The organism is Dictyoglomus sp. (genome assembly GCA_025060475.1).
Taxonomy (GTDB): domain Bacteria; phylum Dictyoglomota; class Dictyoglomia; order Dictyoglomales; family Dictyoglomaceae; genus NZ13-RE01.
This window is the reverse complement of record JANXBZ010000001.1, coordinates 115,343-173,013: the sequence shown is the minus strand read 5'-3', so window position 1 is coordinate 173,013 and position 57,671 is coordinate 115,343. Positions and strand designations below refer to the sequence as shown.

The 57,671-nt window shown below is 31.0% G+C and carries 56 protein-coding genes (2 of these 56 running past the window's edge); 37 read left to right on the top strand and 19 right to left on the bottom strand.

Features of this window, described 5'->3' with window-relative positions:
• Positions 1–316 carry the 3' portion of a DUF58 domain-containing protein gene (locus NZ841_00890; protein MCS7201323.1) on the top strand. The gene continues 779 nt to the left of window position 1, outside the view, so only the last 316 of its 1,095 coding nucleotides appear in the window; its start codon lies off the left edge, out of view; its stop codon occupies positions 314–316.
• Positions 309–2,372 carry a transglutaminaseTgpA domain-containing protein gene (locus NZ841_00885; protein ID MCS7201322.1) on the top strand — a complete coding sequence of 688 codons (2,064 nt, stop codon included), beginning with the start codon at positions 309–311 and terminating at the stop codon, positions 2,370–2,372. The genes NZ841_00890 and NZ841_00885 overlap by 8 nt, the downstream gene beginning before the upstream one ends.
• Here NZ841_00885 and NZ841_00880 read toward each other — a convergent pair.
• From NZ841_00880 to NZ841_00870, 3 genes are read right to left on the bottom strand one after another with little or no spacing between them, the layout of a single operon-like run.
• Positions 2,320–2,757, bottom strand: coding sequence for a hypothetical protein (locus NZ841_00880; protein MCS7201321.1), 438 nt, complete (start codon positions 2,755–2,757; stop codon positions 2,320–2,322). The genes NZ841_00885 and NZ841_00880 overlap by 53 nt on opposite strands.
• Positions 2,747–3,352: a DUF6062 family protein gene (locus NZ841_00875; GenBank protein ID MCS7201320.1), complete on the bottom strand. Its 606-nt coding sequence runs from the start codon at positions 3,350–3,352 to the stop codon at positions 2,747–2,749. Before NZ841_00875 ends, NZ841_00880 begins: the two co-directional genes overlap by 11 nt.
• A complete protein-coding gene (locus NZ841_00870; protein ID MCS7201319.1) occupies positions 3,345–4,370 on the bottom strand; it encodes an aminotransferase class I/II-fold pyridoxal phosphate-dependent enzyme in 1,026 nt (341 codons plus the stop codon). The genes NZ841_00875 and NZ841_00870 overlap by 8 nt, the downstream gene beginning before the upstream one ends.
• 91 nt (positions 4,371–4,461) lie before the next feature.
• Here NZ841_00870 and NZ841_00865 point away from each other — a divergent pair, with 91 nt between their 5' ends.
• Positions 4,462–5,358 carry an ARMT1-like domain-containing protein gene (locus NZ841_00865; GenBank protein MCS7201318.1) on the top strand — a complete coding sequence of 299 codons (897 nt, stop codon included), beginning with the start codon at positions 4,462–4,464 and terminating at the stop codon, positions 5,356–5,358.
• Here the strand turns inward: NZ841_00865 and NZ841_00860 are convergent.
• Positions 5,328–6,092 (bottom strand): lysophospholipase, encoded by a 765-nt coding sequence (locus NZ841_00860; protein ID MCS7201317.1) that lies wholly within the window; start codon positions 6,090–6,092, stop codon positions 5,328–5,330. The two genes, NZ841_00865 and NZ841_00860, sit on opposite strands and share 31 nt — an antisense overlap.
• 71 nt (positions 6,093–6,163) lie before the next feature.
• Between NZ841_00860 and NZ841_00855 the strand changes: the two genes are divergently transcribed.
• From NZ841_00855 to NZ841_00770, 18 genes are all read left to right on the top strand, one after another.
• Positions 6,164–7,291 carry a glycoside hydrolase family 18 protein gene (locus NZ841_00855; GenBank protein ID MCS7201316.1) on the top strand — a complete coding sequence of 376 codons (1,128 nt, stop codon included), beginning with the start codon at positions 6,164–6,166 and terminating at the stop codon, positions 7,289–7,291.
• Positions 7,291–8,448, top strand: a complete 1,158-nt coding sequence (locus NZ841_00850) for a GNAT family N-acetyltransferase (protein ID MCS7201315.1) — start codon at positions 7,291–7,293, stop codon at positions 8,446–8,448. Before NZ841_00855 ends, NZ841_00850 begins: the two co-directional genes overlap by 1 nt.
• A 101-nt stretch (positions 8,449–8,549) precedes the next feature.
• Positions 8,550–10,427 carry a DUF4914 family protein gene (locus tag NZ841_00845; protein ID MCS7201314.1) on the top strand — a complete coding sequence of 626 codons (1,878 nt, stop codon included), beginning with the start codon at positions 8,550–8,552 and terminating at the stop codon, positions 10,425–10,427.
• 79 nt (positions 10,428–10,506) lie between these two features.
• Positions 10,507–10,869 (top strand): DRTGG domain-containing protein, encoded by a 363-nt coding sequence (locus NZ841_00840; GenBank protein MCS7201313.1) that lies wholly within the window; start codon positions 10,507–10,509, stop codon positions 10,867–10,869.
• Positions 10,866–11,732: a CBS domain-containing protein gene (locus NZ841_00835; GenBank protein MCS7201312.1), complete on the top strand. Its 867-nt coding sequence runs from the start codon at positions 10,866–10,868 to the stop codon at positions 11,730–11,732. The genes NZ841_00840 and NZ841_00835 overlap by 4 nt, the downstream gene beginning before the upstream one ends.
• Positions 11,729–13,057, top strand: a complete 1,329-nt coding sequence (locus NZ841_00830; GenBank protein ID MCS7201311.1) for a 4Fe-4S dicluster domain-containing protein — start codon at positions 11,729–11,731, stop codon at positions 13,055–13,057. The genes NZ841_00835 and NZ841_00830 overlap by 4 nt, the downstream gene beginning before the upstream one ends.
• Positions 13,047–13,397, top strand: a complete 351-nt coding sequence (locus NZ841_00825) for a serine kinase (GenBank protein MCS7201310.1) — start codon at positions 13,047–13,049, stop codon at positions 13,395–13,397. Before NZ841_00830 ends, NZ841_00825 begins: the two co-directional genes overlap by 11 nt.
• Before the next feature lie 2 nt (positions 13,398–13,399).
• Positions 13,400–13,789: a hypothetical protein gene (locus NZ841_00820; protein ID MCS7201309.1), complete on the top strand. Its 390-nt coding sequence runs from the start codon at positions 13,400–13,402 to the stop codon at positions 13,787–13,789.
• A complete protein-coding gene (locus tag NZ841_00815; GenBank protein ID MCS7201308.1) occupies positions 13,783–14,526 on the top strand; it encodes a PHP domain-containing protein in 744 nt (247 codons plus the stop codon). Before NZ841_00820 ends, NZ841_00815 begins: the two co-directional genes overlap by 7 nt.
• A 3-nt stretch (positions 14,527–14,529) precedes the next feature.
• Complete coding sequence (gene nuoE, locus NZ841_00810) at positions 14,530–15,018, top strand: NADH-quinone oxidoreductase subunit NuoE (protein ID MCS7201307.1); 489 nt, start codon at positions 14,530–14,532, stop codon at positions 15,016–15,018.
• On the top strand, positions 15,015–15,551 hold the full coding sequence (locus tag NZ841_00805; protein ID MCS7201306.1) for an ATP-binding protein: 537 nt from the start codon (positions 15,015–15,017) through the stop codon (positions 15,549–15,551). The genes nuoE and NZ841_00805 overlap by 4 nt, the downstream gene beginning before the upstream one ends.
• A complete protein-coding gene (locus tag NZ841_00800) occupies positions 15,548–15,916 on the top strand; it encodes a (2Fe-2S) ferredoxin domain-containing protein (GenBank protein MCS7201305.1) in 369 nt (122 codons plus the stop codon). Before NZ841_00805 ends, NZ841_00800 begins: the two co-directional genes overlap by 4 nt.
• Positions 15,917–15,948: 32 nt before the next feature.
• Positions 15,949–17,739 carry an NADH-quinone oxidoreductase subunit NuoF gene (gene nuoF, locus NZ841_00795; GenBank protein MCS7201304.1) on the top strand — a complete coding sequence of 597 codons (1,791 nt, stop codon included), beginning with the start codon at positions 15,949–15,951 and terminating at the stop codon, positions 17,737–17,739.
• Positions 17,740–17,745: 6 nt separating this feature from the next.
• On the top strand, positions 17,746–18,936 hold the full coding sequence (locus NZ841_00790; GenBank protein ID MCS7201303.1) for an OFA family MFS transporter: 1,191 nt from the start codon (positions 17,746–17,748) through the stop codon (positions 18,934–18,936).
• Positions 18,937–19,023: 87 nt separating this feature from the next.
• Positions 19,024–20,580: a xylulokinase gene (gene xylB, locus NZ841_00785; protein ID MCS7201302.1), complete on the top strand. Its 1,557-nt coding sequence runs from the start codon at positions 19,024–19,026 to the stop codon at positions 20,578–20,580.
• A gap of 292 nt (positions 20,581–20,872) precedes the next feature.
• Positions 20,873–21,148, top strand: a complete 276-nt coding sequence (locus tag NZ841_00780; protein MCS7201301.1) for a hypothetical protein — start codon at positions 20,873–20,875, stop codon at positions 21,146–21,148.
• Positions 21,149–21,374: 226 nt separating this feature from the next.
• Positions 21,375–22,067 (top strand): ABC transporter permease, encoded by a 693-nt coding sequence (locus tag NZ841_00775; protein MCS7201300.1) that lies wholly within the window; start codon positions 21,375–21,377, stop codon positions 22,065–22,067.
• A 24-nt stretch (positions 22,068–22,091) separates the two neighbouring features.
• Entirely contained in the window at positions 22,092–23,510 is a 1,419-nt protein-coding gene (locus NZ841_00770; protein ID MCS7201299.1) for a DUF4388 domain-containing protein, read from the top strand.
• Here NZ841_00770 and NZ841_00765 read toward each other — a convergent pair.
• The 3 genes from NZ841_00765 to NZ841_00755 are packed head-to-tail and all read right to left on the bottom strand — an operon-like array spanning position 23,507 to position 27,081.
• Complete coding sequence (locus NZ841_00765; protein ID MCS7201298.1) at positions 23,507–24,994, bottom strand: sugar ABC transporter ATP-binding protein; 1,488 nt, start codon at positions 24,992–24,994, stop codon at positions 23,507–23,509. The two genes, NZ841_00770 and NZ841_00765, sit on opposite strands and share 4 nt — an antisense overlap.
• Positions 24,995–25,042: 48 nt before the next feature.
• The gene (locus NZ841_00760) at positions 25,043–26,059 is read right to left on the bottom strand and encodes a sugar-binding protein (protein ID MCS7201297.1); all 1,017 of its coding nucleotides are present in this window, start codon (positions 26,057–26,059) and stop codon (positions 25,043–25,045) included.
• Positions 26,060–26,118: 59 nt separating this feature from the next.
• Positions 26,119–27,081, bottom strand: a complete 963-nt coding sequence (locus tag NZ841_00755; protein ID MCS7201296.1) for an ABC transporter permease — start codon at positions 27,079–27,081, stop codon at positions 26,119–26,121.
• A 207-nt stretch (positions 27,082–27,288) separates the two neighbouring features.
• Here NZ841_00755 and pheA point away from each other — a divergent pair, with 207 nt between their 5' ends.
• From pheA to NZ841_00725, 6 genes are all read left to right on the top strand, one after another.
• The gene (pheA, locus tag NZ841_00750) at positions 27,289–28,368 is read left to right on the top strand and encodes a prephenate dehydratase (protein MCS7201295.1); all 1,080 of its coding nucleotides are present in this window, start codon (positions 27,289–27,291) and stop codon (positions 28,366–28,368) included.
• A 49-nt stretch (positions 28,369–28,417) separates the two neighbouring features.
• The gene (locus NZ841_00745; protein MCS7201294.1) at positions 28,418–29,611 is read left to right on the top strand and encodes an argininosuccinate synthase; all 1,194 of its coding nucleotides are present in this window, start codon (positions 28,418–28,420) and stop codon (positions 29,609–29,611) included.
• Positions 29,612–29,680: 69 nt separating this feature from the next.
• Positions 29,681–30,757 (top strand): glutamine-hydrolyzing carbamoyl-phosphate synthase small subunit, encoded by a 1,077-nt coding sequence (gene carA, locus NZ841_00740; GenBank protein ID MCS7201293.1) that lies wholly within the window; start codon positions 29,681–29,683, stop codon positions 30,755–30,757.
• 20 nt (positions 30,758–30,777) lie between these two features.
• On the top strand, positions 30,778–33,966 hold the full coding sequence (gene carB, locus NZ841_00735) for a carbamoyl-phosphate synthase (glutamine-hydrolyzing) large subunit (protein MCS7201292.1): 3,189 nt from the start codon (positions 30,778–30,780) through the stop codon (positions 33,964–33,966).
• The gene (gene argH, locus NZ841_00730; GenBank protein ID MCS7201291.1) at positions 33,917–35,350 is read left to right on the top strand and encodes an argininosuccinate lyase; all 1,434 of its coding nucleotides are present in this window, start codon (positions 33,917–33,919) and stop codon (positions 35,348–35,350) included. The genes carB and argH overlap by 50 nt, the downstream gene beginning before the upstream one ends.
• Positions 35,351–35,375: 25 nt before the next feature.
• Positions 35,376–35,900 carry a biotin transporter BioY gene (locus NZ841_00725; GenBank protein MCS7201290.1) on the top strand — a complete coding sequence of 175 codons (525 nt, stop codon included), beginning with the start codon at positions 35,376–35,378 and terminating at the stop codon, positions 35,898–35,900.
• Here the strand turns inward: NZ841_00725 and NZ841_00720 are convergent.
• Genes NZ841_00720 through NZ841_00710 form a run of 3 tightly spaced genes read right to left on the bottom strand, consistent with a single transcriptional unit; the run spans position 35,878 to position 37,357 of the window.
• The gene (locus NZ841_00720; protein MCS7201289.1) at positions 35,878–36,873 is read right to left on the bottom strand and encodes an NrpR regulatory domain-containing protein; all 996 of its coding nucleotides are present in this window, start codon (positions 36,871–36,873) and stop codon (positions 35,878–35,880) included. The two genes, NZ841_00725 and NZ841_00720, sit on opposite strands and share 23 nt — an antisense overlap.
• 23 nt (positions 36,874–36,896) lie before the next feature.
• On the bottom strand, positions 36,897–37,160 hold the full coding sequence (locus tag NZ841_00715; protein MCS7201288.1) for a hypothetical protein: 264 nt from the start codon (positions 37,158–37,160) through the stop codon (positions 36,897–36,899).
• Positions 37,161–37,171: 11 nt separating this feature from the next.
• Positions 37,172–37,357, bottom strand: a complete 186-nt coding sequence (locus tag NZ841_00710) for a hypothetical protein (GenBank protein MCS7201287.1) — start codon at positions 37,355–37,357, stop codon at positions 37,172–37,174.
• A 126-nt stretch (positions 37,358–37,483) separates the two neighbouring features.
• On the opposite strand from NZ841_00710, the gene NZ841_00705 reads away from it, so the two are divergent.
• From NZ841_00705 to NZ841_00695, 3 genes are read left to right on the top strand one after another with little or no spacing between them, the layout of a single operon-like run.
• The gene (locus tag NZ841_00705; GenBank protein ID MCS7201286.1) at positions 37,484–38,275 is read left to right on the top strand and encodes a sugar phosphate isomerase/epimerase; all 792 of its coding nucleotides are present in this window, start codon (positions 37,484–37,486) and stop codon (positions 38,273–38,275) included.
• A gap of 21 nt (positions 38,276–38,296) precedes the next feature.
• Positions 38,297–39,652 carry an MFS transporter gene (locus tag NZ841_00700; protein ID MCS7201285.1) on the top strand — a complete coding sequence of 452 codons (1,356 nt, stop codon included), beginning with the start codon at positions 38,297–38,299 and terminating at the stop codon, positions 39,650–39,652.
• A gap of 3 nt (positions 39,653–39,655) precedes the next feature.
• Positions 39,656–40,426, top strand: a complete 771-nt coding sequence (locus NZ841_00695; GenBank protein ID MCS7201284.1) for a S4 domain-containing protein — start codon at positions 39,656–39,658, stop codon at positions 40,424–40,426.
• Here the strand turns inward: NZ841_00695 and NZ841_00690 are convergent.
• The 5 genes from NZ841_00690 to NZ841_00670 all read right to left on the bottom strand — a co-directional run bounded on the left by NZ841_00690 (position 40,423) and on the right by NZ841_00670 (position 45,323).
• On the bottom strand, positions 40,423–41,613 hold the full coding sequence (locus NZ841_00690; protein ID MCS7201283.1) for an acetylornithine transaminase: 1,191 nt from the start codon (positions 41,611–41,613) through the stop codon (positions 40,423–40,425). The genes NZ841_00695 and NZ841_00690 overlap by 4 nt on opposite strands.
• Positions 41,614–41,626: 13 nt before the next feature.
• The gene (gene argB, locus NZ841_00685) at positions 41,627–42,520 is read right to left on the bottom strand and encodes an acetylglutamate kinase (protein ID MCS7201282.1); all 894 of its coding nucleotides are present in this window, start codon (positions 42,518–42,520) and stop codon (positions 41,627–41,629) included.
• Between the two features lie 11 nt (positions 42,521–42,531).
• A complete protein-coding gene (gene argJ / locus NZ841_00680) occupies positions 42,532–43,725 on the bottom strand; it encodes a bifunctional glutamate N-acetyltransferase/amino-acid acetyltransferase ArgJ (protein ID MCS7201281.1) in 1,194 nt (397 codons plus the stop codon).
• A 15-nt stretch (positions 43,726–43,740) separates the two neighbouring features.
• Positions 43,741–44,784: an N-acetyl-gamma-glutamyl-phosphate reductase gene (argC, locus tag NZ841_00675; protein MCS7201280.1), complete on the bottom strand. Its 1,044-nt coding sequence runs from the start codon at positions 44,782–44,784 to the stop codon at positions 43,741–43,743.
• A gap of 71 nt (positions 44,785–44,855) precedes the next feature.
• A complete protein-coding gene (locus tag NZ841_00670; protein ID MCS7201279.1) occupies positions 44,856–45,323 on the bottom strand; it encodes a DUF192 domain-containing protein in 468 nt (155 codons plus the stop codon).
• A 48-nt stretch (positions 45,324–45,371) separates the two neighbouring features.
• Here NZ841_00670 and NZ841_00665 point away from each other — a divergent pair, with 48 nt between their 5' ends.
• Positions 45,372–46,445 (top strand): DUF763 domain-containing protein, encoded by a 1,074-nt coding sequence (locus NZ841_00665; protein ID MCS7201278.1) that lies wholly within the window; start codon positions 45,372–45,374, stop codon positions 46,443–46,445.
• Here the strand turns inward: NZ841_00665 and nfi are convergent.
• Together nfi and NZ841_00655 are read right to left on the bottom strand one after the other, a co-directional pair.
• Positions 46,422–47,144, bottom strand: coding sequence for a deoxyribonuclease V (gene nfi, locus NZ841_00660; GenBank protein MCS7201277.1), 723 nt, complete (start codon positions 47,142–47,144; stop codon positions 46,422–46,424). The genes NZ841_00665 and nfi overlap by 24 nt on opposite strands.
• Entirely contained in the window at positions 47,095–49,722 is a 2,628-nt protein-coding gene (locus NZ841_00655) for a glycoside hydrolase family 57 protein (GenBank protein MCS7201276.1), read from the bottom strand. Before NZ841_00655 ends, nfi begins: the two co-directional genes overlap by 50 nt.
• A gap of 294 nt (positions 49,723–50,016) precedes the next feature.
• Here NZ841_00655 and NZ841_00650 point away from each other — a divergent pair, with 294 nt between their 5' ends.
• From NZ841_00650 to NZ841_00625, 6 genes are read left to right on the top strand one after another with little or no spacing between them, the layout of a single operon-like run.
• A complete protein-coding gene (locus NZ841_00650; GenBank protein MCS7201275.1) occupies positions 50,017–51,738 on the top strand; it encodes an ABC transporter permease subunit in 1,722 nt (573 codons plus the stop codon).
• A 1-nt stretch (position 51,739) separates the two neighbouring features.
• Positions 51,740–53,023 carry a nitrate/sulfonate/bicarbonate ABC transporter ATP-binding protein gene (locus NZ841_00645; protein ID MCS7201274.1) on the top strand — a complete coding sequence of 428 codons (1,284 nt, stop codon included), beginning with the start codon at positions 51,740–51,742 and terminating at the stop codon, positions 53,021–53,023.
• Positions 53,020–53,484: a hypothetical protein gene (locus tag NZ841_00640; GenBank protein MCS7201273.1), complete on the top strand. Its 465-nt coding sequence runs from the start codon at positions 53,020–53,022 to the stop codon at positions 53,482–53,484. Before NZ841_00645 ends, NZ841_00640 begins: the two co-directional genes overlap by 4 nt.
• A 6-nt stretch (positions 53,485–53,490) precedes the next feature.
• The gene (locus tag NZ841_00635) at positions 53,491–54,747 is read left to right on the top strand and encodes a hypothetical protein (GenBank protein MCS7201272.1); all 1,257 of its coding nucleotides are present in this window, start codon (positions 53,491–53,493) and stop codon (positions 54,745–54,747) included.
• A gap of 1 nt (position 54,748) precedes the next feature.
• Positions 54,749–55,732 carry a flotillin-like protein FloA gene (gene floA / locus NZ841_00630; GenBank protein ID MCS7201271.1) on the top strand — a complete coding sequence of 328 codons (984 nt, stop codon included), beginning with the start codon at positions 54,749–54,751 and terminating at the stop codon, positions 55,730–55,732.
• The gene (locus tag NZ841_00625; protein MCS7201270.1) at positions 55,729–56,100 is read left to right on the top strand and encodes a hypothetical protein; all 372 of its coding nucleotides are present in this window, start codon (positions 55,729–55,731) and stop codon (positions 56,098–56,100) included. The genes floA and NZ841_00625 overlap by 4 nt, the downstream gene beginning before the upstream one ends.
• Here NZ841_00625 and lipB read toward each other — a convergent pair.
• Complete coding sequence (gene lipB / locus NZ841_00620) at positions 56,030–56,731, bottom strand: lipoyl(octanoyl) transferase LipB (GenBank protein ID MCS7201269.1); 702 nt, start codon at positions 56,729–56,731, stop codon at positions 56,030–56,032. The genes NZ841_00625 and lipB overlap by 71 nt on opposite strands.
• 14 nt (positions 56,732–56,745) lie before the next feature.
• A protein-coding gene (locus tag NZ841_00615) for an MATE family efflux transporter (GenBank protein MCS7201268.1) crosses the window boundary here: on the bottom strand, positions 56,746–57,671 show its 3' portion. It continues 448 nt past the right edge of the window; the window shows 926 of its 1,374 coding nt (coding positions 449–1,374); the start codon falls outside the window, past its right edge — the gene reads right to left on this strand; the stop codon is at positions 56,746–56,748.

Genomic DNA, 57,671 nt, shown 5'->3' with positions numbered 1-57,671 from the left:
AAAACAAGGATTAAGAGTGAAAATAAAAACTTTTTCTTCATGGAATTTATTTGTTCCCCAAAGTTGGGATGCCCTGAAAATTTTTTTAGCAGAGTTAGAGATTAAAAGAGTGAATAATAAAGAAATTAATTTAAATGAAAATTTTGATTTAATATTTTCTTTAGATTACAAATTTTGGGAAAATAAACATTGTTCACAGAAAAAGTTTCTTGGGGTAGAATTTCATAATAGAAAGATCGAAAGTTCTTTATATATATTTAAAAAAGAAGATAATCCTTATGATTTTTTAAATCTATGGAGCTTAAATTATGAGTAGGATGAAAAAAATAAATATAGAAATCGAGAATTCAAAGATTTTAAGAGGGAGCATCTTCTATCTTAATTTAATAGCAATTTTTTCTGTTTGGTATTTCCTAAATCTCTCTATTGATTATATTTTAGGAGTGATCTTTATTACTTTTGTTGGCTATATTTATAGTTACAAAAATAGATATAATACAAGTATTATTCTAAAAATAATTATGACTTTATTTATGTTATATCTCCTCAGAGATTTTTTTAAAAATCTTCTGTCTCAACCTTACGACCCAAGAATTCCTTTAGCTACTTTTTTAATAAACTTAAATGCTCTTCATAGTTTTGATCTTCCCACAAAATTAGATCTTAGTTTTTCTTTTTTCATATCTTTGATTCTTGTGGTAATCTCGGGAGTTTTTGCAAGAGAATCTATATTTTTATTTTTCTTACTTTTTTATATGATAGGATTAATAATTTCTTTATCTCTTTTGAATAATTACAGACCGTCCTCTAAATACCTCTCAGGTACTATACTTTCTATAGCTTTTATAGGATTTCTATTATTCCCTATTATTCCTCGTTCCCTTCCCTTTACTTTTAGACAGGATATTATGTCTCAAGTCATTCAAAGAATTACTGCTTTAAGAGGAGAAATAAGAACTCCCAATGTTCAAGTAACTAATTATTATTTATATCGACTTCCTGAAGGAAGAAGATTTGAACCTCTTCCTTATGATCCAGAAAATTATTTTGGTTTTGCCCCTTTTGTTGATTTGAGGCAAAGGGGAGTTCCTTCTTCTTCCTTGGTTTTTCGAGTTCTTACATCTTTTCCTACGTATCATCGAGGATTAGCTTTTGATACTTATAATGGTTTTGGTTGGTATCAAAGTTTAGAAGAAGAAGTGGATACTATAACTACAGATTTTCAGCCTTTTCAAATAACGGAAAATCCATTACCTGAAGAAAGACTGTTTAGATCGACTTATTTTATAGAAAAGGATACAGGAAATATAATATTTATCCCTCAAGGAACTCAAAGATTATATTTTCCTGCGCCTTTTATCTATAAAGATGCTGAGGGTGGGGTAAGAAGTCCCTTTGAGATACCAAAAAATTTGATATATACTTCTTTCTATTCTGATACTTCTATAAGATCTGCAAAAATATTATTAAAGGCAAAAATTCCTGATAAGACTAAGTTTAATAGATATCTTCAACTTCCTAATATTTCCCCAAAGATTAAAACATTAGTTCTTGATATTACAAAAAATTATAAAACTCCTTGGGAAAAAATTTTAGCTATTGAGAAGTTCTTAGAGGAGAATTATCCTTATTCTTTAGATATACCCCCATTAAAAGATAATGTAGATGCAGTGGAGGATTTCTTATTTATCACTAAAAAAGGATATTGTGAACAATTTGCAACAGCTTTTGCTATTATGTCAAGAATTATTGGAATACCTTCAAGATTTATAACAGGATTTTCTCCTGGAGAATTAAATCCATGGACTGGTATGTATGAGGTAAGAATGAAAAATGCTCATGCTTGGGTTGAAATTTATTTAGAACCTATTGGATGGATTCCTATAGATCCAACTCCATTCGGAACTATTATTGAAGAAGTAAGAGTAAAGGAAAATTATAATATTTTGGGGCTGATTTTCAATTCTCTTGCTCAACTTCTTAATAATTTATTTTACTTTTTATATAATTTATCCACTTTTTATCTTTTCGTTATTTTTATTTTTCTATTAGCTTTATTAATATATATTCTTGTAAGAATAATTAGGAGATATCAGCTGACAAAAGAAGATAGAATCTTTTTAAATGTTATGAATATGTTAAAGAGAAAAAATTTGTTGGATTCTGGAAATTCTCCCTATGAAATGGTAAGAAAATTAGGAGACGAGATAAAAGAGTTTGTAAGCGTATATTATGCTCTTAAATTTGCTCCTTTAAAAGAAGAGGAAAGAAAGAGATATAGAGAAAAACTCATTAAAAAGGGAAAGGAAATATTAAAAGCTAAATCCTTCGACCTATTCCTAGCAGATGGTCAAGGATTAAATAAAGATTAGATGATTTTATATTTTTCTTTTTATAATCATAGCTCTCTATTATTTCTTTGAGATAAAGGTGATAATTTTTCCATTTTTCAATTAATTTTTCCCAGTCCTCTTTATTTAATTTGTTTTGTACCTGTTTTAGATGATAGATACAAAGTCTATAATAGTCCTTAAATTCCTTTAAAAACTCTTTTTCAATTTTTTCTTCTAAAGAGCATATATAACACTTTTCAATCTTATACTTACTCCAATCTATAAAAGATAAATCTTTTGTTCTAAGTAGTTCGTAAAAATGTTCTTTACAGAGAGAAGGTAAAAAATTTTTCGAGATAGAATTGTATATAACTAGTTTTTCTTCTTTTATTTTTTCACATAATGGGCATTTTTCAAAACTCATTCTTTTCTCTCATTCTAATTTTTTTCAAAAATAGCATTGAATAATCTCTGTCCCATAAAGGGCTTCCATATAGATATTCAGGATATTTTTTCTTTTTATCTTGGGATTCTATAATCTTGACTATATTATCTGGTAGTTTTTTTCTAATAATTTCTAAATGAGGAAGACAAAAGCTATATGCAAATTCCTTCCATAGGTTGAAACTTTTTTCGTTTGTTAGAAGTTCTGGTAATACTGATAGATAAATATTTAATATCTCTTCTTCTTTCTCACAAATAAAACAATTTAACTTTTCAGGTAAAGTTTTTTTGGAAAGGGAGGGAATAATTACATTTCTAATAAGATCGTCTAAAATTATAGATATACCAAGACTATCTTTAAAATTTAATAATTGAACAGTATGTTCTGTACAGAAGCCATTTCCTTTTCTAATTTTTTCTCTGATCTGAGGATCATTAACTAATTCGTATAAAAAATTATCTTCTATCTTCCAAAGGCTTTTATTAATAAGAAAACATAAGGGACAACCCTCCCAAAGGAAAGCTTCCTCCCAAGCAATGTGAGTAAAATTTTTCCCTTGTCTTTTATTATTCATTTGTGATTTTTGCTATAATTTCACAAGCCTTATCTATATCTTCAAAAGATACGTCTTTATGAGTTACAAATCTTAAGGTTTTTTCATCAAAACTTGTTGCAAGAAGACCATATTTCCTAAATTTTTCAAGAAGATCAAAGGATTTGTAATTTTCTTTTATTCTTACTTTTAGAATATTTGTTTCAGGCTCTTTCAAATCAAAGATAGGAATTTCCTTTATAAAACTATATAGTTTTTTAGCCTTAATATGATCTTCTTCAAGTCTATCAATCATCTTTTCTAAGGCAATAAGTCCGCAAATTGCTACTACTCCAGCTTGTCTTAATCCACCACCTAATCTCTGTCTATTTTTTCTTGCTTTCTCAATGAAATCCTTTGGACCTACAAGAACTGAACCCATAGGACATGAAAGTCCCTTAGATAAGCAAAACATTACAGAATCTGCATATCTTGCTATTTCTTTTGCAGGAGTTTTTAAATAAATAGCAGCATTAAATATCCTTGCTCCATCAAGATGAATAGGAATTCCATACTTTCTACTTAGATTATAAACTTCCTTCATATAATCTAAAGGAAGGACTTTTCCTCCTGCTCTATTATGTGTGTTTTCTAAAATAATCAATGATGTTTTAGGAAAAACTCTTCCTTTAGGTCTAATTGCTCTTTCAATTTTATCTATATCCATTATTCCCTCTTCCCCATAAATAATATGAGGTTGAACACCACTGTTTGCAGAAATTCCTCCTACCTCATAATAGAATATATGAGATTCTGCCTCTAAAATTACTTCTTCTCCTGGAGATGTCCAGGAAAGAAGGGCAGTTTGGTTTCCCATAGTACCAGAAACCAAAAAAAGTCCTGCCTCTTTCCCTAAAATTTCCGCTGATTTTTGTTCCAAAAGATTTACAGTAGGATCCTCACCATAACCATCATCTCCAACTTCTGCTTCATACATAGCCTTTCTCATTTCCTCAGTGGGTTTTGTAACTGTGTCACTTCTTAGATCAATATACTTCATAGTACATCTTAACCTCACTTTTTAGTTAATTATAGACTAAAATCTCAACTATTGACATACCTAGAAAGATTTTGTTATAAAATTTAGCAATATGAAAACGAGAGTAGAGTGTTTTCCCTGTTTTTTGAATCAGGTGATATCAGCAGCAAAGAGAATCTTGGATGATGAAGAGAAGAAGATTTTTGTTGTAAAAGAATCTTCGAAAATCTTACCTGAATTATCTTATGAAAATAGTCCTGCATATAACACCTATCTTGTTTTGAAAAGAGCATATGAAATCTTAGGAAATCCTGATCCTTATTATGAAGAAAAAAGAAAATATAATAAAATAGCTTTAAATTTATATCCAGTATTAAAGGAAATCGTAAAAAATTCTAAGGATCCATTATATACTGCTATCAAGATTGCAATTTCAGGAAACATTATTGATCTTGGAATATTAGATATATCAAAATTAAATTTAAAAGATTATATTAAAGAGGTTTTAGATATTCCCTTAGCACTGGATCATTTTGAACATTTTAAAGAAGAAATAAAAAGAGCAGAAAATATAGTATATCTCCTGGACAACGCAGGCGAGATTGTATTTGATAAAATATTTATCGAAGAATTAAAAGATAAGAAAATTTTTGGAGTTGTAAATACTTATCCCATAATTAATGATGCTTTAATGGAAGATGCTTTAGAAGTAAAACTAAATGAAGTTTGTAAAGTTATAGAATCAGGGACTCAAATCGTTGGTAAAATTCCTGAATTGGGATCTTCCGAGTTCAAAGAAATTTTTAATAATGCAGATCTTATTATTGCAAAGGGACAAGGGAATTATGAGAATTTAAATGATAGAGACTTAAATATATTTTTTCTTTTGAAAGCAAAATGCGAAATTATTGCAAAGAGTTTTGGGGTTAAATATGGAGATTTAATTTTAGCTTATGGTCCTGCTCTCAAGAAAAAAAACTATATTGATCTTGAAATTAAAAAGTTATAAATTTCTTCGTAAAATTTCTTAGAATGCTCCTCATCTTCAAATAATTCGTGGTATCCACCCGGAAATTCTATATAATATTTGTCTGATATTTTTATATTGTTAAAAAGTTCTTTCGAGCCTATAGGAGGTACAATTTTATCTTCTGATGGAATAAGAAAAAGAATAGGAACAGAAATTAACTCTGCTTTTTTTTGAGCTATGTCTATATTTTTAATCATGCTAATTCCCAATCTCAAAGAAATCTTCCTATGTACTAAGGGGTCATTTCTATATTTTTCTATAGCTATTTTGTTTTTTGAAAGGTAATTTAAATTTAATCTATTATCTATAGTTAACGAAGGAAAAATTTTAACAAAAATATGAGCAAAAACTTTTGTTATATAATCTGTTTTTAAATATAAAGCTGGAGCGGAGACAATAATAGCTTTAATTTTTTCAGGATATTCTTGAGCATATCTGATAGCTATAAGTCCTCCAAGACTATGTCCAAAAATAATAAAATTTTCTATGTTTTCTGTTAAATTATTAATAATTTCTATTACTTCCTCAATAGATGTGTCTCCTCTTTTTCCGCCACTTTTTCCATGACCAGGTAAGTCAAAACCTATAACTCCGAAATTCTTATTTAAAAGTGTATTGATAAATTCTTCATATCTTCCAATATGTTCTCCTAAGCCATGGACTAAGAGAATCCATCCTCTTTCAGGTTTTCCTTTTTTAAAAGAGTATATCATAAATTTTAATTCTCCTTTTTTAATAGATATAGATTATACTATAATAATTTTATAATTTTAAGGAGGCTAAAATGAAGAACAAGAGAATCGTTGGATATTATCCTGAGTGGGCTGTAAAAAATAAATATCTAAGTTATCTTATAGAAGATATTCCGTGGCATTTAATAACTCACTTAAATTATGCCTTTGCAAAAGTTGAAAATGGAGAAATATCAGTAGTAGATAAGGAAATATTTTGGGAAAATATAAAGAGCTTGAAAATTTATAAAGAGAAGTTCTCCGTAAAAGTATTAATATCTGTAGGAGGATGGACTCTATCAGGAGAATTTTCAGATGTTGCTTTTTCATCGGAAAATAGAGAAATTTTTGCAAAGAGTTGTATTGATTTTATTCGAGAATATAATTTTGATGGGATTGACATAGATTGGGAATTTCCAGTAGAAGGAGGACTTCCAACTAACAAATATCGTCCAGAAGACAAGGAAAATTTTACACTGTTGTTAAAAACCCTAAGATTGTATCTTAATAAGGCAGGAATAGAAGATAATAGAGATTACATCTTAAGTATTGCTGCTCCTGCAGGTTTTCGAGAGATTGAAAATACTGAACCTAATAAATATCACTTTTACTTAGACTATATAAACTTGATGACCTATGATTTTCATGGCTCATGGGATAAAATTACAAATCATCTTGCTCCTCTTTATGGAAATCCTATGGATCCTGATCCTGTAAGTAGAGAAAAATTAAATTGTGATTATGCAGTAAATAAATATTTAGAATTAGGAGTCCCAAAAGAAAAGATTAATTTAGGAATACCTTTTTATGGAAGAGGATGGATTACGGAAGATGAGGGGATAAACGGTTTGTTCGCTAAGGTTTCTGGCCTTCCTTGTGGGATTTTTGATGATGAGGATAAACCTTCTGGAGGAAATCCTTTCTTTTTCATAAAGGGAGTATTAGAGAATGATAAAGGATTCATTAAATTTAGAGATGAGTATTCAAAAGTTCCTTGGATATGGAATCCTGAAAAGAAAATAATGTACAGCTATGATGATGAAGAATCTATAAAGGAAAAATGTGATTATGTAATCAGGAAAGGACTGGGAGGAATAATGTTCTGGGAATTTACAGGAGACTACCCTCTAAAGGGGTATACCTTGACTTCAATTATATTTGAAAAGATGAGAGGTGGATAATGGAAATTAGAAAATTGTCCTCTGAGGATATAGATGAACTTTCTGAACTTTGGAGTCAAGCTTTTGTTTTACCTATAAATCAGGTAAGTTCTTGGATAGATGAAAAAAGTATTCAAAATTGTATAGGTTTATTTGAGAAAAATAAATTAGTTTCTGCTTTAAGTATTATTCCCTTTGATTTTTACATTAGAGGAAATGTACTTCCTCTTTCAGGGATTGGAGGTGTGGCTACTTTCCCAGAATATAGAGGGAAAAAATATATTCATCATCTCTTATCCGAGGCCTTAAGAATATCAAAGGAAAAGGGATTAATCTTTTCTATGTTATATCCTTTCTCTTTTGAATTTTATAGAACTTTTGGATGGGAATTAGGAGGGTTTCAGAAGAAGTATATTAGAAGAACTTCTACTTTTCCTAAATTTGATGAAATAGAAAAGGTAAGAAGAATTCCATTAGAAGATTGGAAAATAATAAGAAGAATTTATGAGAGATTTGCTATAAATTTCACAGGCCCTTTAAAAAGGACTGAAGAAAGATGGGGAAATCTAATTTTCAGAGGAAGGGATCTCACTTATCTTTATATATGGGAAGATGGTGAACCCCAAGGATACCTTTTATATAATATTGAAACAGTTCCAATAAGAAGAATAGTAGTTAAAGAAATGATATGCTTGAATATTTCTGCTTATAAAGGATTTTTAGGTTTATTTTCTCGTCAGTCTACGAATATTGATGAAGTTCAATGGGTTACTCCTATGGAGGATTTTACTCCCTTTATTTTGCCGAATCCAAGGGGAGAATGTACTATAGAACCTACATTTATGATAAGGATTGTAGATTTGGAAAAAGCATTGGAAAGTTTTTCTTTTCCAGAAAATCTCTATGAAATTTTAAAGATAGAAGTGAAGGATTTATATGGAGTATGGAATAATGGAGTATGGGAGATAGAAGTGAAGGATGGTAAAGTAAAGATAGAAAAAGGAAAAGATTGGAATATATCTTTAAGTATCAATACCTTATCCCAGATTTCATCGGGTATTTTATCTCCTAAAATAGCCTTTCAATTGGGACTTTTAGAGATAAAAAATTATAAAGATGTAGAAAAATTTGATAAGATCTTCCCAATTTTTCCAACCTTTTCTTGGGATTATTTTTGATCTATTGAATTTGCTTTTTGATTTTGTTAATATAAGACGAAAAATCTTCAAAGACGAAGAAAAAAACTTTCTCTAAAATTTTCCAATAGGAGGTCTATAGAATGATGCTTTTAACTGAAAAATTTGTTCTTGATTATGAAATTGAAGAAATTATTTCAACTTGTAGAAAAGTAATTCTACTAGAAAAGAGAGAAGAATTTTTAGAAATGGCTTTAGGAGGAAAGAATAATTTTCTATTTGAAGTAAAGTTTAAAATTGAAGAAGGAAAGGAAGTTACAGAAGCCATAATAACCAAATGTAAAAATGGAATTGTAGTAAATTATCCTGATGTTTATATGCGAAGAAGGGATCCCGATAGTATGGTAATTGGAGATGAAAAAGCTACAGATAAACCTCGTTTTAAAAATTTATATGGTGAAGATTTTGAAAACTTAAGGAAAAAAACCCTCGAATGGTTAAAAACCCAAGAACTTATTTTAATGCCCTTTATGGCAGGAGGAGAAGAATTAGGATATCCTGCTTTACTTATAGCTCCTAAAAATACTGCCTTTTTTGCCTTAGCTTTAGCAGATATTCAGGGTTTTATCCCCTTCTCTAAATTAAAGGCGAACTTTAAGCCTCGAGCAATAGTATACGTTGCACCTCCTTTCAGGCACACTTATTTTGCAGGGAAACAAGTAGTAATTCATAACAGAAGAAAAGATTTACATGAGATTTTTTCCTATAATCTTTATCCCGGTCCTAGTGCTAAAAAAGGAGTATATGGAGTTCTTCTCAATATTGGAGAATCAGAAGGATGGATAAGTATTCATGCTTCTACAGTAAAAATTATTACTCCCTATGATAATGAACTTGTTATTGTTCATGAAGGAGCTTCTGGTGGGGGAAAAAGTGAAATGATTCAGCAGATGCATCGTGAAAAAGATAATAGAGTCCTATTAGCTGAAAATATTAAGACGAAGGAAAGAATTTATTTAGAAATAAAAGAATCCTGTGAGATATGTCCAGTTACAGACGATATTGCTTTAGTTCATCCAAAGATCCAAAGTAATAAAAAGAAAATGGTAGTGAAGGATGCAGAAAAAGGATGGTTTGTTCGTTTGGATAATATTCCCAAATATGGCACAGATCCAAGACTTGAAGGAATATGTACACATCCTCCAGAGCCTCTGGTTTTTTTAAATATTGAGGCTTACCCTGGAGCAACTGCTTTAATATGGGAACATATTATGGATGAGCCTAATAAACCCTGTCCTAATCCAAGGGTAATACTACCTCGCAAATTTATACCTAATATTGTTAATGAACCAGTGACTGTAGATGTTAGAAGTTTTGGAGTAAGAACACCTCCTTGTTTAAGGGAAAGGCCAACTTATGGAATTATTGGTTTATTCCATGTTCTTCCCCCTGCTCTTGCATGGCTATGGAGATTAGTAAGTCCAAGGGGTCATGCAAATCCGAGTATTACCGATACTGAGGCTCTATCTAGTGAAGGTGTCGGCTCTTATTGGCCCTTTGCTACTGGGGAAATGGTAAAACATGCGAATCTACTTTTAGAACAAATAATTACTTACACTGATACTCTTTATATATTAATTCCTAATCAATATATAGGTGCATATAAGGTTGGTTTTATGCCAGAATGGATTGTTAGAGAATATCTTGCTAAAAGAGGTTCTGCAAGATTAAAATCCCAACAACTTATTCCTGCAAAATGTTCTTTATTAGGTTATGCTCTTGAATCTCTAAAATTTGAAGGAAACTATATATTAAAAGGTTTATTACAAGTGGATCTACAGCCAGAAGTTCAAGAGGAAGGATATACAATTGGAGCAAAGATATTAAAAGACTTTTTCAAAAAAGAAGTTAAAAAATTTCTAGATGACAGATTAGATCCTCTTGGAAGAAAAATCATAGAATGTTGTTTATATGATGGGACAGTAGAAGATTTTAATTCTATAATACCTATGAGTATATAAACTAAGATTTTTTAATAAAAATTTAATTGACAATAATAATATTTCCATGATTAAATTATGGCGACTGGAGTAGTCAAAAATGAAACTTAGTGAAGTTAAGGATATTCTTTCTGCTGAAATAATTGTGGGAGAGGATGAATTAAATAGAGAAATAAAAGTTGCAGGTGCTACTGATTTAATGAGTGATGCCTTAGCACTCTTAGGAGAAGGGGGGGCTCTTCTTTTAACAGGTCTTGTAACACCTCAAGTTATAAGAACAGCAGAAATGTTAGATTTATCTGCCATAGTATTTGTAAGAGGTAAAATGCCTCCCAAAGAGACAGTTGAGCTTGCTAAAAAACTAAATATTCCTCTTTTAAGAACAAAATATCCAATGTATGAAGCATGTGGAAGGCTTTACTGTGCAGGATTAAAGGGAAAGAAAGTTGAGGGGATTCTTTGAAGATACCAAAGGAATTTTTTGAGGGAGTTAAGGTGAAAGAAATTATGAATACAGATATTGTAAGGGTGACCCCATATCATGATATGAAGTCTATTCAAGAGATAATGAGAATAAAAAGAATTGATGGGGTTCCAGTGATTAATGATTTTGGAAAGATTATAGGTCTAGTTACTGTAGAAAATGTCATATCTGCTTTAGTGGCTGGAGATTTGAAGACACCTTGTGAAAAATATATGGTTAAGGAACCAAAATGTTTAAATCCTGAGGATAATTTATATACTGCTTTAAAACTTTTTAGACAGTATCGTTTTGGAAGATTTCCCGTTGTAAATGATGAAGGAGAAGTTTTAGGAATACTTAGTACAAAGGATATAGTTCTTAAGCTCTTAACAGTAGAAGAGAAGGAGGTAAAAATAGAAAAGAAATCAGAATTAGAACCTCTAATTTTAGAATATCCTGTGTTAGGAGGAGATTTCTCTTCTGCAGGAATGGCATCAAGTACAGTTAAAAAAGCCTTACAACAACTGGGAGTTGATCCTTCGATAATTAGAAGAGTTGCTATAATAACCTATGAGGCGGAAATGAATATTGTTATTCATGCATATAGAGGAGTACTCAAGGTATTTCTAACACCGGAAGTTATAGAGATTATTGCTGAAGACGAGGGACCTGGTATACCTGATATAGAATTAGCTATGCAACCTGGGTATTCTACTGCTCCAGACAACATAAGAGAAATGGGATTTGGTGCTGGAATGGGACTTCCCAATATTAAAAATTGTTCTGATGAACTTAGGATTGAATCTATTGTGGGTAAGGGAACAAAGGTAATTTCGAAAATTTATTTAAACAAAAAATCATGAATAATAATAAATTTATTCATTCTGTAGTAATAAATCTTCAGAAATGCAAAGGATGTATACATTGTATCCGTTATTGTCCTACTGAAGCTATGAGGGTAAGAGATGGAAAGGCATTAATTCTTCCTTATCGCTGTATTGATTGTGGTGAGTGTATTAGAGTTTGTCCTCATCATGCTCCCTTTACTTTTACTCAAACCTTGGAAAGTATCACTTCTATAGAAAATTTGGTGGTTATAATTCCACCTGAATTTTATGCTCAATTTTCTTCAAAGTACTCTTTAGAGCAGATTCAAAGAGCTTTACAGAAAACTTTCTTAGCAGAGGAAGTATGGGATACTACCTTTGCAATATATTTTCTACATCAAGCCTTAAAACAATATATTTTTTCCACAGAAAATCTTCCTTTAATATCTACTTATTGTCCTGCTATAGTAGAATTAGTCCAAGTGCGATTTCCTACCTTGATTCCTCATCTTTCTCCTTTTAGATTCTCTTATGAAATTATGGGAGACATTATTAAAAAAATTTGGAAGAAAAAATATCAAAATAAAGAACCAAATCTTGTATATATAGCTCCTTGTGCTGCAGAGGTTTCTGCTATTAAAGATCCTATTGATTCAAGACCATCCAATTTCAATCATGTTCTAGGTATAGACAATGTATTTCTTTCAGTGAAAAGGAATCTTGGAGAAGAAGGTCCTTTGATCTCTCCTATTTATTCTCCAGGAATACTTTGGGCGATACTAGGTGGAGAGAGCTCTTTCCTTTCTGAGGAAGAAGCAATTTCAGTAGGAGGAATAGATGAAGTAGTAAGAGTATTGGAAGATTTAGAGAGAAATAGATTTCGAGATATTAAGTTTCTTGAATTAAGAGCTTGTAAAGAGGGATGTGTAGGGGGTGTATTAAATCCTGAGAATAAGTACTTAGCAGAAAAGAGAATTTTTTATTGGAATAAAAAACTTAAAGAAGATAAAGATTTTGTTAAAGAAATTAATAATTTAATAAATATTTCTGATATTCTTTTAAATCATGCCATTCTTCCAAGACCTATATGGAAATTAGATGAGGATATGAGTAAAGCCTTAAAGAAGATGGAAGAAATGAGAAAAATTGTTAAATTACTTCCAGGATTGGATTGTGGGTCTTGCGGTTCTCCTACCTGTGCATCTTTGGCAGAGGATATAGTAAGAGAAAATGCAGAAATTTATGATTGTATATTTATCTTGAAAGAAAAGTTAAGAACAATGGCACGAGAAATGGAGGAAATTTCAAGGAGATCAATTTCAATTACTCCAAAGAGAAAGGAAGAAGATAATGAAGAGTAGAGAGATAGCTGAAATTTTAAATTTTCAAGTAATTTCTTCTCCTAATGAAGATGCGGAGATAAAATATGGAATTTCTTGCGATCTTCTATCATTTGTTATGGCTCATGCCCTTGAAGATTCTATATGGCTAACTATTCAAACTCATTTAAACACAATTGCTGTTGCAGTTCTTACTGGTATAAGAAGTATAGTTTTCGTTTCAGGTCAAAAACCTAGTGAAGAAACTATAAAAAAAGCAATAGAAGAAAAAATTAATTTATATTCTACAGAAAAATCTGCTTTTGATGTTGCTGGAGAACTATATAAATTGGGAATAAAGGGAGAAGAGAAAAAGATCTGAATATGAAGGCAAGAGAAATTGTAAGGCTTATAAATGGAGAAATTTTATCAGGAGAAGAGTTTATAGATGAAATAGAAATTACAAGAGGATTTGCTGCAGATTTAATGAGTGATGTCCTTTCTTTAGTGGAATGTGAAAGCAAAGATGTAGTTTTAATTACAGGAGTTACTAATCCTCAAATTATAAGAACTGCAGAAATGTTAGATATACCTATGATTATTGTAGCACGAGGAAAATTGGTTCCTGATGAGACTATAAATCTTGCACGAGAAAAAAATATTATCTTAGTTAGGACAAAGAATATAGTTTTTGTAACAAGTGGAATTTTGTTCCAACATGGAATAAAAGGTGCTTTAGTTAAGGGAAGCAGAGAGGAAGGAAAAAATTGTTAAAATGCTATGGAATAGATTTACATATTCATACTGTTTTGTCCCCCTGTGGAGATTGGAGTATGACTCCAAGAGCAATAATAGAAAGGGCAAAAATGAGAAAAATTAATATTATAGCTATTACTGATCATCATATCGTAGAAAACTATCCTGCTGTTAAATATTGGGGAGATAAAATGGGAGTTTTCACTTTACCTGGAATTGAAATTCAATCGAGAGAGGAAGCGCATATTGTTGGAATTTTTAAAGATTATTTGTATGCCTTAGAATTTCAAAGAGAGTTATGGAATTATCTTCCTAATTTAAAGAATAACGAGAATTTATTCGGGGTTCAGGTGGTAGTGAATGAAAAAGATGAAGTAGAAAGAATAGAAGAAAGGCTATTATCAATTTCTGTGGCCTTATCTATAGAAGAGATTCTTAAAATGATAGAAAAAATGGAGGGAATAAGCATTCTTGCTCATATTGATAAACCTATATATAGTGTGGTTTCAACTTTAGGTTTTATTCCCGAATCTTTGAGATATGATATAATAGAGTTTTCAAAAAAGGTAAATCCAACAAAATTTTTTGAAAAATATCCTCATTTAGAAAAAAAACCATATATAATATCTTCTGATGCCCATTATATTGATGATATAATGGAACCTAAAAGTTATTTAATTTTGGACGATTTTACATGGGATAATTTTTTAAGGGCTTTTAAAGAAAAAAATATAAAGAACAAAGTGGAGGTATAAAAAATGGCAGTGAAGCTAAAAGTATCAGAATATGCGAAGACTGAGATAGATAAGATATTAGAGAAATTTTCGGGAGTTCCGGGTTCTCTAATTATGATCCTTCATGCAATTCAAGAAAAATTTGGTTTTCTCCCAAAGGAAGTTCTAGAAATACTTTCTGAGAAGTTAAAAATACCTTTAAGCGAAATATATGGAATTGCAACCTTTTATTCTTATTTCAGATTAGAACCTCAAGGAAAGCATGTAGTAAGACTTTGTATGGGAACTGCATGTTATGTTAAGGGAGCAGCAGATCTTCTTACTGCCTTAGAACAGATGGGATTAAAGGAGGGAAAGGTTTCCGAGGATGGATATTATTCTTTAGACTTGGTAAGATGTATTGGGGCTTGTAGTATGGCACCTGCACTGATGATAGATGAAGAGGTTTATGGAAAGTTAACTCCTAATAAAGTTAAGAAGCTTTTGGAGGATTTTAAAAAGGAAAATCCATGAAGGAAATCTCTCTTCATATTCTAGATCTAGTAGAAAATTCTATTTCTGCAGGAGCAAAAAATATATTAGTGGAAATAATGAAAGATAGTAAATTTTTGAGAATAAGAATAAAAGATGATGGAAAAGGTATTCCTGAAGAAATACTGAAAGAGATAAAAAATCCCTTTACAACTACAAGAAAAACGCGGAGAGTGGGTCTAGGAATTTCTCTTTTTAATGAGATAGTTGGTAGTTGTGGAGGAAATCTAGAAATTAAGTCAAAATTAGGAGAAGGAACAGAACTAGTTGCAATATTGCCTGCTTCTCATTTGGATCTTCCACCAATGGGAAATATTTCTGGTACAATATATGCTCTTGTAGCTACTTGTCCTGATATTGACTTTTTCTTTAAAATTTCTTTTGATGATAAAAATTTTGAGTTTTCAACGAAAGATTTAAAAGCTGAGCTTGGTGAGATTCCAATAAATCATCCTCAAGCTCTTTCTTTTTTACGTCTATATCTTGAGAAAAACTTAGGAGGTATAGGAATATGAAAAAATTAACCATAGAGGAATTAAAAAAAATTAGAGAAAAAGCTCAGACTGAAATTCAGGCTCGATCTCCAGAAGGTAAAGATAGAATTGTAGTTCATATGGGAACATGTGGAATTGCAGCAGGAGCAAGGGAGACTCTTCTTGCTATTCTTGATGAAATTGAAAAGAGGAATCTTCAAAATGTGATAGTAACTCAAGCAGGATGTATAGGTCTATGTGAATATGAACCTATAATCTCAGTGCAAAAGGTAGGTACTCCCAAAGTTCTTTATAAATATGTTACTCCTGAGAAGGCAAGAAGAATTATTGCACAACATGTTATTAATGGGCAAATAGTTACAGAGGATGTTTTATCTACTGAGTAATTTATAACACACAAGGAGGGATATGAACTAAAATGCCAGAAAGAGCACACATATTGATATGTGCAGGAGCAGCATGTATATCTGCAGGAGAAGAAAGTTTTAAATCTGCTTTAGAAAAAGAACTTAAAGAAGCTAAGATTTACGAAGAAGTTAAAATAATTGAAACAGGATGCTTTGGAACTTGTGATTTAGGACCTGTTATGGTCATATATCCTGAAGGTATATTCTATATTCGCTTAAAACCTCAGGATGCAAGAGATATTGTAAACGAACATTTACTAAAAGGAAGAGTTGTGGAGAGGCTTTTAGTAAGGGAACCAGAGTTAAAGATATTTCTTCCTACTATTAATGAACTTCCCTTCTTTAAAAATCAAGTTAGAATTGCTTTAAGAAATGTAGGTTTTATAGATCCTCTTAATATTGAAGAATACATAGCAAGAGAAGGATATTCTGCGTTGGGAAAGGTACTTACAGAGATGACCCCTGAAGAAGTGATTGAAGAGGTTAAAAAATCAGGACTTCGAGGCAGAGGAGGAGCTGGTTTTCCTACAGGTATCAAGTGGGAGCTAGGTAGAAAAGCAAAAGGAGATGAAAAATATATTATCTGTAATGCAGATGAAGGAGATCCTGGAGCTTTTATGGACAGAAGTATTTTAGAAGGTGATCCTCATTCAGTTATAGAGGGAATGCTTATTGGAGCCTACGCTATAGGAGCAAAAAAGGGTTTTGTGTACATAAGAGCTGAATATCCCCTTGCTATTAAAAGACTAACTTATGCTTTAGAACAGGCAAAAAGCTATGGCCTTTTAGGAGAAAATATTTTAGGAACGAATTTTTCTTTTGATATTGAAATTAGAATTGGTGCTGGAGCTTTCGTTTGTGGTGAAGAAACAGCTCTTATTGCGTCAGTAGAGGGAAAGAGAGGAATGCCAAGGCCAAGACCTCCTTTTCCTGTAAATTCTGGACTATGGAATAAACCTACTGTAATTAACAATGTAGAGACTTGGGCAAATATTCCTGAAATTATCTTAAAAGGAGCAGATTGGTTTTCTTCCCTTGGAACAGAAAAAAGTAAAGGGACAAAAGTTTTTGCTTTAGCTGGGAAGATTAATATGACAGGGCTAATTGAAGTTCCCATGGGAATTACTCTAAGAGAGATAGTTTATGATATAGGTGGAGGAATTCCTGAGGGAAGGAAATTCAAGGCTGTTCAAATAGGAGGACCTGCTGGTGGATGCATACCGGCGGAGTATTTAGATACACCAGTAGATTATGAATCTATCACATCTCTTGGTGCAATTATGGGGTCTGGAGGTTTAATTGTAATGGATGAAGATAACTGCATGGTAGATGTGGCTAAATTCTTTCTATCCTTTACTCAAGATGAATCATGTGGAAAGTGTGTACCATGTAGGGTTGGAACGAAAAGAATGCTGGAAATTTTAGATAAGATAACTAAAGGAGATGGGGAAATAAGAGATTTAGAAGAACTTGAGGATCTTGCAAATGTAATTAAAAATACCTCTCTTTGTGGTCTTGGAAAAGGAGCTCCAAATCCTGTTTTAACTACCTTAAAATATTTTAGAGATGAATATATTGCTCATATAAAAGACAAAAAATGTCCAGCTAAATCATGTATTGCATTAATACATTATGAAGTAATAAGAGAAAAGTGTAGAAAATGCTCTATATGCTTTAAAAATTGTCCCGTAGGAGCTATATTTAAAGATTATGATGGAACTTATGTAATTAACCAAGAAAAGTGTACTAAGTGTGGAATATGTTTCCAAATATGTCCTTTTAAAGTAATTAAAAAGGAGTAAGAGACTATGGGAAATAAGAAAAGATGGATTCTTATTCCTGCAGGAATTTTAATTTATATATGTTTAGGAACAGTTTATTCATGGAGTATATTTAGAAAACCTCTTGAGAATATTTTAAACATAGGCGCAGTTCAAAGTGGACTGCCCTATATGACTTTCTTAGCTTTGTTTTCCTTGTTAATGGCTATTTCTGGAAGGTTTATAGATAAGTATTCTCCTAAGACTGTAATTGCAATAGGAGGAATATTGGTAGGTATAGGATGGATTCTTTCTGGGTTTATTCGAAATATTAACTTTATAACTATAACCTATGGGGTTTTAGGAGGAGGCGGTGTAGGAGTAGTTTATGGTGTTCCTATAGCAGTAATTTCTCGATGGTTTCCTGATAAGAAAGGTTTAGCTATGGGACTTACTATTTCAGGATTTGGTTTATCTCCTCTTATTACTGCTCCTTTAGCGCGCCAACTAATAGAAATTTATGGTCCTTTTTATACTTTTAGAATTTTCGGACTTAGTTTTTTAATAATCATATTAGTCTTGGGTCTTCTTTTTAAATTTCCTTCTAAAGATTTTTCTGTAGGAAAAAAAGATAAAAATATTTCTGCTATAGATTTAGATACCAAAGCTATGCTAAAAAGCCCAAAATTTTATGGATTATGGTCATGCTACGTAATAGGAACTTTGATAGGTTTAATGATTATTGGAATAACAAGTCCTGTGGGAGAAGAACTAATAAAATTGGAGCCCAAATTTACTGCAGGGTTAGTTTCCTTATTTGCAATTTTTAATGCTCTAGGGAGACCTTTATTTGGTTGGTTAACAGATAAAATTTCTCCTTTAAAATCCTCAGTTTTATCTTACACATTAGTAATTTTTGCTTCGGTAATCATGTTAATTTATCCTAATAGTCTATACACTTATATAATAGCTTTTTGTCTTTTTTGGTTGACTCTCGGTGCATGGCTTGCTATTGCTCCAGCAGCTACTATAATATTTTTCGGACAAAGACATTATAGTAAAAACTACGGGATTGTTTTTACAGCTTATGGGGTTGGAGCATTAATAGGAGTATCAGTTTCTGGAGCATTAAGAGATATCTTGGGAAGTTATTTCTATGTTTTTTATCTACTCCTTCTTTTAGGATTACTGGGTATATTTATAGCAATTTTTACCTTAAAAGAAAAAAGGTATATTTAAATAATTAAGAGAACTTTAAACAAAAGGATTATTCTTGACAATAAAGAAAACGATTTACTAAAATATAAGTAAAAAAATGGGAAAGAGGTGGTAAATTTGCTAATTGGAATTGATGTGGGAACTACAGGTTCGAAAGCTCTGCTTATTAATGAAGAGGGAAATGTAATTCAATCATGGACAGAAGAGTATCCTCTCTACACTCCTTATCCAGGCTGGTCTGAACAAGATCCAGAAGATTGGTGGCAAGCAACTAAAAAATCTATTCAGAAAATTTTAAGTTTATCCGCTATATCTCCCAAGGATATTAAAGCTATTGGACTGACAGGTCAGATGCATGGATCTGTCTTTTTAGATTCTCAAGGAAAAGTTTTAAGAAAGGCAATACTTTGGAACGATCAAAGGACTGCAAAGCAATGTGAGGAAATTATAGAAAGAGTAGGAGGAGTTAAAAATCTTCTTAATTTAACTCTAAATCTTGCTCTTACAGGTTTTACTGCTCCTAAGATATTATGGCTTCGAGAAAATGAACCTGAGATTTACTCAAAGGTGAAAAAAGTTCTTCTTCCAAAGGACTATATTCGTTATCGTTTAACAGGAGAATATGCTTCGGAAGTTTCCGATGCTTCAGGAACTTTACTTTTTGATGTAAAAAATAGAAAATGGTCTAAGGAAATGCTTTCCTTACTTGATATTCCTGAAGATTGGATGCCAAAAGTTTATGAGTCTCCTGAAATTACGGGAACTCTCTTATCAGATGTGGCGGAGGAATTAGGTTTAGTGCCTGGTATACCCGTAGTTGGGGGAGGAGGAGATCAAGCAGCTCAAGCAGTAGGAACAGGTATTGTAAAAAGTGGTATAGTATCGGTAACCCTGGGAACATCAGGAGTGGTTTTTGCTCATTTAGATAAGCCTGAAGGAGAAAAGGAAGGAAGACTTCATACTTTTTGTCATGCAGTACCAGGAAAATGGCATACTATGGGGGTAATGCTATCAGCAGGGGGATCTTTCCGATGGTTTAGAGATTCCTTTGGAGAAATTGAAATGGAACTTTCAAAGTGGACAGGAAAGGATCCCTATGAATTTTTAACTATGTCTGCAGAAAGGGTACCTTCTGGAGCAGAAGGATTATTATTCCTTCCCTATCTTACAGGAGAAAGAACTCCTTATCCTGACCCAAGAGCAAAGGGGGTTTTTATGGGAATATCTTTAAGACATAAAAAACCCTATTTTGTAAGATCTGTTCTTGAAGGAGTTGCTTTTGGATTGAAGGATTCTTTAGAGTTAATCAAAAATCTGGGTATTGAAATTAAGGAAATTAGAGTTTCTGGAGGAGGAGCAAGAAGTCCTCTTTGGAGGCAGATTTTAGCAGATATTTTTAATAATCCTATAATAACTATTAATGTTACTGAGGGAGCTGCATACGGTGCTGCGCTTCTAGCAGGTGTTGGTGTTGGAATCTATAAAAACGTAGAATTAGCATGTGAAACTGCAATAAAAGTTGTAAGTAAAGAAGAACCTAAAAAAGAAAATGTGGAGCTTTATAGAGAATTGTATGAATTATACAGATCTTTATATCCCTTAATAAAGGATTACTTTGGAAAACTATCAAGTTTTGTAGAGAAATATTATGGAAATCAAAAATGAATTTTACTTTTTAATATAGAAGAGTAAAAGTTGTTGTCCTAAGGAGTGAGATACTTATTTAACTAAATTTGGACGAAAGTCTCTTTTTAGAATGGGATATTAGAAAATTTAATTAGTGTATTTAAAGAGAAAGACTTTTAGATTTTTAAAAAAGAAGCTAATTTTTGACTAAATAAAAATTTCATGTTAAAATTAATTAAAACTTAATAGGGGTTGGTAAAGAATTTAAGTTTTTTGTAAAATTTACTTTAGGGAAGGTTTCTTATGAAAAAGAGTTTTTTGATCCTTTTTATTGATTATTCTCCTTTTAATTTTAGCTACTGCACAGGTTCCTAAAAAACTTGTCTTTGCTTGGATTCCAAAGGCATTAAATAATCCAGTATTTGAGACAGGAAGAGATGGGGCTTTTAAGAGAGCAGAAGAGTTATCTAAGCAAGGCCCATATAAAGTTGAAGTTTTATATGTTGGTTCTGTGGCCTCTGATGCTACAGAACAAGCAAGAGTGGTAGAAGATGTGATTGCGCGTAAGGTTGATGTAATTAATAAAGCTGTATATAAAGAAATTTAGTAAAAGCATGGGAACAAAAAGAAAAGTAGCATTCCTTACTGGAGTTCCTTGAGCTCCTAATCTAGAAGAGAAAATGATAGGATTTAGAGATGAAATAAAACAATATCCTAAATATAAAAATTGTAACTATTGTAGAATGCTAAGATGATATAAATAAAGGAGTTCAATTATTATAAGAGGTTATGCAAGCATATCCTAAATTAAGAGATTGGTTCTTTGTAGGAGTATGTCTATTATTTGCAAAAAGAAGATCTATGCCTTTGTGGGATTTATTAATGGTCTCTTAGTTAGCAAAGCAAATCTTCCTCCTTTTGTGGCGACTTTAGGAACTATGAGTATTGCTCGTGGATTTTGTTATGGGTTAACTGGTGGTTGGCCAGTAAGAGAATTACCTAGAAGTTTTATGTTTTGGGGACAATATGATATACCATTTTTGGGAGTTGGTATTCCTCTTCCTGTGATTATTATGGTACTTCTTGGTATTATAGTTTCTTTATTTTTAAATAGAACGGTTTGGGGATATAGAATATATGCTGTAGGTGGTAACGAACAAGCAGCTCGTCTTTCCGGAATTAATACAGGAAGAATAAAATTATTAGTATATACCCTTTGTGGTTTATTAACAGCAGTAGGAGGAATTCTTATGACTGCAAGACTTGGTGTTGCTGCGCCTACTGCTGCTTTGGGATATGAATTAGATATTATTGCTTCTGCGGTAATTGGGGGAACCTCTCTTACTGGTGGTGAAGGAACCATATTAGGAGTACTCATTGGTGCTGCTATAATGCAGGTCTTAAGAACAGGAATGGTTCTTCTTGGATTTCCTGCCTATTGGCAACCTTCAGCTATAGGAGCTATAATAATTCTAGCTATAATGTTTGATCAATATAGAAAAAAGAAAATGGGTCTTCTCCGTTAAAAATTCTCTAAGGAGGAAAATGGGATGGGAATAAGGGGAGACTTAGTAAGTTTACCTCTATGGGAAGTTCTTCAACTTCTTTCCTCAGGAAGGAAAACAGGTAAATTTCAGGTTGAAGATGGAGAGAGAAAGGCTGAAGTATTTTTTAAAGAGGGTAGGATTGTATATGCGAAAACAGGACTTTTAGAAAATATGGATGCTCTATTAGATTTAGCATTATGGAATAAAGGAAATTTTATTTTCTTTCCTGAGGAGAAATCTTCTTTTTATACTTTAGATATTGATCCCTTTGAAGTATTAATAGGTGCCGCAAAATATATTGATCTTATGGATTATCTTGGTGAAGTAATATTATTACCTGTTAAAATTGAGGATTTATCTTTGGAAGAAGAGGTAGTGTGTTCCTCTTTTGATGGTTTAAAAACAGTAAGAGAGGTAGCTTATGAATCTTCATTGGGAAAGGTAAAAACTTTAGAGTTAGTTAAGAAACTAATTAAAGAAGAACGACTTTTAAGAATAAATGAGGATTTTTCATTATTTTGGTTATATATATTTTGGAGGTATTGGCTTCATGCCTTAAAAGAATTTCCTAAAATTGCAATAACTGAAAGAAATCTTAGAAGAGAGTGGCAAAATTTTTTGAATAAAAAAGAGGAAAAAGTAAAAGAAATCTTTAGAGATATAACCTCTCAAGAGAAAGTTTCTTGGCATTATTTTTATAGACATTTAAAAGAATTTACTCCTGATTCTATAGAAAAGTTTTCAAGAGAAGCTATAAATTTCCTCTTTTCTTTAGGCAGGACTAGAATAGATATGGTTCTTGATGCAGCAAAAATTTTTGAGTTTATCAATTTTATAGAAAATAATCTTAATCACATCTTTCTATTTGTTGGAAAATATGAAAATTTTGAAGAAGAGTTTTTTTCATGGTTTTTTGATGGAGAGAAAACTTTTAAACAAATTATTGATGAGTCAATCTTCGAGAGATCAAGAACCCAGAGTATTCTTGGGAAATTGTTAAGAGATAAAAAAATTGTTTCTTTTGAAGAAGACAAAAAGTTAGCTTTAATATTTACTTTTTGGAGATTTTGGATGGAAATTTATAATAGATTTAAGGGATTAAATATAAGTCAGAAATTAGAAGAATCATGGCAAGATTACATTGAAAATAATGTTCAAGAAGTTAAATATATTTTCGAGAATTTAGTGGGAAATTTAAAGCCTTATTGGCCATATTTTTATAAAAATTTAGGAAAGTATACTGAGGAGGAGATAAAAGGATTTATTAAAAATTCCGCAAATATAATTCGCAAAGTAGGAGAAGAAAACTTAGAATCTCAAGTCTTAGACAATATATGGAAGGAATCCTTAAATGTTCTTAGAAAATTTCCAATTTTTGAAAGTATTGAACTATTATATGAAAGAGAAAAAGGAAAGATTTAAATTATAGCATATTGCATTATCTTTTCCTGAGTAGCGTCCTTGCGGTTTAGTTCTGCTGTTATTCTTCCTTTTGATACTACGAGAATTCTATCAGAAAGAGCAAGAATCTCTGGAAGTTCAGATGATATAAGTATTATACCTATTCCTTCCTTTGCTAATTCTCCGATTAAATTATGAATTTCTGCTTTTGCTCCTACATCTATACCTCTTGTAGGTTCATCGAGAATAAGAATTTTGGGTTTTAATGCTAACCATTTTGCAACTACAACTTTTTGTTGATTTCCTCCAGAAAGATTATTAACTATTTGAAATATATGAGGAGTTCTTATTCTTAGTCTAGTTACAAACTCTTCTACTAACTTATATTCTTTTTTTAAGTTAATTATTCCCTTAGGAAAAATAAAGGGAATACTTGGGAGAGAGAGATTTTCATGGAGAGTCATATTAAGAATAAGTCCTTGTAATTTTCTATCCTCTGGAACTAAACCAATTCCTAACCTAACAGCATCTTTTGGAGAATTAATTTCAACTTTCTTTCCATCAAGATAAATTTCTCCTGAAATTTTAGTATCTGCACCAAAAAGAGCTCTTACAATTTCTGTTCTTCCAGATCCAACTAATCCAGCTATTCCTAAGATTTCCCCTTTTCTTAAATAGAAACTAACATTCTTTATAGCATGAGAAGAAAGATTTTTAACTTCAAGAATTATATTATCAGCACTTGAATCTATCCTTGATGATACTCGAATACTCCTTCCAACCATTAATCTTATTACTTCATCGATCTTGTTTTCTTCACAAGTAAGCTCTCCAACTCTTTGTCCATCTCTTAAGACTACGATTCGATCTGCTATCTGAAATACTTCTTCTAAACGATGAGTTATAAATATTACTGAAATGCCATCATTTTTTAGCTTTCTCATAATCTCAAATAATTTCGTGACTTCTTTTCCCGCTAATGCAGAAGTTGGTTCATCCATTATTATCAACTCTGACTTTAAAGCTAAAGCTTTTGCAATTTCTACCATTTGCTGTTGAGCAACCGTGAGATCTTTAACTAAAGTGTCTGGAGAGATATTTAGCCCAACCATTTCTAGTAATCTTTCTGATTCTTTAAAGGCTTTTTTAATATCAAAAACTTTAAGAAATTTACCCTTTCTAGGTTCATTTCCTAAAAATATATTAGTAGCTATATCCAAATTAGGAACTAAATTGAATTCCTGATAAATCATAGAAATACCTAACTTTTGAGCGTGATTAGGATTTTTAGGTTCTATTTCTTTACCTTTAAAAATAATTTTCCCTTCATCCTTATTATAGACACCTGTAAGTATTTTCATCAGTGTAGATTTTCCTGCGCCATTTTCACCCACTAAAGCTAAAATTTCTCCTTTGTATACTTCTAAGTCTACTTTAGATAAAGCTTGAACACCAGGAAAGGCTTTAGATATTTTTTCCATTTTTAATATTAATTCTTGTTCCATTTTGCCTCCTTGAAATTTTTTAAGGGGAGGAATAGCCTCCCCTTAATTTTACCAGCCTTGAACAGGTATTCCTAATTCATTTAATCTTTTCCTATATTGTTCTACTGTAAGAGCGGGAACACTTTTTATTAACTTAATGTATTTATCCGCAGCAACAACGTCTACTCCTGTATCTATAATTCTATTTGCTGGAAGTTCCTTTAAAGTTGCGTCAATACCTTTTGTTGCCATCTTAAATAATACTTCTACACTCTTATATCCCATCATATAGGGCCTTTGTCCAACAGTTGCAGAAATGACTCCTTCCTTTATAAGTTGCATATGTTCGGGAGTTGTATCGAAACAAACAATTAGTACTTGCCCTACCTTTCCAGCAGACTTTATTGCTTTTGCAGCTGCAGGTCCATTAAAGGCATAAACTCCAAAGAATCCTCTAAGATCTGGATAAGTAAGTAATGCTTGTTCCGCTAAGGTTACTGCTCTTCCAGTATCTTCAAAATCACAGAGGGCAGGTTTTGTTACTACAGTAATTCTTTTATTTCTTGCAATTCCATCCATGAATCCTTTCATTCTTTCTAAAGAGTTCATTGCTGTTAAAGATCCTGTTCCTATTGCTACCTTTCCACCCTTTACTCCTAATAAATCTGACATTACTTGTCCTGCAATCTTTCCTGCAGAGTAATTATCAGTACCAATATAGACTAATCTTTTACTTAAAGGTGCATCAGTGTCTAAAGTAATCACTGGTATTCCTTTAGCTAAAGCCTTTTCAATAGTTGGAGCAATTGCTGTTGGGTCAGAAGGAGCAACTGCAATTCCAGTAACTCCCATAGCTATGAAGGATTCCATTTGTGCAATTTGGGCAGGAATATCTTCTTTTAGAGGGACAAAAAACGTTGCTTTTATACCAAGATCTTGTGAGGCTTTTTTGACACCTAACTCAACTTCAGACCAATAAGGATGAACTGATTTTCCAATTACTGCTACATGAATTTCTTTGGAATAGCTTACGGAGAAAAATAAAGCAAAGGAACAAAGTAGAATGACTAAAATAAACTTTTTCATAAAGGTGACCCCCTTTTAATAATTTTAAGGAAATAAGTTAGAATTAATCTCACCTCCTTTTAAACTCTTCTTCTCTTTCTCCATATATCTAAAGTCACAGCAGTAACTATTACTAAACCCATGACTACATCATGCCAATAAGAGGATATTTCTAAAAGAATTAGTCCATTATATATAACACTCATAATTGCAGCTCCAATTAGAGTTCCTAGTATTGTTCCTTCGCCTCCTGAAAGAGAAGTTCCTCCAATTACTGCAGCAGCAATAGCACTTAACTCATATCCTCCTCCTACTCCTGCTTGTCCTTGACTTAGTCTTGAGGCTATTATTATTCCAGTTATCCCTGCTAAAAATGAACTGGAAACATAGGTGAATATTCTTCTTTTGTCTACATCAATACCTGATAATCTTGCTGCTTCGATATTTCCGCCTGTTGCGTAGAGTTGTCTTCCTAAGACACTATATTTTGTAATAAAAAAGGCTATAGATGCGAAGAAAATAAGGATAATTAGAGGGAAAGGTATTCCTAAGATATCTCCTTGTCCAATAAAGAAAAATTTCTCAGGTAGACCAATTATTGGCCATCCTTTTGTAATTACTGATGCTAATCCTCTCGCAGCGGTTAAAGTGCCAAGAGTGATTATAAAGGGAGGAACTTTAAGTTTAGTTACAAATAGGCCATGCCAAAGCCCAATAAGGGAAGAAAGTATTAGTACTATTAATATAGAAGTTGTTACACCTAATCCATTTTTCATGAATAAAGCTACAAGTACTCCTGTTAAAGCTACAAGAGAGCCTACAGATAAATCAATTCCTCCTCCAATAATAACGAGAGTTTCGCCGATGGCTAATAATCCGAAGATTGCTATCTGTCTTGCAATTATCTGGAGATTAAAGGAGCTTAAAAACCTTGGATTGATTATAGTTATTACTGTACTTAAAATTATAAGAGCGATGAGTATGTTTAATTCTCGAAAGTAAATACTTCGTCTTAAAACTCTTGAGTTTTTAATTTTCATCATCCCCTTCTTTTGCGCAACTGATTTTTAGATACCTTTAATTATAATATAACAAAAAATCATTCATGTAAATCTAAAAAAGAAATTTGAGATAAGAGTTTTGTTAATCCTGAGCTTTATTACCAATACTTTCTATACTTTTTACTTTTATACTCTTGCTTTTTTAAAAATTCTTCTTTAAAATTTATGAAAAATTTATGGGGGAAAATTATGAAAGATGAATTGGAAAAATTACGAGAAGAAATAGATGAGATTGATAAAAAAATATTGGAACTTATAAATAAAAGAGCAAATTTAGCCTTAAAAATTGGTGAGCTTAAAAAAGAGAATAATTTACTCCCCTTTGATCCTTTAAGAGAGAAAGAAATTCTCGAGAAATTAAAGAAATTAAACAATGGACCCCTTTCTTATTTTGCCATAGAAGAGATTTTCAAAGATATAATTAGTCATATAAGAGATTTAGAAAAGGAAATTAAAATCGGTTTTTTAGGGCCCGAGGGAACCTTTACTCATCAAGCTGCTATAAAATTTTTTGGTAAAGGCTCAAGATTTATTCCCCTTCCATCAGTAGAAAATATATTTCAATCCATGGAAAACAATGAAATTGATTATGGGGTTGTGCCTATAGAGAATTCTTTAGAAGGCACTGTAGGTACTACTATGGATCTTTTAGTAGAAACAACTCTTAAAGTAATTGGTGAAATATATTTACCTATACAGCATTGTCTTTTATCTTTACAAGATTCTCTAGATGAAATTGAGAGAGTATATTCTCATCCTCAAGCCTTGTCTCAGTGTAGAAAATGGTTAAAAGAGAATCTTCCAAGAGCTAAAGAAATTTCAACAAGTAGCACTACTTACGGTGCTTCTTTAGCGAAGGAAGATCCTAAAGGTGCAGCAATAGCAAGTTCTTTAGCTAGTGAGATTTTTGGTTTGAAGATATTGGCAAGAAATATTCAAGATAATTGGTATAATAGGACACGTTTTCTGGTTTTAGGAAGAGAAAAATTGAAGCCTTCTGGTAAAGACAAAACTTCTATTATTTTTACTGTTAAACATCAGGCAGGAGCTTTATTTAAGGCTTTAAAGCCTCTTTATGATTTTAATATCAATATGACCTTGATTCAGTCAAGACCAGTAAAGTCTTCTCCTTTTCAATATTTATTTTTCGTAGATTTTCAAGGACATCAGGAAGAAGATAGAGTTAAAAGAGCTTTAGAATTATTGAAAGAAGAATGTCTCTCTTTCAAAATTTTAGGTTCTTATCCTGAAGCAGAAAATGATTTCTGAGTTTATAATTTTTAAAAATTAGTCTATAAGGAGGAAAATAAAAGAAAATATGGAGAAGGTTGTTTTAGCTTATTCGGGAGGTTTAGACACATCTGTAGCTATAAAATGGTTAGGCCAGAAATACAATCTAAAGGTTATAACTTTAACAATAGATATAGGACAAAAAATAGATCTTAATGAAGTTAAAGAAAAAGCAGAGAAATTAGGGGTTGAAAAGGCATATGTATGGGATTTAAAGGAAGAATTTGTAGAAGAATATGTTCTTCCTGCTTTAAAAGCAAATGCTCTTTATGAAGGAGTTTACCCATTATCAACTGCTCTCTCTAGACCTTTAATTGCAAAATATTTAGTAAAAGTAGCAAGAGAAAATAATGCTAGATATGTAGCCCACGGTTGTACGGGAAAAGGAAATGATCAAGTAAGATTTGATATTGCTGTGAAATCTCTAGCACCTGATCTTGAGGTTATAGCTCCAGTAAGAGAGTGGAATTTTACTAGAGAAGAAGAGATAGAATATGCAAAAGAAAATAATATACCTGTTTCTGTATCAAAAGAAAATCCTTACAGCATAGATGAAAATCTTTGGGGAAGAAGTATTGAAGGAGGAATTCTTGAAGATCCATGGTTAGAACCTCCAGAAGATATTTTTCAATGGACAAAAATAAAACCAAATCTTCCTGTAAGATATATCGAAATATCCTTTGAAAAAGGAATTCCTGTGGAATTAGATGGGGAAAGAATGTCTCCTTTGAAAATAATAGAAAATCTTAATAAAATTGCAGGAGAATATGGGATAGGAAGAGTTGATCATATCGAGAATAGGTTAGTAGGAATAAAAACAAGAGAAATTTATGAAGTTCCAGCTGCTCTTGTTCTAATTAAAGCTCATTCTGCGATAGAGAGCTTAGTTCATCATAGAGAATTATCACACTTTAAGAGAATAGTCGAAGAGAAATATTCTCAAATTATTTATTACGGATTATGGTTTGATCCTTTAAGGGAAGCTCTACAAAGTTTTATTGAAAAAACTCAAGAGAGAGTCACAGGAAAAGTTAGAGTTAAATTTGGCTATGGGGCTTTTTCAATTGTTGGAAAGTATTCTCCCTACTCTTTGTATGATTATGATTTAGCGACTTATGATAAGAAAAGTACTTTTTCTAAAGAGTCTGCGGAAGGGTTTATTAAAATCTTTGGATTACCTTCTTATTTATATGCTAAAAAAGGAAATAAAAATAATTTTTGATTTTGATAAAATTTAGTTTTTAGTATATAATCCTTAGGAATAAAATGGATTTTAAGGGAGATTAAAAAGATGAAAAAAACGGAGGGTATATTAGTCTTAGAGACAGGACATAGTTTCATTGGAGAAAGTTTTGGTGCCGATGGGGAAAGTTATGGGGAAATTGTTTTTAATACAAGTATGGTTGGTTATCCTCAGGTTATTACTGATCCTTCTTATGCAAATCAAATAATTGTTTTTTCTTATCCTCTAATTGGAAATTATGGAATTGATGTTAAAAGACTAGAAAATGAAAAAATCTTTTGTAAAGGAGTTGTAGCAAGAGAGTTTAATGATTATAAGTTTCACTGGGATAGTCCTTTATCTTTAAAAGAATTTTTTTGTGAGCAAAATATCGTTGCTATTCATAAAGTTGATACAAGAAAGATTGTAAAAGAAATAAGAAAATTTGGAACAATGAAAGCAATTATTTCAACAATTGAAAAAGATCCTTTTGTTCTTGCTAAAAAATTAGAAAGACTTGATTTTAATTATTTAGATTTAGTAAGAAAAGTTACAACTTCTGTTCCTTATGAACTTAATCCTCAGGGAGAAAAGAGAATTGCTCTCTTAGATTTTGGAGTAAAGAGGGGAATAATAAGAGAACTTCTGAGATATAATTATAGAATAAAAATATTTCCTGCATGGAGCTCTTTTGAGGATATAAAAAATTTTAATCCTAATGGAATAGTTCTATCTAATGGACCAGGAGATCCCACAAATGTTCCATATACTCAAGAGACTATTAGGAAAATCCTTGCTTTAGAAAAACCTATATTAGGAATATGTCTTGGAATTCAATTATTAGCATTAAGTGTTGGTGCAAGAACTTATAAACTTAAATTTGGACATAGAGGGGCAAATCATCCTGTAAAGGATATAGAAACAGGAAAAGTTTATATAACTTCTCAAAATCATAGTTATGCAGTAAGAGAAGACACATTACCTTCTGGATTTGAAGTATGGTTTTATAACTTAAATGATGGAACTTTAGAAGGCATAAAGCATAATAGTCTTCCTCTATTAGCAGTTCAGTTTCATCCTGAGGCTTCTCCAGGTCCTCAGGATACTAAATTTATCTTTGAGGAGTTTAATAGTTTATTAAATTAAAAAGATAAGAGGGTGGAAGTGTGCCTAAGAAAAAAAATATTAATAAGGTTTTAGTTATAGGTTCAGGTCCTATAATAATAGGACAAGCAGCAGAATTTGATTATTCTGGTACTCAAGCTTGTAAAGCATTAAAGGAAGAAGGAATTGAAATAGTTTTGATAAACTCGAATCCAGCCACGATAATGACTGATTGGGAAATGGCAGATAGAATATATCTAGAACCTTTAATCCCAGAAGTTGTAGAAAGAATCTTAGAAAAAGAAAGACCTGATGGAATAATCGCTACGTTGGGGGGGCAAACAGGCTTAAACTTAGCTATGGAACTTGCATCTGCAGGAGTCTTAGATAGACTAGGAATTCCTCTCTTAGGTGCATCATTAGAATCTATTAATTTTGCAGAAGATAGGGAATTATTCAAGAAAAAGATGGAGGAAATTGGAGAACCTGTTTTAAAAAGTGTGATTGTTCATAATTTAGAAGAAGGGATAAATGCTATAGATGAGATTGGATTTCCTTTAGTTATAAGACCAGCATATACTCTAGGTGGTACAGGGGGAGGAATTGTTGAAAAAATTGAGGATTTTGAAAAAGCTTTATTGAGAAGTTTGAGTCTTAGCCCTGTAAAGCAAGCTCTTTTAGAGAAGAGTGTTGTAGGTTGGAAAGAGATAGAGTTTGAAGTAATGAGAGATTCTAAAGGAAATGTTATAACTATTTGTAGTATGGAAAACTTTGATCCAATGGGAATTCATACAGGAGATAGTATTGTTGTGGCTCCTACTCAAACTCTAAATGATTGTGAATATCAAATGTTAAGAACTGCATCTTTGAAAATTATATCAGGTTTAAAAGTTGAAGGTGGATGTAATATTCAATTTGCTTTAAATCCTAAAAATTTAGAGTACTATGTTATTGAAGTAAATCCAAGAGTAAGTAGATCTAGTGCCCTAGCTTCTAAGGCTACAGGTTTTCCTATTGCAAGGCTTACTGCAAAGATTGCCATAGGGTTGACTTTAGATGAAATCAAAAATCCTGTTACTAAAGAAACCTATGCAGCTTTTGAGCCGGCTCTTGATTATGTAGTAGTAAAAATTCCGCGCTGGGGTTTTGAAAAATTTAAAGTAGAAGATAGAAGTCTTGGCACCCAAATGCAAGCAACAGGAGAAGTAATGGCTTTAGGAAGAACTTTTGAAGAGGCCTTACTGAAAGCTATACGTTCTTTGGATTTAGAATTAGGCTTATTTTTTGATAAATTTTCCTATCTTTCCAATGAAGAAATAAAATATTATTTGAAAAAAGCGGATGATAGAAGACTTTTTCTTATAGCTGAAGGTTTTAAAAGAGGATTTACTGTGGAAGAAGTTTATGAACTTACGAAAATTGATCCCTTTTTCTTAAGCAAGATATATAATTTGATTGCATTATCTTTAAAATATAAAGGTAAATCTCTTTCAGAAATCACCCCAAAAGAATTAAAATTTTTAAAAAGTTTAGGATTAGGAGATTATGATCTTTCATGCATTCTTAATGCTTCAAAAGAAGAAATATTCCAATATAGAAAGATTCATAAGATATTTCCTGTTTATAAAATAGTTGATACTTGTGCTGCTGAATTCTCTGCTCAAACTCCTTATTATTATTCTACGTATGAAGAAGAAAATGAAGTTGTTAAAAATCCTCAGAGGTCGGTAGTAGTCTTAGGTAGCGGACCTATAAGAATTGGACAAGGAATAGAATTTGATTATTGTACTGTTCAGGCAGTAAAATCCATAAAAGAGGAAGGCCTTGTTTCAGTTATGATAAATAATAATCCAGAGACTCTTAGTACAGATTTTGATGTATCTGATAGGCTTTACTTTGAACCTTTAACCTCAGAAGATGTTACAAATGTTATGGAAGAAGAAGAACCTTTAGGTTTTCTTTCTCAGTTTGGGGGGCAGACTGCTATAAACCTATCAAAGACCTTAGTAAAGAGAGGTTTCTATCTATTAGGGACATCTCAAGAAAGTATCGATCTTGCAGAAGACAGAGAAAAATTTGACAGGGTTCTTCAAAAATTAAAAATACCAAGACCTAAAGGTTTTTATGTTAGAAGTTTTATTGAAGCAAAAGAGGTCGTAAAAGACATTGGTTTTCCTGTGCTTTTAAGACCATCCTACGTATTAGGTGGAAGAGCAATGCATATAATAGATAATATTGAAGAATTGGAAAATTATTTCAAAAGACGAGATTTAATATTGCCTCTTTGGATGGACCAATTTGTATTGGGAAAGGAAGCAGAAGTAGACCTTCTTTGTGATGGAGAAGATGTTTTTATTCCTGGAATTATGGAACATATCGAAAGGGCTGGAATTCACTCGGGAGATAGTATTGCTGTTTATCCTCCATATTCCTTATCTTTTAAAACCCAAGAAAAGATTATAGAATATTCAAAAAAGATAGCATTAGCTTTAAAAGTTAGAGGTCTTTTAAATATTCAGTTTGTAATTGATAAAAATGAGAACGTTTTTGTACTTGAGGCAAATCCAAGAGCATCAAGAACAGTGCCCTTTTTAAGCAAAGCTTTAAAATTACCCTTAGTAAAATGGGCTACTAAAATTTCTCTTGGATATAAACTTAAAGATTTTGGAATAGAAAGTGAAGTATATCCTATGCCTAAGCATTTTGCGGTTAAAGCGCCAGTTTTCTCTTTTACTAAGATAAAGTCTGCAGAAGTAGAGCTAGGTCCAGAGATGAGATCTACAGGTGAGGTAATGGGAATAGACTATACTTGGGAAAAGGCCTTATATAAGGCATTGCTTGCTAGCGGAATAAAAATTCCATTATATAACGGTAAAATTTTGATTACTACTTATTTTGATGCTCCTTGGGATTATCTATTAAAAAGAAATTTTGAGCTTTACTCTATAGATAAATCTGAAAGTAATATTTTTCTACCTTTGAATATTGAAAAAGATGAAATTTTTACATTGACTAAGAAAAAATTTGATCTCGTAGTTAGCATTGGTAAAAATGATAAAGCATGGAGAAGGGCATGTTATGATCTTGGAATATCTTGTATTGTTTCAGAGGATACTTTTAATGCAATTATAAAAATGTTAATGAACATAGATGAAGAGATAGATTATAGAGCTTTACAAGATTATTTTGAGGAGCAAAAAGATGTCCTTGTGGGGAAATCGATGGAAACAGCCCTTAGACAAAACTTTTGAAGAATTTTCTTTCTCTTTATCTTTTGACAAAAGATTATGGAAAGAGGATCTTGTGGGAACTTGTGCTCATTTATTGACTTTAAAAAAAATAGGAATAATTAAGGAAGAAGAATGGAAAGTAATAAAAGATGGTATTTTAGAATTGGAAAGACAAATTTCAAATGATTTAGATATAATTCAAGGAGCAGAAGATATTCATACTTTTATAGAAGAAAATCTTACTAAAATTGCTGGAGACTTTGGAAAAAAAATTCATACAGGAAGAAGTAGAAACGACCAAATAGTTCTAGATTTAAAACTATATTTAAAAAAGGAAGCTTGTGAAATTGCAGATTTGCTTATTTCTTTAATGGCTGAACTGTTAAAACTTTCTGAATCATATGTTAGTACTCCAATGCCTGGATATACTCATCTTCAACATGCTCAACCTGTTACTTTAGGGCACTACTTCTTAGCATATTACGAAATGTTTCAAAGAGATTTAGAAAGACTTGAAGATTGTTATAAAAGAATAGATGTATTACCTCTAGGATGTGGAGCTCTAGCAGGAAGTAATATTCCTCTAGATAGAGAATTTACTGCTAAACTTCTTGGATTCTCAAAGATTGCTGAAAATAGTCTTGATGCGGTATCAGATAGAGATTTTGTAATGGAATTTTTGTTTTTTATTACTACAACCTTTTTACATCTTTCTAGACTTTCTGAGGAAATTATTTTGTGGGCAACAAAGGAATTTTCTTTTGTTGATTTACCTGAGGAATATTCTACAGGAAGTAGTATGATGCCTCACAAAAGAAATCCAGACTTAGCAGAACAAACAAGAGGAAAAGCAGGAAGGATTTTGGGTGATTTATTTAAAATAATGGCAATTCTTAAGGGTATACCTTTAAGTTATAACAAAGATTTACAAGAGGATAAAGAACCAGTTTTTGATGCTATTGATCAATTAAAATTAACTCTTAGGGTTTGGATAGGATTTTTACCAAAATTAAAGTTTAAAAAAGAAAGAATGCATGAATTAGCAAAAAATTCCCTTCTCTTCTCTACTGATATTGCAGAGTATCTAGTTATGAAAGGAATTCCTTTTAGAGAAGCTCATAAAATAGTTGGAGAAATTGTAAAATATTGCGAAGAAATGGGAAAAAATTTAGAAAATCTAACATTAGAAGAATGGAAGAAGTTTTCTTCTTTATTTGCTGATGATATTTTGGAGATTTTCTCTCCTGAGAAGAGTATAAATTCTAAAAAAACCTTAGGAAGTCCTAATCCTTTATTTAATAAAGAACTTATAGATAAAAAATTTGGTTATATAAAAGAGCAAAAGTTTCAATGGAATAGCAAGAAAAATTCTCTTCCTACTCTAGAGAAATTAATAAATCTATAATCTTTAAAAGGAGGGATTTTATAATATGAATGCAAGAAAAATTTCTCTATGTGCAATGGGTATTGTATTTATGATCATAGGAAGTTATCTAAGTATAAATCTTCCTTTTACTAGAGTACCTTTTACTTTACAAGTTTTTTTCCTTTTCATTATAGGTTTATTATTCAATCCTAAAGAAAGCTTTTTTATTATCTTAGGTTATCTTGTCTTGGGAATGATTGGCTTTCCTGTTTTTGCGGGAGGAAAGGGAGGGATAAATGTTCTTTTTGGGCCGACAGGAGGTTATTTATGGGGTTTTTTAATTGCTAGTCCTATTATTTCCTTTATTTCCAAAAAAGGAGAGAAAATGAAAATTTTAGGAATAGTTTTGGGATTACTGATTATTTATCTTTTAGGAAGTATTTGGCTAATGTATTCCTTAAAAATTAATTATTCAAAAGCATTATCCCTAGGAGTTTTTCCCTTTATTCCTTTTGATCTGATAAAAGGAATTTTAGCTATTATTATTTCCAAGTATTTAACTAAATTTAAGATAGAAACTCTTTTATAGGAATAAGTTTTGAATATTCATATAAAATTCCCATAGCTTTGTTTCTAGCTTCGATTCCTGCTTCCTCCACTGCAGCTAAAGGATTTAAGCCTCCAGCAATAACTAAACCAACTTTTTCAGAAGCAACAGGAATTCCTAATATCTCTTGGTTTGGTCTTCCTAACAATATATTTCCTTGAAATCCTATTTTTCTAATTTCTTTTAATACTTCTTCAACTTTACTAAGGGCAATAGAGGGAATTTCTCTTAGTGTTGCTAAAATTTTTCCACTCCCATTTTTAACTGCAGACAAGATAGAGGTCATTTTACTTCTAATAAAAATTTCTAAAGGATCTAAGGTTGTTCCTTCATAGGTTATTATCTCTAGAAATCTTGTAGGATTTCTATCCTTAATTTCTAATATACCTGCGAATTTTGCTTCTACAGGAATTCCTTGTTTAATTAAAATTCCATGAATAGTTACACTACAAACTGTTCCGATAATTACTTCTTTTTCGGGGACAATAATTCCTGGAAATATTTCTTCATCTTCTTTTTCAAAGACTATAATTCTATCACTTATTCCGTATCCTTTATTGAACACTTCTTTCATTATATTTAATGCTTTTTTTAATTTACCTCGAGGAATGTAGGAGATATTTAATATAACATCCCCCTTCCCTGTATCTATGTTTAGAGAGGTTCGAAAAGCTAAACTTGATATTTTACTTATTATGAATCCAATTTTATCTGCTACTAAGGCATTATTTAACTCTTCTCTTCCTTTATTGGTGATTACTCTTCCTTCTTTTCCTATCACTTTTGTTAATCCTCTTTCGTCCATTATTCTTAAATGATAACGAACTCCTCTTTCCGAAAGATTAATTCCCTTTTCCAATAATTTATTGGAAATGTAGGTTGCACCTACGGGTTCATGAGAAGAATTAAGAATTTCTAGTATTGCTATTACTTTTCTTTCTATATCCTTATTCATCAGTTTTCCAAAAGTTACAGCCTTCAGTGAATATAAGGAGAAGGAAATGGAAAAATCCAGTCTTCCTCGTCATGATATAGCCATCCTTGTTGATGTAAAAACATTTTCGTTAAAGATGCTAGAAATTCTGCTAAAATTAAGAAATCATCCTCTTCAAATTCTTCGCCTAATTCTTCCTTTAATTTTGGAGACAGAGTAATCTTATCAATATAATTTTCTAAAGCAGTATAATAAAGAGAAATTAACTTTTCTTCCCAATCAAATTTATTTCCTGAATACTTTGGCAAGGCTACCTCCTTTATTCTCTTTCCCTTCTTAAATTTATATTAACTGAAGAATCTTCTAATACCCAGCGAAGGATATATATCATTTTTTGAGCCACTTCTCTTCTTATAAATTCAGGACCAAAACTATCTAACAATTTAGAATGTCTGTAATCGCTTAATTCTTGAATTAATTGTCTAATCTCTTCTGGCTTTCTCATTTTTTTCGATTCTACCTCCTTTATATCTTTATATATTTTACCCGATAAGTTTAGCATAGTTTATTTTTTCAAGCAAGTTTGTGTTAAAATTTAATTGATAATTCTTCTTTTTAGGAGGATAAAGTCATGGAATTAGTTTGGAGTAGTTATACTTTTTTAAATCTACCCTTAGAGGAAGAAGTTTTAATATCTAAAGAATTTTGTAGATTTATAGAATTAGATGAGGAAAAAATCAAAATATTTTTAAAGGAAAAGACTATTGATGAATTAAAAAGGATTTTGGAGGAAAATTCTTTAAAGCCTGTTTTGATAAATCATAATATTAGATTGGATGTTGAATCCTTTAATGAATATAAATGGAGAGAACTTATAGATCTAAGTTTAAAATTGGATATACCCTTTTTATTGATAAATCCTGGGAGAAAGCCTGAATGGCTAAGTTTTAATATTGCGTCTTCTGCTTTTTCTCAAAATTTAAAAAAGCTATTATCTATTTTACCCAATAATATTACTTTAACTCTTAGAATAGATGCATTTTCTTTGATAAATACCTTTGGAAAAGCCTGGAAAATTCTTAGAGAAGTTCATAGTTTAACTTTTCTTCTTGATACTTTCCATTTTTATATTTCTAACGAGGAAATGGATGTCTTTAAAGATAAAGATTTATCGAAAATTATGTTTGTACATTTGAAAGATGCTGAAAATATACCACGATACTACTTAAAAGAGTCTAATCAAATTCTTCCTGGCGATGGAGTAATTCCTCTAACAAATCTTTTACTTCAGCTTAAAGAGAATGGATTTAATAATTTTATAGTTCCTGAGATAAGGAGATTAGAATATGAAAAATTAGACCCAAGAGAATTTTCTAAAATATTGTTTATGAAAACAAAGAATATCCTATCTTTTGTTTTTTAATCTATGTTATAATTTTATCTTATGAAGAAGATTTTATCTTCTGATTTTGTTGAAGATGAGTCTTTAAGAAAAAGCCTTAATTTTGTAATATTAGGTGTATGCTTTGGAATTGTATTCTTTAATACCACTGTTGGTACACCAATTGCAGGTTTTGCAAAGGAACTTGGTTTTGGAGATTTACTTTATGCCATAATGTTAGCTTTACCCGTTTTAGGAGGAGCTATTCAACTTTATGCTTCAATGGTCTTGGAAAGGACAAAAAAAAGAAAACTAATTTTTCTTATTAGTGGTTTTCTTAATAGAGTTCCCTGGTTTTTTATTGCTATATTACCTTTGATTATTTCTAATAGAGTTATTCTTTTTTATTTTATTGTTTTCTTTCTTATTCTGAGTGCTCTAGGAGGAGCTTTTCTCAATGTTTCCTTTATGTCATGGATGGGGGATTTAGTTCCCTTAGAGATTAGAGGAAGATTTTTTAGTCAGAGAAGTATGTTGGCAACGATATCTTCTTTTGTTAGTGGATTAATTATCGGAAAGTTTTTGGATACAATTCCTGGAATTATAGGTTTTTCAATAGTATTTGTGTTTTCAACAATTTTAGGTATTCTTGATATTGCTTGTTTTTTTAAGGTTTATGATCCTCCAATGAGGGGTAATTTTGAGTTTAAGGAAAAATTAACTTCAATGTTTAAAAGGGTTCTAACTCATCCTAAATTCTCAAAGTTTTTAATTTTTGCAGTAATTTTTCAGTTTTCATTAAATATTGCTGGTCCATTCTTTAATATTTACATGATAAAGTATTTAAAAATGAGTTTTTTTGATATAGCTTTATATGTTCAATTGATTAATAATATAACTATAATTTTTTTTGTTAGAATATGGGGGAAGATCATAGATAAGTTTGGCAATAAACCTGTTCTCTTAGTTTCGATTACTGTAATATCTTTTTTACCTTTTTTTTGGTGTTTTACATCGCCTAATAATTGGTTATTTATTGTAATTCTAATTCAAATATTAGCAGGAATTTTTTGGCCTGCAGTGGATTTAGGTTATAACAATTTAGCTTTGAATCTTTCGCCTGATGAACACAGATCTTTTTACATAGCTGTATTAAATTTATTTGTGTCTAGTTTAGGTATTGCCTTAGCATATGTTCTCGGAGGATTTATAATAGAAAATATTTCTCCTTTAATAAATCTTTATTTAAAGAATAATTTTAATATATCTCTCGTTGAATATCATTACATTTTTATATTTTCAGGAATATTGAGATTTATTTCATCGAGATTTTTAACTAAAGTAGAAGAAGATAGAGCTTATTCTTTAAAAGAATTAAAAAATGACGTTATAAAGAAAGTAAAGAAGGGAGAAAATTAGTCCATGATGAAAGGTATCAATGAAATTCTTCGAAACGCTTATGAAGAAGAAATGAAAAAGTTCATACAAGATCTTTACTTGGTTTTCCAGAAAGTGAGTTATAAAGGAGGATTATTTGTGACAGACTTCCTTAATCCATATGAACAACATTATTTTCAGGAGGTAAGCTATTTATTTAAAAATTTATTTGTTAGATTAGAAGGAGGAATTCCTCTTTGTGAGAGGAAAAGAGGTTTTATAACAGACAATAAAGACTTGTTAGATTATATTGATTTAGAAAAATATTTCTTAGGTATAGAGCTCATATCAAAAGAAAAAATTTCTCCATTTTATATAAAGAAAAATTTAACTCAAAAAGGAATTGATGAAAAAAAACTAGGAGATATTTGGATTTTAGAAAGTAAAATACAATTTATATGTGAAAAGGAAATTGAGAAAAATTTAGAGAATGTTTTAAGAGATTTAAATATAGAATTTTATTTTTTATCTTTAAATAATTTGATTCCAAAAAAGAGTGTGAAGATTTTAAAAACTGTAGAGGCTTCTTTGAGGCTTGATGCAATAGTGAGTTTTGCTTTTAATATTTCACGTACTCGGGTGCAAGAAATTATAAAAAATGGTGCGGTTACAGTAAATAATAAAAATGTTACTTATCCTTACTATGAAATAAAAGAGCAAGATTTAGTTTCTGTTAAAAATTTGGGATATTTTAAGATAAGAACTTTAAAAAAAACTAGCAAAGGGAAATTCCAAATTGAAATTGAAAAATACTAAATCTCACTAAATACTTTTTCAAGAATTCTTATTGCTTCGTCTACTTCAAGTTTAGTAATTATTAAAGGAGGTAAAAATCTTAATATATTTTCTCCTACACAATTTATTAATAATCCATTTCTTTGGCATCTTTCTACAATTTTTCTTCCATCAATAGAAAGCTCCATTCCTAACATGAGACCTAAGCCTCTTACTTCTTTTATAAATGTAAATTTATTAGTAAGTTCTATTAATTTTTCTTTAAGATAGTTTCCAATACTTTCCACATGTTCAAGAATTCCATTTTTGAAGATATAATTTAGGGTTGCAATTCCTGCAGAACAGGCTAATGGATTCCCTCCAAAGGTGGATGCATGATCTCCAGGAGAAAATGTGTTAGAACATTTTTTATTTGCAACCATAGCACCAATAGGAAAACCTCCTCCTAAGGCTTTTGCTAAGGTAATAATATCAGGTTCAATATCGAAATGTTGATAAGCTAAGAACTTTCCTGTTCTTCCGATTCCGCATTGTACTTCATCAAAAATTAAAAGAGCATTATATTTATCACAAAGTTCCCTTGCAGTTCTTAAAAATTCCTTTTCTGCTACATATATTCCTCCTTCTCCTTGAATAGGTTCTAGTATTACAGCACATGTTTTTTCATTTATATTTTCATAGAGAGCAGAAATGTCATTAAAAGTAATATATTTAAATCCTTGAGGAAGAGGTTCAAAACCCCTTTGATACTTCGGTTGACCTGTGGCTGTAATGGTAGCTAAAGTTCTTCCATGAAAAGACCTATAGGCGGATATTATCTCGTACTTATCTTCTCCTCCATGAAGTTTACCATATTTCCTTGCAAGTTTTATTGCAGCTTCATTGGCTTCAGCACCACTATTACAGAAAAATACTTTATCTCCACAGGAGTTCTCAACTATAATTTTTGCAAGTTCTCCTTGTGGTTCTATATAATACAAATTTGAAATATGCATAAGCTTTTGGGTTTGAGATATTATTGCAGATATAAGCTCGTCATTACAATGTCCTAGGGAACATACTGCTATACCTGCTACAAAATCGAGATATTCATTACCTTCAGCATCCCAAACCTTTGCTCCTTTTCCTCTTACAATTGCTATAGGTAGTCTGTTATAGGTGTTCATCACATATTTTTGAGTAAGTTCTATGATTTCTTTTGTATTCATATCTTTTCCTCCTCTATGGAACTATCATAGTACCAATTCCTTCGTCGGTAAATATTTCCAAGAGTAATGAATGGGGAACTCTTCCGTCTATTATGTGAGCAGAGGTTACACCACTTTTTACTGCATTTATACAACATTCTATTTTTGGTATCATTCCTCCTTCTACAGTTCCATCTTCAATTAGTCTTTTTGCTTCTTCTATTCTTATTAAAGATATTAAAGATTTTCTATCTTCTTTGTCCTTTAAAACTCCTTCTACATCTGTTAAAAGAATAAGTTTTTCAGCCTTCAAAGAAACTGCCAACTCTCCAGATGCTGTATCTGCATTTATATTATAAATTTCTCCATCCTCTCCAATTCCTAATGGTGCAATGACAGGTATGTAACCTTCTTTAATAAGAAGAAGAACAATCTCAGGATTCACATTTTTAATTTCTCCCACATATCCTAAGTCTACATTCTCTATAGACCCCTTGGAGTTTAGTATTCTTCCCATTTTTTTTACAGTATTAAACAATAAACCATCAATTCCTGAAATACCGCAAGCCTTTCCACCTATTTGATTTATTATACTTACAATTTCTTTATTAATTTTTCCTGCAAGAACCATAGAAACTATTTCCATAGTTTCCTTATCTGTTACTCTTAAGCCTCCTACAAATTCAGGTTTTAATCCTAATTTTTTTGATAAATCTGTTATTTCTGGTCCTCCTCCATGGACTATTACGGGATTTATTCCAATAAATTTCATGAGCACAATATCAGAAAGAATTGCTTTCTTAAGTTCATTATTTATCATGGCATGTCCACCATATTTTATGACTACTATTTTTCCATAAAATTTTTTGATATATGGAAGCGCTGTAATTAAAATTTTTGCTCTTTCCTTAACATCTTCAGGAATCATTTTTCATTCTCCTATGTTCTATATTTAGCATTTATCCTTATATACTCTTCGGTAAGATCACAACCCCAGGCAGTAGCGCAATAATCGCCAGATTTTAAATCTATTTTTATTTTTACAAAATTTCTTGATAACAAATTTGAAACTTCTTTTTCCTCAAAATCTATTCCGTTTCCATTTTTTACAATCAAAATCTCTCCAATATAAATATCCACTTTAAATGGATCAAAGTCAGAATCTGCATATCCAAGAGCACAAAGAATTCTTCCCCAATTTGCATCTTGTCCATATATAGCGCACTTTACTAAATTAGACGATACTACAGATTTTGCAAGAGCTCTAGCAGATTCTTTTGTTGATGCATTTATAACCTCGACTTCAATGAGTTTTGTTGCTCCTTCCCCATCTTTTGCAATTTCTTTTGCTAAATAGATACAAACTTCCTTTAATGTATTTTTAAATATTTCATAATTTTCATTTTCATCTATAATCTCATTATTTTTAGCTTTTCCATTTGCAATAATTAAAACAGTATCATTAGTGCTAGTATCTCTATCTACACTAATCATATTAAAAGTTTCCTCTACAACTTCCTTCAATGCTTTATCAAGAAGGAAAGAGGAAATTGATATATCTGTAAGGATAAATGAAAGCATAGTAGCAAGCTGGGGATGTATCATTCCTGAACCTTTAGCAATTCCTGTAAAAGTTATTTCTCTGTTATCTACAAAAATTGTTTTATTAATAAACTTAGGTCTTTTATCTGTAGTCATTATAGCTTCTTGAAAAGCTAATCCTCCCTTAGAAGATAAGTTCTCTATTGCAAGAGGAATTTTAGGAACTATCTTTTCTATAGGTAGAGGTTTACCAATTATTCCTGTAGATGCAAGTAATATATATTCTTCTGGAATATTTAAAAACTTAGATACTTTCTGTGAGATTAATAAAGCATCTTTTATTCCTCTTTCTCCTGTACATGCGTTAGCACTTCCACTGTTTGCAACTATTGCTTGAGCTATCCCATTTTTTACTCTTTCCATTGTTATTATTACAGGTACTGCTTTTACCTTGTTTTTGGTAAAAACTCCCGCACAACTTCCTGGAATTTCAGAAAAAACTATTCCAAAATCTCTTTTTTCACTTTTTTCCTTTATTCCGCAATGGATACCACTTGCTAAAAATCCTATTGGAAGTTTTATCTCTTCCAAAGAGTTGTTCCTCCTTTACGGATAAAAACTTACATTTTTTAGACCTTCATCTTCTTCAAACCCAAATATTATGTTCATATTTTGTACTGCCTGTCCAGAAGCTCCTTTTATTAGATTATCTATAACAGAAACAATAATTATTCTATCTGTTCTTTTGTCTATTGCAAAACCTATATCACAAAAATTAGTGCCTAAAACATTTTTCGTGTTAGGTAATATTTCTTTAGGTAGAATTCTTATAAATCTTTCATTTTTGTAAAAGCTTTTGTATATCTCTAGAATCTCTTCATATGAAGCTTTCTTTTTTAATTTGCCATAAATAGTACTTAGGATTCCTCGATTAATTGGAATAAGATGGGGGGTAAAAGAAATTTTTATCTCCTTTTTTGCAATATTACTTAATTCTTGTTCTATCTCAGGAACATGGCGGTGATTTAGAATATTATAGGCTTTTATATTTTCGTTAACTTCACAGAAATGGGTATTTAAGGAAAGAGATCTTCCTGCTCCAGATACGCCAGATTTTGAGTCTATGATTATATTTTCTTCTTCTATTAGGTTTTCTTTTAGCAAAGGATAAAGAGCTAAAACAATACTTGTAGGATAACATCCAGGATTTGCAATAATTTTTGATTTTTTAATCTTATCTCTATAAACTTCAGGGAGACCATAAACTGCATAAGGTAATAATTCTTTTGCTGTATGTTCTATTTTATACCATTCTTCATATATTTGGGGATCTTTTATTCTAAAATCCGCTCCTAAGTCTATTATAACTTTATCTTTTTCAAATGCCTCTTTTGCAATATTCATAGCATGTCCATGGGGAAGAGCTGTGAATATACAATCAGATTTCTCTACTATTTCTTCTGTTTTTTCTTCTTCACAAATGTGATCTAATAATCCGTAAAAATGAGGATAAACCTCTGAAAAGGGCTTCCCAACATAACTTTGAGAAGTCAAGAATATAATATCCACCTTAGGATGAGACTTTAAAATCCTAACAAGTTCTACTCCAGTATATCCTGTTGATCCTAATACACTTACTTTTACTTTCATTCTTATACTTACCTTATAACAACGTTGAAAATTAATTAAGAATTTTACTCCTAATTATAGATAAAATCAATTTATTTTTTCCAATATTCTATTTTTGCCCCTTCTTTGAAACCAAACTTTTTAAAGAATCCCATCTTAACTTCTAAGGCATATCTATAAGGTTTAGGACTGTAGTAAATCTTACATTCCTTCTCATTGCAGGGATACATCTTTTGGATATTAAATATAGTTTTATTAGAATCAATAAAAGCTATTTCTAATGGAATATATGTATTTTTCATCCAAAATCCATAGTTTACATCTTCTTTAAAGACAAAAAGCATTCCAAAGTTCCAAGGAATATTTCTTCTAAACATTAACCCAAAGGAATGGAGCTCTTCTCTATCTGCAATTTCGATTGGAATTTCTAAACTTTTATTTTGCTGATAAATTTTTAGAATCCCTTTAGGAAAATTTGGAATTTGGGGAGTATTTGTTCCCTTAGCTATGAATATAATAAAAATATAAAACAAAAGAATAAATATAACCGTTTTTTTCATGTTAATCTCCTCTATAAATCTTAATGTTATAATTATACTAAAAAAAATATGCAAAGAAAATTTGCTGATCTTCCATTACATTCTGGAAAAGCTCCTCCTTGGCTTTTTCAAAGAATGAAAAAGCTTTCCAGAGAAATCATACTTCTTTTTGCTATTGAAGGAAGAATAAATGATTTTATAAGAAAGTTAGCTGATCCTTATTGGTTTCAAGCTTTAGGATGTATATTAGGATTTGATTGGCATTCTTCAGGACTAACCACTACTACTGGAGGAGCATTAAAGGAAGGTTTAGGAGAATTATGTGAAGAATTGGGACTATTTATAGTTGGAGGAAAAGGAAAGACTGCTCTAAAAACTCCTGAGGAAATAAGAAATATTGCTGATAAAATAGGATTTGACGCGGAGAAATGGATAAATATAAGTAGATTGGTGGCGAGAATTGACAATAATGCTTTGCAAGATGGATATCAGCTTTATCATCATCTTTTAGTTTTTACAAAGGATGGAAATTGGTGTGTAATACAACAAGGAATGAATGAAGAAACTGGATATGCAAGAAGATATCACTGGCTTGGAGAGGAAATTAAAAGTTTTGTAGAGGATCCTCATAAAGGAATAATTTCAGAGAGAATAGAAAAAATTGTCTTAAATTTAGTAGCAAAAGAGAGTAAACCAGCTCAAGAAGTAATTACTTCTCTAACTTCGGAAAATCCTAGCACAGTTTTGTCTTTATGGGAAAAAACGTCTTTAATTCTTCCTTCATATCATCCTATTACTATTAAAGAAATTAGACCTGAAAATTTAAAATCCATTCTTTTAAAAACCTATGAAAATCCACCGAAGACCTTTCAAGAATTATTATTATATGAAGGTGTTGGAGCAAAAACTTTAAGGGCTTTAGCATTAATAAGTGAATTGATTTATGGAAAACCTGGAAGTTTTAAAGATCCTGCAAGATTTAGCTTTGCTCATGGAGGAAAAGATGGTTATCCCTATCCTGTTGACAGAAAAGTTTACGACAATTCTATTAATATTTTAGAAAAAGCAATTAAAAAAGCTCAGTTAGGAAGAAAAGAAGAAATTGAGGCTTTAAAAAAATTATCTTTCTTCTTTAAACTTTAGCCAACCTATCTTACTATAATGATGAGCAAGCCTTATAGGTTCTGGAAGTCTATATTTTATTGAGGTTTTTAAAACAATATGCATAGCAGTTTCAAAAGAAATTCTGTGTCCAGGAGATATAAAAAGAGGTTTTGTATTATTTTTTGTTCTTAAAACAATTCCTATTTTCCTATTTTTATAATATATGGGTTCCCAATCTCCTTTATTCAATCCTGGTTCTATAAATTTTCCTATTAATGGTTTTTTAGCACAACCAATTGTGGGAATATCTAAAACTACCCCAATATGAGATGCTATTCCTAAATTCCTTGGATGGGCGTATCCCTGGCCATCTATTATGAGAATGTCAGGTTTAGTTTTTAACTTAAGCCAAGAATTTATTATTACTAACCCTTCTCGAAAACTTAAGAAGGTTGGAATATATGAAAAAGCTTCATTATGAAAATCAAAGGATATTTCTACTATATTTAGAGTTTTAAAATCTAATACTACAATAACTCCTAATATTTTCTTTTCCTTCTCTGAATAAGAAGTGTCAGCTCCTCCTATAAGATCAATCTTTTCAAATGTATCTCTAAGGATTATTTTACTTGCTAAGAATTTTTGAAGCTTCTTAGCCTCTTTTATGTTTCTAAATTCAAAGTACTTTTTATAATCCAACAATTTCAATAGCTCCCCACGAGATGTCTTCTTTTCCATTAGGAACTCGTCCTAAAATTTCTAAAAATTTTTTAAAGATTTCTACTTTTTGTTGAGATAAATAAAGACATGTAAAAAATCTCAATGTGTCTCTTGGAATTAGAATATATTTTTCATTCCTTTTTTCGACTTTTTTCAATCCAAAGCTTACCTGATAATTCCCAATGGAAAAATTTCTTAAATCTCTTATTCCTTGAAGGATAAGCCAGAAATCTTCTATTGTTAAGTATTTTCTGACAATTAATCCTGGAGATAGTTTTTCCTCTTCTTCTGGAAGATTTTTGTCTTTAGTTATGATAATCTTAGAGTAAGCATGATAGAGTTTAATTTTATTGGGAATAAGAAAAGATGTAAGGTATATATTAAAATCTAAATTTTTATCTTTATTTTTAATTACTTTTGTAATAATTTCTTCTAATAGTCCAGGGATAATAAAATTAAATCCATTTTCTTTAGGGAAAAATTCTATAATTTTTCTTTCTTTTAAGACCGCAAAAGAAAAACAAATTTTTTCTCCCTTTCTTGCATCAAAATAATTTAAAGGTATTGCAAGTTCAAGTATATCCCTTACCTTGATATTGCTTCTTCTATCAATTAATCTCCATCTTTCCTCCCCTATGGCTTTCCACAGTTCGTATTCTTTCCCATTTTTTATTCTTATATTTAAAGCTAGGGGATATCCTAAAATTCTCTTTTCTTCTCTTGCATAAATATTTCTTGCAGTTTCTTGGGGATGGGAGAAATAGAAATCAATATAGAATTCTTGATTAAAAAATTCTAAAGGAGAAATGCTTAAGTCAATTCTTAGGTAAAGATTATTCAAATCGTAGGCGTAATAAATTCCTTTAATAATTCTTCCATCTCCCTTTATCAGATTCAAAGAACAATATTTCCATTCCTCATCATTAGTTATAATCCCATCAATATTAGGAGTTATAATCAAGGGCTCTTTCTCAATCCATATAGGTTTTTTAATTACTATAGGAACACTAAGAAAAGAAGGTGGATCTTCTTTAAGAGATAAATAGACATTTTTCAAATGTAGTCTAAATATGTAATCAAAAATCTCATCTCTTCCTGAGTCTTGATCATCTCCAAACCACCAAAACCAATCACTTCCTTCTCCTGCATATAACGAAATCCAATCCAATTTATTTTTTATTTCAGGATTTTTCCTAATTTTATCTTCGATAAAATCTCTCACTATTCTTAGGTAATTCCAAGCAATATTTTCTTCTTTTTCTCCTATCCATGTAGTTAAATTTCCTTCTATCCAAGAGCCTGTATGTAAATAGTATAGTTCGTCTCTTGGAGGAAATCTTTCAAGATACTCGCTTACCTTTATAGTTTCAATTTCATGGGTTTCTGATAATAAAGTATAAAGATTTCTTAAAAAATCTCTTCCATCATTATCATAATACTCCCAGCAATTTTCCCCATCTAAAGCTATAGTTAAAAGATAGGGATAATCTGAGGGTAATTTTTTCTTTATATTTAGAATTCTATTATAAAAATCCATTACCGCATCTTTAGAGGAGTAGTGCATATAAACAAATCCAATCTTGTCTGAAAGAAAAGCATCTCTAAATATCATGTATATAGATTTACCCTTTATATTGATCTTGTAGGGTTTATATAGTATATTGGGTTCTATAATATATCCATCTGGATCTCTTATAAGTTCTTTATTTACGCTTTTAAACAATATTTTTTCGTCACTTATTAGCCATTTAATATTTAAATCTGCAGAAATTTCAACAATTTCAGGACTCACTGCTTGCTCAGAAGGCCACATGCCTTTAGGATATCTATCAAAATGTTTTTGAAAGAATTCTATTCCTAATCTAATTTGCTCCCTTGCATCTTGAGGATAACAAAAAGGAAAAGATGGTAACAAAATATCTGGGGTAGATATTTTGGCAGAATTAGTATCGCAAATTAAAGGTAATATTGGATGAAAGAATGGGGAAAAAATGATCTCAATTTGTTCTTTATCTTGTAATTCTTTATATAAAGGAATAATTTTCTCCATGATTTCCCATTGCTTTTTAATAACCTCATATTTTTCTCCTTCAGAATAAAATTTGCCTTTTTTCCATAGATTTTTTAAAAATTCATCTTTTTCTCTATATTCCGGATCAAACCAACAAAGATTATAAAGAACCTGAAGATCTAAGAAGTCTTGAACATTATATTTTTCTCTTTTCTGCTTTTTTTCCCATAATTCTCTATATCTTGGATGTATTAATGCCATTTTTTCTAAATTAAGCCAAAAAAATTTATCAAGAATAAATTCCTTATCTTCTTCAGATAAATCTCCTGCTGGAATAAGAGTTTTTTCAAGCCACAAATCTTTTGCATTGTTATATATGTAATCTTCTAATTGAAGGATTAGAGAAGGAACAAGATTAAAAGTTTGCTTTATTTTGGGAAAGTCTTTAAGAATACTTACCATATTATAGTAATTTTTAATAGCATGAAGCCTTACCCAAGGAAAAAGATATATATTTTTTTGTTTATCCTTGTAATAAGGTTGATGCATATGCCAAACAAAAGCTAAGTAAATCTTATCTGCCATATTTTTTCTCCTTAATTAAATATAATTTTTCAACTTTCCTAAATATTATAACTCAATTTATAATTTTTCATTGACACTTAAATTTAGTAGGATTATATTTAAAAAACAGAGTGAAAGTTATCATTAAAGAAAGGAGGGAGAAAGCCTAAAACTGTATGAGTACAAAAGAAGGAGAGCAAGTTCCAAGGCGTGATTTTCATAAAAACTTAGAGAAAGGAGAAAAAAAACAATGGAGCTTATCAGGTTTTCTCCCAACTTTGGTTTTAAATTATCAAGAGAAGGAGACCAGAAATTATGAAAAGACTAGAGTGGTCTCCTATATCCTATCGAAAATTTTCCATTGGAGATATATTAATACTTCTTTTTATTGGAAGTATCATATATGCTATATCATCTTTAAATACTTACTATACAAGACCTTCTGAACCTTTATCTTTCGATCTTTCTCCATCTAAACTTCCCCTTTATTCTCTATATTCCTTATTAAGAGTATTTTTTGCCTATATTCTAGCCTTTATATTTACTCTAATTTACGGTTATACTGCAGCATATAATAAAAAATTAGAGAAAATTCTTATTCCTTTATTAGACATTCTACAATCCATACCTGTTTTATCCTTTTTGCCTCCTGTTTTTATGGCAGTGTTAGCACTTTTTCCTGGTTCTAGAATAGGTTTAGAAATTACCTCGATAATTTTAATTTTTACTGGTCAAGTTTGGAATATGGTCTTTAGTTTCTATCAATCTTTAATTTCAATTCCTAAAGATTTGAGAGAAGCTGCAAAAATTATGAGACTTAACCCATGGCAAAGATTTTTACATTTGGAGCTTCCTTATTCGGCTATTGGACTCCTGTGGAATAGTATGATGTCTATAGCAGGTGGATGGTTTTTCTTAATGGCTTGTGAAATGTTTACAATTACTAATCAAGACTTTATACTTCCTGGCCTTGGCTCTTATCTTTCTTTTGCTTCTATGAATGGAGATATTTCAAGGATTTTATTAGGGCTTTTTGCTCTCATATTACTAATTATTCTCATTGATCAACTAATTTGGAGACCTTTAATTGCTTGGTCTCAGAAGTTTAAATTTGAATTTACTGAAAGTGAAGAAGGTTTCGAATCTACGATCCTTCTTTGGTATAGAAGATCTCAAATATTAAATTTTTTAAGAGACAATTTTAGTTCTCCTTTAAGGGAAAAGCTTAACCAATATTTCAATGAAAGATATAAAAAAATAAAAACTTCTTCTTTTTCTTCGAATATAGTAAAAATATTTAATGGTTTTATAATAGCCATAATAATTCTGTTAATTTTAAGAGGATTTATAGGTTTAGGATCTTTAATTTTAAAACTTCCTTTTGATAGTTGGAAAACTATTATATCATCTGCTTTGATTACTTTTTTGAGAGTATGTACTGCGGTTTTAATTGGTCTAATGTGGACTTTACCAATAGGAGTAAAAGTTGGAACAAATCCTAAATTATCTAAAATAATTCAACCTATTGTTCAAATTTTAGCATCAATTCCAGCTACAGCAATTTTTCCTATAATTCTGATATTTTTAATAAATATTTCAGGAGGACTCAATATTGCAAGTATTTTACTAATGTTATTAGGCACTCAATGGTATCTTCTTTTCAATATAATTGCAGGAGCAATGTCTATTCCAAAAGATCTTTTGGAAGTTTCCAATTTGATGAGAATGAAAAAATGGGAAAAATGGAAAAATTTAATTTTCCCCTGTATATTTCCATATCTTGTAACCGGTGGAATAACTGCTATGGGTGGAGCTTTTAACTCAAGTATTGTCTCTGAATATATAGTTTTTGGTAATAAAGTGATAAAAACAAAAGGACTTGGTGCATTAATTACAGAAGCTTCCTCTACAGGAAATAATGCTCTTCTTGCAGGTTCTACTTTGGTTATGGCTATTATGGTGGTTTTAATAAATAGATTCTTTTGGAAAAAATTGTTTAAATTGTCTGAGGAGAAATTCAGTCATCAGGGAGGTTAGTATGGAACTTCTGAGATTGGAAAATGTTTCTTTAAGTTTTAAATTTCCTGAGGGAGAAATAAAGGTTTTAGATAAAATAAATTTTAGTGTAGAAGAAGGAGAAATTGTCTCTCTTTTAGGTCCATCGGGCTCAGGAAAATCTACAATATTAAGAATAATCGCTGGTTTATTAAAACCTCAAGAGGGTAAAGTTTATTATAAAGGGGAAGAAATGAAAGATATAAATCCTGGAGTTGCTATGGTATTTCAAAACTTTGCTCTTTTTCCTTGGCTAACAGTCTTAGAAAATGTAGAATTAGGACTAAAGGCTCTAGGAATACCGCAAGAAATAAGAAGAGAGAAGGCTTTAAAGGCTATAGATTTAATAGGGCTTGATGGTTTCGAAAATGCCTATCCTAAAGAATTATCAGGGGGAATGAAACAAAGAGTAGGTTTTGCTCGGGCTTTAGTTATGGAACCTGATATACTTCTTCTGGACGAGCCTTTTTCTGCTCTTGATGTATTGACAGCAGAAAACTTAAGAAATGACCTGATAGAATTATGGATAGAGAAAAGAATTCCCACAAAAGCTATGATTCTCGTAACTCATAGTATTGAGGAAGCAGTATATATAGCGGATAGAGTTTTATTATTAAGTAAGGATCCAGGAAGAATAATAAAAGAAGTAGAAATAGAATTGCCTCATTGGAGAGATAAAAAATCTAAAGAGTTTTTAAATTTAGTTGATATGATTTACAGTTTTCTAACAGGAAAACCTATGGAAAAACTTGCTTTTCGAGAAAAGAAACATCTTTTCATTCCTCAAGCTGGAGTTGGAGCTATCACAGGATTAATAGAATTAGTAAATGATTTAGAGGGTCCTGTAGATATATATAAACTAGGAGAAGAATTATTGATGGATATAGAGGATTTATTACCTATAGTCGAAGCCTCAGAAATATTAGGTCTAGCAGAAGTTAAAGAAGGAGATTTTGTTCTTACGAATTCAGGCAAAAAGTTTGCAGAGGCAGATGTTTTAGAAAGAAAGGAAATATTTAAGGAATTGGCCCTTGAGAAGGTTCCTTTTATAAAACAAATAGTAAGAGTTTTACAGTCAAAATCAAATCATAAAGCACCCCGAGATTTTTTCCTTGATCTTCTTAAGCAGCATCTTTCTGCTCAAGAAGCAGAAAAACAATTAGATGTATTGATTGATTGGGGAAGATATGCTGAAATTTTTGAATATGATGATAATAAAGATGAGCTTTATCTACCAGAAGTTTTAAGTATGGAGAGAGAATCATGAATGAAGTAATATTAACTAGGATAAGATTTTTAATTACAATTCTCCTTTTTGCTTTTTTTATCTATTCTGGTGTTGTGTTTGACTCTTCTGAGATAAAACTATATTTTTTTCTTTTTTTTCTATATAATTTTCTTTTATTTTACTTTTTTAAAAGGAAAATTATAAAAGAATCCTTTATAATATCGCTTATTGATGAGATTTTTGTATTTTTTCTTTTTGCTCTTATAAGAGGAATGGAAACAAAATTTTTATTTTTAATGTTTTTTCCTGTAATAAAAGAGGTCATATTCAATAGATATATCTTTGCTTATCTTTTAAGTATTCTGTCTTGGTTTATTTTATTATGTTTTTCTTTGTTTATAACTCCATATATTACCCTTGAAATTTGCTTTTCTCTTCTTCCTTTTTCTTTTCTAATTCCCTATATTGGTATATACTATAAAAATGAGAAAGGAGGTTAAAATCTTTTGAAGAAAATTTTATTGACTGTTTTCCTAGTTATTTTACCTCTATTTGCTCAAGGAGGTTTTGTATATTTAATCCCTATAAAAGGCACTATAGATCTTGGTTTAGCCTCCTTTGTAGAAAGATGTATAAGAGAAAACTCCAATGCGAAAGCCTTTATATTTGAGATAGATACCTTTGGAGGCAGAGTTGATGCAGCTGTTAAAATAAGAGATGCTATTCTTAATACTTCAATTTTAACTATTGCCTTTATAAAAGATAGAGCCTGGTCTGCTGGAGCTTTAATTGCTATTTCTTGTGAAAAAATAGTAATGTCTCCATCGGGAAGTATAGGTTCTGCAGAGCCAAGACCTGCAGATGAGAAAACTATTTCTGCTTTGAGATCAGAATTTGAAAGTACTGCAGAAAGAAGAAAAAGGGATCCAAGAATTGCTGGAGGAATGGTTGATAAGACAATTGTAATTCCAAATCTTAAAAAAGAAGGTACAATTTTAAGTCTTTCTGCTAATCAAGCAAAGAAATGGAAATATGCTGATGTTATTTTAGAAGATTTAAATAGCTTGCTAAAATTTTATAAATTAGATAAGGAACCTCTAAAGAAATTGTATCCCACATGGTCTGAGAATTTAACAAGGTTTATAACTGACCCAACATTTTCAAGTATTCTTTTAACTGTGGGATTATTAAGTTTATACGTGGCCGTTTTAACACCGGGATTAGGATTTCCTGAACTTCTATCTCTTATATGTTTAGGATTATTCTTTGGAGGACATATCTTTGCAGGACTGGCTGGTTTTGAGCCTTTACTTCTTTTTATCTTAGGTTTAATTCTTTTATTTATTGAAATGCATACACCAGGATTTGGAATTGCGGGAATAGCTGGAAGTGCATCTATATTTTTCAGTATCTTCTGGCTTGTGAGTAGTTCAGGAACTACTTTTCAAGCGACATTGACTGCTCTTTTTTCTGTAGCATCTTTAATTATATTTTTGGCTTTCTATCTTCCTAAAAGTAAAGCTTGGAATAAATTAAGTATTCCAGAAGATCAAAAAAGAGATTTAGGATACATCGCAGTAAGAGAAAGAACTGATTTAATAGGAAAGAAAGGAAGGGCTCTTACTATGTTGAGACCTACTGGTTTTGCAGAAATAGAGGGAGAAAAATTAGAAGTTTATTCGGAATCTGAATATTTACCCCCAGAGACAGAGGTTATTGTTGTGAGAGTAGAGGGAAATAAAATTTTTGTAAGGAGGGTTTAACATGAATTTAGTATATGCATTGTTTATCTTTATATTAGTAATAATTTTCTTCTCCATATTTTTTACTTTTGTTCCTTTGGGACTTTGGATTTCTGCGTTGGCAGCAGGTGTATCTATAAGAATTTTTGATCTTATTGGTATGAGATTAAGAAGGGTTCCACCAGGAATAATAATAACATCAATGATAAAAGCTCATAAAGCAGGTTTAAATCTTACTTTGGATAAATTAGAAGCTCATTATCTTGCTGGTGGAAATGTAGACAGGGTTGTAAACGCTTTAATTGCAGCCCAGAGAGCAGGAATCCCTTTAAGTTTTGAAAAAGCAGCAGCTATTGACTTGGCAGGAAGAGATGTATTAGAAGCAGTTCAAATGAGTGTAAATCCAAAGGTTATTGAAACTCCAGTAGTTGCAGCAGTAGCGAAAGATGGTATTGAGTTGAAAGCAAAGGCAAGAGTGACAGTAAGGGCAAATATCGAAAGACTAGTGGGAGGAGCAGGAGAAGCAACAGTAATAGCAAGAGTAGGGGAAGGAATTGTTACAACTATTGGATCTGCGGAAAGTTATAAAGAGGTTTTAGAGAATCCTGATAGTATTTCAAGAACAGTTCTCGCAAAAGGATTAGATGCAGGAACTGCTTTTGAAATTGTTTCTATAGATATTGCAGATGTAGATGTAGGAAGTAATGTAGGAGCAAGATTAAAGAGTGATCAAGCAGAGGCTGATATGAGGATAGCGCAGGCTCAAGCGGAAAGTAGAAGGGCTTTAGCTATTGCTAGGGAACAAGAAATGAGAGCATTGACTCAGGAGATGAGAGCAAAAGTTATTGAGGCGGAAAGAGAGATTCCTCTCGCTATAGCTCAAGCCTTTAGAGAAGGAAAGCTTGGAGTTCTAGATTACTATACTTTAAAAAATATAATGGCAGATACTGCAATGAGAGAAGCCATAGCTCAATTGGGAAAAAAGACAGAGGAAGGTAGAGAATGATGGACTGGATATTTTGGGTATATATTCTTTTTGTAATCTTAATGGGTATAACTTCTGCAATAAAAGAGCTTCAAAAACAAAAGGTAAATATCCCTAAAAAGATTGAATTATATACTCAAGAAGAAAGATTAGAAAAAGGTGTTGAGGAGAAAGTAAAAAGAGAAATTCAAAAAGTAAGAATTGAGCCAAAGGATGCTAAAGAAACATTAACAGTAACTAAAAAGATAAAGTCTGAAGAAAAACCATTTATATTTTTGGAAAAAGATTTAAAAGAAAGATTGCCTGAAGCTATTATTCTTATGGAGATTTTAGGACCTCCAAAAGCTTTTCGAGGTTTTGGTCTACCTTATCGTCAAAAGTATCAATAATAACAAAATTTTCAAAGCCATAAATTTGAAAGAAAATTTCTACAAAATCTCTCTTTACTTTTATTAAAGGAAGAGAAATTTTTGTCTCTTCATATATTGAAGTGATTTTTTTATCTTTTAGACCACAAGGAATAATATAAGAAAAGGGAGTTAAATCGTTGGTTATATTTAAAGCAAAGCCATGAAAAGAGACCCCCGCTCTTACTGTCATACCAATAGAACAAATTTTCTTATCTTCTATCCAAACTCCAGGATATTTTTCTAGGATTTGAGAGTTTATTCCATATTTTTTTAAAAGTTTCTGAATTGATTCTTCCACAGAGAAGATTAGTTTTTTTATACTTTTTATCTTAAAAATAAAATATCCTATGAGTTGTCCAGGTCCATGGTAAGTTATATCTCCTCCCCTTTCAATTTTATAGAAATCTATTTTTAATCTTTCTAATTCTTCCCTTGATTTTAAAAGATTTTCCAATTTTCCAAATCTTCCTAAGGTTATTACTGGAGGATGCTCTAAAAGAATAAGAACATCTGGAATACATTCTTTTACTCTATAAGAATGGAGAAACTTTTGTAAGTCCCAAGCCTTTCTATATTCTAAACAGGGTAAATCTAAAACTTTTAAAATCAAGTCTTAGACTCTCCTTAAAGGGATACCTTTACTACTAACTTTTTCCAAGATTTTCTTATAACGAAGAAATAGAAATTTACAAGAGCTTTAAAGGTTATATCAAGTGCCATTGCAATCCATGCGCCAGGAAAGCCTACTTTCATTATATTTATAAAAAAATATGTAAGCGGAATTCTAATGAGCCACATTCCCAAGCCATTGGAAATCATAGGGAGTTTTGACATCCCAGATCCTCTTAGAGAACCTGCCATAACCATATTAGTAGCTAATAAGGGCTGTATAAAAGCAATAATCTTTAGTGCTAAAACTGCCATATTTATAACATCTTTTTCTCTACTGAATATCTTTACTAAATATACAGGAAACAAAAATAAAGTTACTCCTATTATTCCCATAAAAGTTACAGCAATTTTCCAGGCTTCTAGAGAAGCTTTGTAGGCATTATCATCTTCTTTAGCTCCTCTAAATTGTCCCACAAGAGTTGTTACGGCAACAGCAAAAGCAAACCCTGGCTGAAAAGATAAAGATTCAATATTTAATGCAATTCTATGTGCAGCATAGGCCTTTGTGCCTAATTGAAGAACAATTGTAGCATAAATTAAAGCTCCAATTGAAAAAAATAATTGCTCTAGAGAAGTAGGAATTCCTATTTTTAATATTTGAAACATTTTTTCCTTTTGAAGATTTAATATTTCCATAAGTCGAAAATTAAATAGGGAACTTTTGTGATATAAAATAATAAAAAGATAGATTAAAGCAATAAATCTTGATAGAGAAGAAGCTAATGCAGCACCAGCAACTCCCATAGCAGGAAAACCTAGTTTTCCGAAGACTAAAACGTAATCTCCAAATATGTTTAAAATATTAGCCACTATAGTCACATATAAAGGTGTCTTTGTATCTCCTGCCCCTCTTAAACCAGCGGAAATTATAGGGATAA

What these genes read in the sequence shown, in the direction of transcription:
- NZ841_00875 (MCS7201320.1), bottom strand. Translation starts at nt 3,352, where the DNA reads ATGAATAATAAAAGACAAGGGAAAAATTTTACTCACATTGCTTGGGAG.
- argB (MCS7201282.1), bottom strand. Translation starts at nt 42,520, where the DNA reads ATGATTCCTGAAGATGTTAAGGAAAGAGCAAAAATTTTAATTACAGCG.
- NZ841_00855 (MCS7201316.1), top strand. Translation starts at nt 6,164, where the DNA reads ATGAAGAACAAGAGAATCGTTGGATATTATCCTGAGTGGGCTGTAAAA.
- NZ841_00655 (MCS7201276.1), bottom strand. Translation starts at nt 49,722, where the DNA reads ATGGCAGATAAGATTTACTTAGCTTTTGTTTGGCATATGCATCAACCT.
- nfi (MCS7201277.1), bottom strand. Translation starts at nt 47,144, where the DNA reads ATGGAAAAGAAGACATCTCGTGGGGAGCTATTGAAATTGTTGGATTAT.
- NZ841_00885 (MCS7201322.1), top strand. Translation starts at nt 309, where the DNA reads ATGAGTAGGATGAAAAAAATAAATATAGAAATCGAGAATTCAAAGATT.
- argH (MCS7201291.1), top strand. Translation starts at nt 33,917, where the DNA reads ATGTCCTTGTGGGGAAATCGATGGAAACAGCCCTTAGACAAAACTTTT.
- NZ841_00710 (MCS7201287.1), bottom strand. Translation starts at nt 37,357, where the DNA reads ATGAGAAAGCCAGAAGAGATTAGACAATTAATTCAAGAATTAAGCGAT.
- NZ841_00640 (MCS7201273.1), top strand. Translation starts at nt 53,020, where the DNA reads ATGAATGAAGTAATATTAACTAGGATAAGATTTTTAATTACAATTCTC.
- NZ841_00860 (MCS7201317.1), bottom strand. Translation starts at nt 6,092, where the DNA reads ATGATATACTCTTTTAAAAAAGGAAAACCTGAAAGAGGATGGATTCTC.
- NZ841_00650 (MCS7201275.1), top strand. Translation starts at nt 50,017, where the DNA reads ATGAAAAGACTAGAGTGGTCTCCTATATCCTATCGAAAATTTTCCATT.
- NZ841_00760 (MCS7201297.1), bottom strand. Translation starts at nt 26,059, where the DNA reads ATGAAAAAGTTTATTTTAGTCATTCTACTTTGTTCCTTTGCTTTATTT.
- argC (MCS7201280.1), bottom strand. Translation starts at nt 44,784, where the DNA reads ATGAAAGTAAAAGTAAGTGTATTAGGATCAACAGGATATACTGGAGTA.
- pheA (MCS7201295.1), top strand. Translation starts at nt 27,289, where the DNA reads ATGAAAGATGAATTGGAAAAATTACGAGAAGAAATAGATGAGATTGAT.
- NZ841_00775 (MCS7201300.1), top strand. Translation starts at nt 21,375, where the DNA reads ATGTCTATTATTTGCAAAAAGAAGATCTATGCCTTTGTGGGATTTATT.
- NZ841_00820 (MCS7201309.1), top strand. Translation starts at nt 13,400, where the DNA reads ATGAAGGCAAGAGAAATTGTAAGGCTTATAAATGGAGAAATTTTATCA.
- NZ841_00645 (MCS7201274.1), top strand. Translation starts at nt 51,740, where the DNA reads ATGGAACTTCTGAGATTGGAAAATGTTTCTTTAAGTTTTAAATTTCCT.
- NZ841_00690 (MCS7201283.1), bottom strand. Translation starts at nt 41,613, where the DNA reads ATGAATACAAAAGAAATCATAGAACTTACTCAAAAATATGTGATGAAC.
- NZ841_00770 (MCS7201299.1), top strand. Translation starts at nt 22,092, where the DNA reads ATGGGAATAAGGGGAGACTTAGTAAGTTTACCTCTATGGGAAGTTCTT.
- NZ841_00705 (MCS7201286.1), top strand. Translation starts at nt 37,484, where the DNA reads ATGGAATTAGTTTGGAGTAGTTATACTTTTTTAAATCTACCCTTAGAG.
- nuoF (MCS7201304.1), top strand. Translation starts at nt 15,949, where the DNA reads ATGCCAGAAAGAGCACACATATTGATATGTGCAGGAGCAGCATGTATA.
- NZ841_00870 (MCS7201319.1), bottom strand. Translation starts at nt 4,370, where the DNA reads ATGAAGTATATTGATCTAAGAAGTGACACAGTTACAAAACCCACTGAG.
- NZ841_00880 (MCS7201321.1), bottom strand. Translation starts at nt 2,757, where the DNA reads ATGAGTTTTGAAAAATGCCCATTATGTGAAAAAATAAAAGAAGAAAAA.
- carA (MCS7201293.1), top strand. Translation starts at nt 29,681, where the DNA reads ATGAAAAAAACGGAGGGTATATTAGTCTTAGAGACAGGACATAGTTTC.
- NZ841_00850 (MCS7201315.1), top strand. Translation starts at nt 7,291, where the DNA reads ATGGAAATTAGAAAATTGTCCTCTGAGGATATAGATGAACTTTCTGAA.
- NZ841_00625 (MCS7201270.1), top strand. Translation starts at nt 55,729, where the DNA reads ATGATGGACTGGATATTTTGGGTATATATTCTTTTTGTAATCTTAATG.
- NZ841_00805 (MCS7201306.1), top strand. Translation starts at nt 15,015, where the DNA reads ATGAAGGAAATCTCTCTTCATATTCTAGATCTAGTAGAAAATTCTATT.
- NZ841_00725 (MCS7201290.1), top strand. Translation starts at nt 35,376, where the DNA reads ATGAATGCAAGAAAAATTTCTCTATGTGCAATGGGTATTGTATTTATG.
- NZ841_00720 (MCS7201289.1), bottom strand. Translation starts at nt 36,873, where the DNA reads ATGAATAAGGATATAGAAAGAAAAGTAATAGCAATACTAGAAATTCTT.
- NZ841_00865 (MCS7201318.1), top strand. Translation starts at nt 4,462, where the DNA reads ATGAAAACGAGAGTAGAGTGTTTTCCCTGTTTTTTGAATCAGGTGATA.
- floA (MCS7201271.1), top strand. Translation starts at nt 54,749, where the DNA reads ATGAATTTAGTATATGCATTGTTTATCTTTATATTAGTAATAATTTTC.
- NZ841_00845 (MCS7201314.1), top strand. Translation starts at nt 8,550, where the DNA reads ATGATGCTTTTAACTGAAAAATTTGTTCTTGATTATGAAATTGAAGAA.
- NZ841_00755 (MCS7201296.1), bottom strand. Translation starts at nt 27,081, where the DNA reads ATGATGAAAATTAAAAACTCAAGAGTTTTAAGACGAAGTATTTACTTT.
- NZ841_00700 (MCS7201285.1), top strand. Translation starts at nt 38,297, where the DNA reads ATGAAGAAGATTTTATCTTCTGATTTTGTTGAAGATGAGTCTTTAAGA.
- NZ841_00665 (MCS7201278.1), top strand. Translation starts at nt 45,372, where the DNA reads ATGCAAAGAAAATTTGCTGATCTTCCATTACATTCTGGAAAAGCTCCT.
- NZ841_00825 (MCS7201310.1), top strand. Translation starts at nt 13,047, where the DNA reads ATGAAGAGTAGAGAGATAGCTGAAATTTTAAATTTTCAAGTAATTTCT.
- NZ841_00800 (MCS7201305.1), top strand. Translation starts at nt 15,548, where the DNA reads ATGAAAAAATTAACCATAGAGGAATTAAAAAAAATTAGAGAAAAAGCT.
- NZ841_00695 (MCS7201284.1), top strand. Translation starts at nt 39,656, where the DNA reads ATGATGAAAGGTATCAATGAAATTCTTCGAAACGCTTATGAAGAAGAA.
- NZ841_00745 (MCS7201294.1), top strand. Translation starts at nt 28,418, where the DNA reads ATGGAGAAGGTTGTTTTAGCTTATTCGGGAGGTTTAGACACATCTGTA.
- NZ841_00790 (MCS7201303.1), top strand. Translation starts at nt 17,746, where the DNA reads ATGGGAAATAAGAAAAGATGGATTCTTATTCCTGCAGGAATTTTAATT.
- nuoE (MCS7201307.1), top strand. Translation starts at nt 14,530, where the DNA reads ATGGCAGTGAAGCTAAAAGTATCAGAATATGCGAAGACTGAGATAGAT.
- NZ841_00830 (MCS7201311.1), top strand. Translation starts at nt 11,729, where the DNA reads ATGAATAATAATAAATTTATTCATTCTGTAGTAATAAATCTTCAGAAA.
- NZ841_00765 (MCS7201298.1), bottom strand. Translation starts at nt 24,994, where the DNA reads ATGGAACAAGAATTAATATTAAAAATGGAAAAAATATCTAAAGCCTTT.
- NZ841_00840 (MCS7201313.1), top strand. Translation starts at nt 10,507, where the DNA reads ATGAAACTTAGTGAAGTTAAGGATATTCTTTCTGCTGAAATAATTGTG.
- NZ841_00670 (MCS7201279.1), bottom strand. Translation starts at nt 45,323, where the DNA reads ATGAAAAAAACGGTTATATTTATTCTTTTGTTTTATATTTTTATTATA.